The organism is Sphingobium sp. PNB (assembly GCF_019873065.1).
In the GTDB taxonomy this organism is placed as follows: Bacteria; Pseudomonadota; Alphaproteobacteria; order Sphingomonadales; family Sphingomonadaceae; genus Sphingobium; species Sphingobium fuliginis.
In genome coordinates this window covers 1-57,671 of the sequence record NZ_JAINEZ010000013.1, presented here as the reverse complement: position 1 = coordinate 57,671, position 57,671 = coordinate 1, and the positions used below count along the sequence as shown (strand labels likewise).

Sequence of the window (57,671 nt, the reverse complement as noted above, 5' to 3'; positions counted from 1 at the left end):
CGCAGCGCGACAACCCGATCCGCCAGCATCCCTTTGCTGTCGCAATACATCACAGCTGCGGGCAAGCCGTTATCGACATTCTCGCGCGCGATCACCTGGTACAGGCAATCGTCAACGAACAGCGTAGGCCATTGCTCGAGCCGGTCATCATCAAGGCAAAGCCCGTAAGCCGCGTTGAAATCGTCGATCGCACTTTGCGCGACTTGCGCTACTTCGGCTGCAACGCTCATGCCCGGCCCTCCGCTGCGAGATCGGCCAAGGCATTGCCCATCAGCCCGAGATAGCCCTTCCAGAACCCGCGCACGGAATTTTCATCCATACCCATCGGGGCGTATGACGGTCGGACATCGTCCCCGCCCATCTCGACAAAGCTGCGCTTGCCTTCGGCACCGATCGTGCCCTGCTGGCACAGTTCGACCGCTTCGCCGTCTTCCATCGAAATCAACCCAGACGGTCCAACCAGGTTGAGGTTGCGAAGGCGGTGGCGAGTCGTTTCATCATCATCGTCGGCATAGCCGAAATAGGTCCAGACCAGCTCGGTCTTGTCGGTCCCGTGGGGCACGATCTGCCTGGTGGCGAGGGTGTTCTGGATCTGCTGGACAACGACAGACGGGAAGATCGACTGGATGTGCAGTCCGACATCATCAGCGATCTCCGGGCGGAATGCCAGCAGGCGCTCGTCCTGCAACTTGGCCTCACCCTGCATCTCGCGGTTGGCCTCGTCACCGAACGAGCCGTAGTCGACATCGCCCTTGGGCTTAGACACGGTAAAGACGGTGTGGTAGCCCTCGTCCGAAACCAGACCCGCGCTTTCCTGGCTCTGGCGGTAGATGCCGAAAGTGGGATAGAACAGGTGCAACAGACCGCCGTGGTAGCTGTCACGACTGTTTTCCGAATAGAGCTTCCAGTTGCCGGCCATGAACTGTCGCGCATAGCCCAGAACCTTGACCGGGCGCTGGAAGACGCGCTGAATGTATTTGCGCATCACTGGACCCAGAAAGTCGTCGAGCGGGGCGATGGTCGGGTTGAAGGTGCCGAACACGAGGCCGCCGAATGTCTCGACCCGCAACCGCTCCAGCGAATGCTCGGCCATATTGAATTCCTTCGAATAGCCGCCCACGCCTTTCAGCCCCCGCCGGAACGGCACGCCGACAAGCGCACCGGTCGCGTCGTAGGCCCACTGGTGATAGACGCAGACGAACGCCCCGTCGGCCTGGTTGCCACGCAGCGAGCGGCACACGGTTGCGCCCTTGTGGGCGCAGCGATTTACCCAGGCATGGATGGTGCCATCGGTTGCCCGCGTCACCACCACCGGAGTATTGCCGACATGGGTCGAACGGAAATCGCCGCTGTTGGCCAGCTCGGCTTCGAGGCCGAGGTAGCACCAGGTCTGTCCGCGAAAGATGTTTTCCTGTTCGGCAGTGAAGATCGCTTGGCTGTGATAGACTGCGTAATCGACCGCAGTCGGCTCCGACCCCGCGGCGACGGGCATGGTTTCGGCGTTCATGGTCTTCTCCCTAAGCTTGTTCGAAACCGCGGCCCGAAGCGAGTCGTCCGCAAGTGCGCATCGCGCTCAGCATCATCGCGGCATCGGCCTTGCCGGTACCGACGATGTCGTAGGCGGTGCCATGGGCCACCGACATGTGCAGGTACGGCGGCCCCATGATGATCACGCTATTGCCCGAAAAGCCCCAGGTCTTGACCGCGATGTGGCCCTGATCGTGGAACATCGCCAGGACCATGTCGTAGCGACCCTCGATGCAGTGGCGGAAGACCGAGTCAGGCGCGATAGGCCCTTCGACATCGATGCCCCTTGCCCGCGCGGCTTCAATCCCAGGCGCAATTTCAAGGCGATCCTCGTCGCCCATGGCATGTGGGTTGAGACCGGCAACCGCGATCCGCGGTTGGGCGATGCCCCACGATTGCATGGCCTCGTGCAGTTGCCCCACCGCCGTGGCGACGAGATCGGCTGAAATGACGTCGATCACTTGCCGCAGCGACATGTGGTCGGTGAGATGCGCAACCCTGAGCGGCCCGGTCAGCAGCACCAGATAGCTTTCGCCCGGGGTCGGGCTGATGACCCTGTCGAGCTTCTTGGCAAGTTTAAGCGAACCAGTGCTGATCGGCCCCATGATCGTGGCGGCGAAAGAACCGTCGCGGGCCAACGCGTCGAGCTCATCCAGCCATTGCGCGGTGGCGTGCCCGGCGGCCTCGGTGTCCTCGCCCAGGGGCAGAACGCCATCGGGCAGCGCGCCGGTATCGATGACGTCGATGATCGCGGGATCGTCGCTGGGTTTTTCGAAGCCGCGCATCACCCGCAGCCGTGCCTTGGTGCCAGTGAAATCGAGCGCCCGCTCTACCGCCGCAGCAGACCCGACCAGCACGGGGATCGAATCCGTGTGTACGGCACCGTCGGCCAGCGCCCTGACAGCCACTTCGGGTCCGATCCCGGCGGGATCACCGATCATCGTCCCCACGACGGGGCGCACCCGCTCAGAGGCTGTAGACATCGGCTACTTCTTGGAACAGATCGGTGACGACAACCGTCTTCTTGCGGCGGATCACGAACGAATCATCCCGAGGTTCGAGATCATAGAAGGCCCACCCGCTGAGAGTGGCGACTTTGCCTTCCAGCACCGAAACCGTGGTCCAAGACGTCCGCGCATGCACCTGGTCATCGCTCTCCTCAGCAGACAGCAGGGAGAACTGGTGAACCGTGCGTGGCTGCGGCGTGCTCGCCGCCGAGCGCCGGGTCCTGATCCGGAACACCCGATCCTCAAGCCCGCCCCGGTTGGGATAGTAGATCAGCGAGACTTCGTTCTGCGGATCCGCAGTCGGCCGTTCGTGATCGTCCCAGGCTGGAACCCAGTATTCCGCCTCTTCGTGATAGAGCGCCAGCCAGGCATCCCAGTCCTTGTCGTCAAGCGCCATGGCTTCCTGACCGATGAAGCGGGAAACCGCCAGCCAGCGCGAATGGAATGCGGTCATCGTGCCTTCTCCAGTGAACGCTCAAGGAAGGCGGCAAGCTCGCTGCACTCGCTGTCGATGGCCTTTTCCATGAGCGTGAGCCATTCGTCATGGATCGCCACATAGAGGCCTTCGTCGGCAACCGCCGGGCTGCTCAGCACCACATTGAAATCGAGCGGCTCGCCGAACTTGCCCGGGCCGGTGTCCCAGCGCGTCGAACCGCGCGACATCTCGTTGTAGCGGCCTTCGCCGGCGCCATACCCGGTCTGGCAGTTGTTGAATTCGGTCAGGTCGTCCGGGGTCGCCATGCCGGTCGAATTGAAGAAATCCTCATACTGACGCAGCCGCAGGGCCCGCGCCTCGGGGCTTTCGCCGACCGGGGCGATGCACACCGTGCTGACTTCGGTCTCATCCAGGGCCAGCGGCTGGATGATGCGGATCTGCGTGCTGGTCTGGTCCATCAGGAAGACGTTGGGAAACAGCTGCAGGTTACGGATGCGCTTGTTCATCCACTTGGCCTTTTCGGCGCCGTAGGACTCTTCGAGCCAGTCGATGATCTCGAAATTGGGGCGATCCATGAAGTTGGCATAGTCGGCCCACAACACCGTGTGTCCGTTGTGGAACGAGAACGACCCGCCATCGCGCGCGGTGAAGCCATTGAAGCTAATCGCCTTGGTTTCGTTCTTCGAAATGCCTTCGACGCGGCGCTGAACCGTCATGAAGTAGTTGGCATGCGTGGTCATGACGTGATAGCCGTCGAGCCCGTTCTCGACCTGCATCTTCCAGTTGCCGTGATAGCGGTAGCGGTTGGTTCCGGGCAAAACTTCCATTGCGCCGGACTTCGACTGGTCCACCAGGATATCGATGAAATCCCGCGCGCCGGCGAGGTGATCGACCAGCGGGACGACATCGGCGGAGAGGCTGGCAAAAATGAAGCCGCGGTAGCTTTCCACCCGGGCGACCGGTTGAAGCCCGAAATCGGCGCGATTGAATGCCTCCGGATAGCCCCCGATGCTCTCATCGGTGACGTCCAGCAGGTCGCCCCCGGACGAGAACGTCCAACCATGAAACGGGCACATGTGGTTGCGCTTGTTGCCGGCCCGCTCGCGGCACAGGCGCGCGCCACGGTGCGAACAGGCATTCACGAAGGCGCCGACATCGCCGGACTTGTCCCGGGTTACAAGGATGGGGACGCGGCCGATTTTCGTGGTGATGAAATCGTTCGGCTTGGAAACCTGGCTCTCGTGCGCGAGGTAGACCCAGTTCCGTTCGAAGATGTACTTCATCTCGAGCTCAAACAGCGCAGCTTCGGTGAAAGCGGCGCGGTCCAGCTGGAAGATCCCGCGCTCGTGATCCTTCTTGAGCCAAGCGCGCATGCGCCCTTTCAAGCCCTGCAAGTCGGCAATCCTGCCGCCGATTTTATCATTGAGTTCCATCGATCCTCTCCCGTTCTGTGCGTCGGGCACCCAATACCATCCGCGAATCAACCGCAGATGGCACACGGTGATTACCTCATCCCATCATTTCGTGCAACGTATTGCACAATGAAAAACGTTCTGGTAGGTAGTGGGTCAGAAATGGCTGAAACCGGCGGCTCGAATCGAAGCAAGGTTGCCAGCAAATCGCAAAATGGCCCTGTTTTGGGGTGAATTGGGAGAGTTTGAACTATGTCGGTCGTCACCGAACTCGGCTATCTTGGTCTTTCCGTTTCCGATCTCGCTGCCTGGCGCGCTTACGCCGCCGAAGTCGCCGGCATGGAAGTCGTCGATGAAGGCGAAGGGGATCGGCTCTATCTGCGGATGGACCTTTGGCATCACCGCATCGTTCTGCACGCTGATGGCAGCGATGACCTGGCCTACATGGGCTGGCGCGTGGCCGGGCCGCAGGAATTCGCCGCGATGCAGGAAAAGCTGAGCGCGGCGGGAATCCCCTTCACCGTGGGCACCGAAGCCGAAGCGCGCGAGCGCCGCGTTCTCGGGCTACTCAAGCTGGCCGATCCGGGCGGCAATCCGACCGAGATCTTCTTCGGCCCCCAGGTCGATACGCACAAGCCGTTTCATCCTGGCCGTCCGATGTTCGGCAAGTTCCTGACCGGATCGCAAGGCGTTGGGCACTGCATTCTGCGCCAGGACGATGTCGAGGCGGCGGCTCGTTTCTATGAACTGCTGGGTCTGCGCGGTTCAGTCGAATACCACCTTCATCTGCCGAACGGCATGGTTGCCCAGCCCTACTTCATGCACTGCAACGAACGACAGCATTCTGTTGCTTTCGGTCTTGGGCCGATGGAAAAGCGCATCAATCACCTGATGTTCGAATACACCGAACTCGATGATCTCGGCATGGCCCATGACGTTGTGCGTGCGAAGAAGATTGACGTCGCGCTCCAGTTGGGCAAGCACGCCAACGACCAGGCCCTGACGTTTTACTGCGCTAACCCGTCGGGTTGGCTGTGGGAATTTGGCTGGGGTGCGCGCCAGGCGCCGAGCCAGCAGGAATACTACACCCGTGACATCTTCGGTCATGGCAACGAGGCTGCTGGTTACGGAATGGACGTTCCGCTGCTGTGACAATCTTCGTGTAAATCAATTCTTGACAGGAAAACAACCCCATCATGTCGAACCAATTGCGCCTTTGTGAAGTTGCCGGCGTAAAAGACGGCGAGCCGGTCGCGGCGTTCGCCGAAGGAATGCCCGCCCTCGCAGTATATAATGTTGATGGCGAGATTTTCGTTACCGACAATCTTTGCACTCACGGCAATGCCATGCTGACCGACGGATATCAGGATGGCGACATCATCGAGTGTCCGTTCCATGGCGGCTCGTTCGACATCAAGACCGGCGCAGCCAAGGCCTTTCCCTGCCAAGTGGCGATCGCGTCCTATCCGGTCGAAATCGAGGATGGTTGGGTCTGCATCACGAAGCCCGAAGGAGCAGCCTGATGGGCCTTCCCACCCTTGAGCAGATGCAGTTTCAGCATGCCGCTGCGCAACTTAATGCGCTTCATGCGGAACTGATCGATGACGACCGGTTGGAAGAATGGCCTAACCTGTTTGAAGAAAAGTGCCAGTACAGTGTGATCTCAGCGGAGAACCACAATCGTTCGCTGAACCTGGCTGCGGTGTTCTGCGACAGCCGCGGCATGCTGGTCGATCGCATCGTCTCTTTGCGCCGCGCCAATATCTTTCCCGCGCACAGCTACCGGCATATTCTCGGTCCGACCCGCGTGAAGTCGACCAGCGGGCAGATCGTCACCACACAGACCAACTATGTGGTCCTGATGACGCGCAACGACGGTCAGACGTCGATCTACAATTCCGGAAAATATGTCGATCAAATCGACGTTTCCGGCGCTGGCTCGCGCTTCCTTTCCAAGACCGCAATCTTCGACACCCACCTCATCGATACGATGATGGTCCGCCCGATCTAGCTGCAAAGTTGAAAGCACCCAATCATGTCCATTGCCCAGCAACAAGACACCTTGGATCAAGCCCCGTCCACTGCCGGATGCCGGGTTCCGTACCGCGTTTTCACCGATCGCCAGTACTATGATCGCGAACAGGAGAAAATTTTTAAGGGTGACTGCTGGTCCTTCGTCGGACTTGAAGCTGAAGTTCCGAAGGCAGGTGATTTCAAATCGACCTTCGTGGGCGAAACGCCGGTGATCCTCACGCGCGACAGCGACGGCTCGGTGCATGTCGTGGTCAATCGCTGCGCCCATCGCGGTGCCCTGGTCTGCCGCGAAATGCGCGGCAACCGCTCAAGTCTGGAATGCGTCTACCACCAGTGGGCCTACGACCTGAAGGGTAAGCTGATCGGCGTGCCCTTCCGCCGCGGCCTCAAGGGGCAAGGCGGGATGCCTGGCGATTTTGACATGAGCCAGCACAATCTGAGACAGTTACGCACCGAATCGGTCAACGGTCTGGTCTTCGCTTCTTTCTCCGAAACGGTTGAATCCTGCCGTGATTTCCTCGGTCCGATCGTGGTCGAGCAGATCGAGCGGATCATGTGCAAACCCGTCACCGTTCTGGGCGACCAGCGCCAGCGCATCCGCGGGAATTGGAAGCTTTACGCGGAGAACACCCGCGATCCCTACCACGCGAGCCTGCTGCACCTATTCCACAACACGTTCGGTCTGTATCGCTCAACCCAGACCGGTAAGGCGCTTATGGATGCCAACAAACGCCACTCGCTGCTCTATTCGATCGCGGCCAGCAACGACGATGCCGCCGACAAGCAGGCCTACGGCGATTCCCGCACCTTCGACACCGAATTCAAGCTGCAGGACATGTCGCTGCTGAAAGGTCGGCAGGAGTTCGCGGACAATGTCACTCTGGTGATCCTCGCGGTCTACCCCAACCTCGTCCTCCAGCAGATCCAGAACACGCTCGCCGTACGCCAGACCGTGACTTACGGCCCAGACGAATTCGAATTGGTCTGGACCCATTTCGGCTACCAGGACGACGACGAGGAAATGCAGGCCATCCGGCTAAAACAGGCTAACCTGATCGGACCTGCAGGACTCATTTCGATGGAAGACGGCGAAGCGGTGGAAATCGTCCAGAACGCCATCGTCGGCGAGGCAAGCGCGACGTCCTACATCGCGATGGGTGGCGGTCGAGCCGAGGATGCCGACCATCTCGTCACCGAGGGCGCGATCATCGGGTTCTGGGACAATTATCGCAAAATGGTCGGCTTTGAGGTGGAACCGGCATGACCCGCACGATCGACTTCTACTTCGATTTCATCAGCCCGTTCAGCTACCTTGCCCAGCTCAAGCTGCCGGAGATCGCGCGGGCAGCGGGAAGCACGGTGGAATACTGGCCGATTGACATTCCTGAAGCCAAAATTGCCGCCGGCAACTATGGCCCGTCCAATCGCGAAGTCTTGCCCAAGATCAAGGTCATGAAGGCAGACCTTGAGCGCTGGGCCGAACGTTATGGGGTGCCCCTCACCTTCCCGGCGAGCTTCGCTTGCGCAGACTGGAATTGCGCGGTGCTGTTCGCCCGCGAGCACGGTAAGGCCGAGGCATTTGTGACCGATGCCTACCGCCGGATCTGGGGCCAGGGGATCGATCCGGGCGACCGCAACGAGCTGGCCGCATGCGCCAAAGCAGCGGGTCTCGACGCTGAGGCGCTGATTGCCTTCGTTGAATCGCCGACTGGCCAGAACGAATATCGCAAGGCCCGGAGCCAGGCGATCCAGCGCGGCGTGTACGGTGCGCCGCTGATGTTCGTTGACGACCAGGTTTTCTGGGGGAATGACCGATTGGATTTTCTTGCCGAGTATTTGAACAAGTCAAAATAAAAAATTCGATTACACAAGGGGGGATGCATGAAAAGGTATGATTGCTTTTTTGTCGCCTTGTTGGGAGTGACCGCGCTGACGCCGCAGATGGCCTTAGCACAAGACTTCACAAGCGAAACGGACGAATCCCAGCCTGCCAGCACGGGTCTAGGTGACATTATCGTCACCGCCACTCGGCACGAGGCCAAGCTGCAAACCGTGCCGGTTGCAGTTACTGCGGTTACCGGCGATGCTCTTGCTTCCGCCGATGTTTCAACGGTCCGCTCCCTCACTCAGGTTGTGCCAGGCTTCATCGGCAGCCGTAATATGGGTGTCTTCCAGCCGGTCGTACGCGGCGTCGGCTCAACCGGCATTTCGGTTGGTGATGAACCCAATATCGCAACCTACGTCGACGGCGTCTACCAACCGGAATCGGCCGCCAACTGGATCGACCTGGTCGAGGTCGAGCGGGTCGAGGTGCTGCGCGGGCCGCAGGGCACGACCTTCGGTCGCAATGCCACCGGCGGACTGATCAACGTCATCACCCCCGATCCCAGCTTCGACTTCCGCGGCAAGGCTTCGCTGCGCTTGGGCCGGATGAGGCGCGATGCCGGCGATTACGACGCCCGGCTCTATTTTACCGGGCCAATGGGCGACAAGGTCGCGGCTGACTTTGCCGCGCTTTTCCGCAAAAACGACGGATACATCGACGATCTGGTCCGTGGAGGCACTCTGGGCAACCAGCGCGTCATCGACCTGCGCAGCAAGTTGCTGTTCAAGCCGACCGACAATTTCAAGGTTGTTCTGACCGGGGAATACTTCAACCAGGAAAGCACCACCAATTCGCCGCAGCCGCTGGATGGCAACACCGCAGGCAACAATTGGCCGGGCGTGATCGTACCGACCCGTGCCTGGCAGGCCTCGTTGACCGAGGTGCCGTTGCTCAACCTCACACGTTGGAGCGCGGCACTGCACACCCGGCTCGATCTGGGTAGCGTCCTGCTTGAAACCACCACCGGTTTTCTCAACCTGCGCTGGCGGCAGACGACCGATGGCGATGCCTCGAACATAAAGCTGTCGAACTTTCCGGCAGTGTTGCAATCGGAGTCGGGCAGTCAGGAAATCAAGCTGAGTTCGGCCAATCCCGGCCGCTTCCAGTGGCTGGTCGGCGGGTACTTCTACCAGTTCGGCGGTGGTGCCCCGGTCCTCGAGCCTTGGACCACCACCAACCCAGCTCTGCCCTTGGCAGGGCCGTCGTTGACACCCAAGCTTGATGGACGCTCATTCGCGGTCTTTGCCGAAGGCACCTATGAGGTTCAGCCGAACCTGTTCATCACGCTCGGCGGCCGATACACTACCGAGACGCGCTGGTTTAGCCAAAGTAACAATGGCGTATTGCTGGTCAATGACGTTTCAAAAACGTTCAAAAAGTTTAACTACAAAGTCGGTATCCGTTATGAGGTGACCGACAAGACTAACGTCTACGCCACCTACAGCACCGCGTTCAAGAGCGGGGTATACAACATGGCGGGAATCAGCGGCACCCCGGTCAATCCGGAGAACATCAAGGCGGCTGAATTCGGGATCAAGTCCGATCCATTGGAATGGCTGCGCACCAACCTTGCCGCCTATTATTACGACTACAAGGGCCTCCAACTTCAGTCGAAGGCTCCGACCGGTCCCGGATACATCCTGCAGAATGCAGCCAACGCCGAAATCTATGGCGGCGAGTTTGAGACCATCATCAATCCGGTCCGCGACCTAAGGCTGCGTGCGGCGGTTGCCTATACCCATGCCCGCTACAAGGATTTCCCCAACGCCCAGGGCTTTACGCCGATCGTGAATGGCAACGGCAACTACGCCGGCAACGTGGCTGCTCCCTACGATGCTTCAGGCAAGGTCATGACCCGGGCGCCTGAATGGTCGGGCAATGTGGGGTTTGATTGGAGCCATGACGTCGGCAACGGGCGCGTCACTCTGGCCGGAAATCTGCTGTGGAGTTCCAGGGTATACTACGACTTCGCCAACATATTCTCGCAGCGCCCCTACACCCTGTCTAACCTCTCGATCAATTGGCAGCCTGGAAGCGAAGCCTTCAAGGTCGGCCTGTGGGTGACGAACCTGACCAACGAGAAGGTGCTGCAAACCGTGCGCCCCGGAACGTTGGGAACCGACGGGTTCTATGAACAACCTCGTAAGATTGGAATAACTATAGAAACGAAAATTTAAACAATAACTTTAATCAAGGAGGATGCCATGAAGAAAATTAATCATCCAAAAATAAAAAATCTACTGCTGTCGAACGCGCCCCCGATGCTCGCGCTCTTACTGCTAGCGCCGACCCATGTGTATGCACAAGACAGATCGGATAGTAACCCACAATCCGAGACAGCAGTTTCAGGACTTGGTGATATTATTGTTACAGCTCGGAAACGCTCTGAAAATCTGCAGGAAACACCCATCGCGATCACGGCGATGACTGGTGAGATGCTCGAAGAAAAGCAGATCGTCAACGTAGCGGAAGTTGCCAAGTTCGCTCCCAATGTCAACATTTCGCCGGTTGCTAACATCTCGGGTTCGAGTGCCTCGATTACCGCTTTCATCCGCGGCGTCGGACAGACCGACTTCAACATCACTGTCGATCCCGGCGTTGGCGTCTATGTAGATGGCGTATATGTCGCGCGTTCCGTCGGAGCGCTACTCGACATGGCAGACGTTTCAAGCGTCCAGGTCTTGCGCGGTCCGCAGGGTACGCTGTTTGGCAAGAACACGATCGGCGGAGCGATCGTGGTCAATTCGGTTGAGCCGCAGAAGGATTTCGACCTGAAGCTCGAAGCGGCAACCGGCCGGTTCAATCGCGCCGATTTCAAGGGCATTATCAATGTACCGCTGAACGACAACCTAGCGATGCGGGCTGTTGCTTCCTATGAAACGCGCGACGGCTATCAGAAACGTCTGTTCGATGGCGGTCGCCAGGGTAACAAAGATAGCTTTGGTGGGCGTGTCGCCTTTAAATGGGAACCGACAGACAAACTCACGGTCAATCTCAGTGGGGACATCAACATCCGCCGGGAGGAGATGGCCGCATCTACTTTAGTTAACCTTTTTGAATCGCCCAACCTGCTTCAGATCGTCAATCGGAATGGGCGGACCTTAGCATTCCCAAGCTCTACATATGCATGGAACAAGCTACAGGGGGGGGCCGGTGTTTGTGGCGCGGACGGTCAGCTTGCCCCAGTCAACAATCCCCTGTGTGCAACTACCCAATGGGTAACTGGCAATATCGACTCGACTTGGTCGGGCACGAAAAACCAGTCGGATTTCGATTTGTGGGGCACCAACCTGACACTCGACTATGATTTCGGTGGCATTAACCTCAAATCAATCAGCGCCTATCGCGACCAAAAGGCAACAATCCAGTTCGACTTTGATGGCACGCCCCATCCCTATCTGCAGCTGACCAACAATATCGACTTATGGCAGGCATCACAGGAGTTGCAGCTGACCGGCAGTTTGTTGAACGACCGGTTAAAGTTTGTGCTCGGCGGATACTATCTGAAAGAAAAAGGACAGGACAAGAATGATCTGCGCTTCGGGTTTGCGGATTTCTTCAGTGGTGGCAAGATTGACAACGACAGCTATGCCGCTTACCTGCAGGCCACTTTCAAGGTAACCGACCGATTTTCCATAACACCGGGAATTCGTTACACGGACGAAACAAAGCGTTTTGACCCGTCGTTCCAGACTATTAACCGTGATTACACGGCACCTCTCGGGCAGGCAGGAATTCTTCCCTATCCAGATGGTGTATTCATCGCTTTCAGCCAATGCGTTACTGGCCAACCCACGCCATTGCTAGTGACCGACCCAGCCAGCCCACTATTTGGTTTCCCACTACCTGGTGGATGCGCTCCTGCCGCCACCAACCCTGGCGGAAACCACACGATGCCGGCTGTTCAAGTTGCTGTAAAGGCGAAGGAGTGGACACCGGCAATTTCAATGGACTATAAGATTAGCGATGATGTTCTCGCATATGCATCATATTCTAAAGGCTTCAAAAACGGCGGATTTACTCAACGAATATTTCCTGCTGAGCAAGTTGCCCCTTCTTTCACTCCTGAATTTGTAGAATCTTATGAGATAGGTCTTAAAACAGAGATTTTTGATCGTCGACTTCGCGTTAATATCGCTGCGTTTCTTTCCGACTACAGCGACATCCAAGTTGTTGTAAACGAAGGCATCGCGCCTAGGGCGCGCAATGCTGGCACTGGTCGAATTAAGGGCTTCGAGATTGAAGGCGAAGCAGCTCCTGCCGATTGGTTGCGACTGACATTCGGTGTTGGTTATCTGGATGCTTATTTTCGTGAAATCGATCCGGCGGCATTCCCGATAGGCCTCAATTCGAAGTTTGCCTTCGTGCCGGAGTGGACTGGCTCGGCTTCTTTCAACGCCGATGTTTATCGAGGAGACAGGGGCAAGCTGACTCTTCGTGGCGATTGGTCGTACCAGAGCACAACGTACAAAGATGCGGTAAACAGTTCTGAATTAAAGCAGCCTGGCTATAGCGTATTCGGCGCAAGCGCATCATTTACTGAGAGTAGCGAGCATTTTACAGTGACAGCTGGTGTAACTAACCTGACCGATAAGCGGTATATTCAGGGCGGATATGTCGACCGTGACGTCGCGGGGACAGCGCTGGCAACTTACTCACGTCCGCGTGAATGGTTCCTTAAGCTGGCCTACAAGTACTAACGCAAGAGCAGAGGGCGGCGGTTCGCTGCCGTCCTCACCGTTTCGGACGTGCTTGCTTCGGAAGCACCGCCTAACCGACCAACATCCGCTTGGCATCTGGTCCTGCGGCCACAGGAGTTCAGACATTGGCTGTCACAATCCCTCCACTCCACCGCAGCGATTTTCTGACCAACCAGTCGATCATCAACGGGAAATCAGTAGAAGCCAGCTCCACCTTTGATGTCACGAACCCCGCCACCGGCAAGACGCTCGCAACAGTTGGCCTACTGGGCGAAGCCGAAACTCGCCAGGCGATCGAAAGCAATTCCCGCACCTATGCCGATTGGCGAAAGCGATCCGCGCAAGAGCGTGTCCGACTGCTGCAGGGCTGGCTAGCACTGGTCCAGCTGCATCGCGAGGATCTGGCCCTGCTGATGACCGCCGAACAGGGCAAACCGCTGGCCGAAGCGCTGGGCGAGGTCGATTACGCCGCAAGCTTCATCCAGTGGTTCGCCGAAGAGGCGCGCCGTGTCTATGGCGAGGTCATTCCGGCCAGTTCCGAGCGGCGGATTATCGTGATCCGTCAGCCGGTCGGCGTGGCTGGCGCCATTACGCCGTGGAACTTTCCCGCCGCGATGATCACCCGCAAGGTCGCGCCTGCACTGGCGGCGGGCTGCACCGTGACCCTCAAACCGTCCGAACTCACCCCGCTGACCGCTTGCGCTCTGGCAAAGCTCGCTCTCGAAGCGGGCATTCCGCCCGGCGTGTTCAACGTGGTCTGCGGGGATGCACCCGCGATCGGATCGGTCCTGACCAGCCATCCCGATGTCACCAAGTTCACTTTCACCGGTTCGACCGCGGTTGGCAAGCTGCTGACTGCGCAATGCGCCACCACCCTGAAACGGGTTTCGATGGAACTGGGCGGCAATGCCCCGCTGCTAGTGTTCGACGATGCCGATCTCGATCAGGCGGTCGAGGGGGTGATCGCATCGAAATTCCGTAACACCGGACAGACCTGCGTTTGCGCCAACCGGATCCTGGTGCAGAGCGGCATTCATGACCGCTTCGTCGAGGCGCTGGCCGCCAGGGTCTCCGCGTTCCGGGTCGGCAACGGCCTTGAAGGTGCAACCGACCAGGGACCGTTAATCACCGCATCAGCCTTGGCCAAGGTTCACGGGCATGTCGCCGACGCCGTGGCGCAAGGTGCCCAGCTGGTCACAGGCGGCAAGGGACACGAGGCCGGAGAGCTGTTCTTCCAACCAACTGTTCTGACCGGAGCGAGCCCGGCGATGCGGCTAGCGGACGAGGAGACTTTCGGGCCGGTTGCCCCGGTGTTCCGTTTCGAAACCGAGGTCGAAGCGCTAACGCTTGCCAACGCCACGCGCTCGGGGCTGGCGGCCTATGCCTTCACCCGCGACATTGACCGCGCCTGGCGGGTTTCCGAAGGACTTGAGACCGGGATGGTCGGCTTAAACAGCGGCATCGTCTCGACCGAGACCGCACCGTTTGGCGGCATCAAGGAATCGGGACTTGGCCGAGAAGGTTCGCGACACGGTATTGAAGAATTCTTGGAGATGAAGACCATCAGTGTTGGGGTCCGGAACGAGAGTCCGGTGTAAGCGGAATGCGGTCCCGAGGAGTCAAGATTTTCGTTGCTCAATGCGGAATGCATTGTATGATGTCGGCAAAAGAGTGGGAGACGGAATTCAGCATGCCCTTCGGGGTTAGGCCTTATGCTACCTTGACCGCCCAGAACGCGCAGGAAAGTGTCCTGCCGTGAAGCGCATGGTCGTGGGGATGACCGGCGCAACCGGCTCGGTCTATGGCCTTCGCCTGCTTGAGCTACTGCGCGAGACGGGCGGTTGGGAAACCCATCTGGTGATGTCTCCGGCGGCGCTGCTCAACATTCGCGAGGAACTGCCCGAAGGCAAGGCCCGGCTCGAAGCACTGGCCGATGTGGTGCACAACGTCCGCAACGTCGGCGCCTCGATCGCCAGCGGTTCGTTCGTGTGCGAAGGCATGGCGATCGCGCCCTGTTCGATGCGCACGCTGGGCGCGGTGGCGCACGCCCTGTCCGACAACCTTATCACCCGTGCGGCCGACGTGATGCTGAAGGAACGGCGCCGCCTTGTGATGATCACCCGCGAAACGCCGCTCAACCTGGCGCACCTGCGCAACATGACGGCCTGCACCGAAATGGGGGCGATGATCTTCCCCCCGGTGCCGGCTTTCTATGCGCGGCCGACCTCGCTGGCCGACGTGGTCGATCACAGCTGCATGCGGGTACTGGATCTGTTCGGGCTTCATTTGAAGTCGGAGAAACGCTGGCAAGGCCTTAGCAAAGAGGCGGCAAGCCTTGTTTCGGGTGCTGGGCAAATGGAAGGGAATTGAGAATGGCGTGGGATGTCAGCCGTCGCACCGTCGTGAGCGGTGGCGCCGTGGGTGCTGTCGTTGCCGGTCTGGGAATCGGCCGCAGCGCTTTTGCTCAGCGGCCGCGCAAGATCATCGTCATCGAAGAGACGCACGTTCCCGAAAGTCGACTATTTGCCGAAACCTTTATCAATTCGGGGCGCGCAGCGCAGGTTGTCCGGATCGACCGGAGCTTCAACGGCCTGCTGCATGAACTTGAAGCGGTTGAAGGCGTGCTGGTCGGCCTTACTTCCGATCCCGCGGCGATGATCGCCGGGCAGATCCTTGTGGCCGGCGGCGCCCGCCCGCTACTGCAGTGGACCCATCAATACCGCAAGCTGCGCTGGGAACACCAGACTGTCGGCGCGCCAACGCTGCTTGCGCGGGCCAGCGTCGGCTGGCCCAGCGTTCTTGCCCACCACATGCAGGATGCGCTCGTCGGCGATCGCCAGGATGCCGAACTGCGGTGCCAGTCAGGACATTGCGGCCTCGGTGGCAAGAGCCCCGGCATGCTGGTTTCATGGGCATTCGAAGTGGGAGTACAGCAGTCGTGAGTACGCGCATGCCACAAGGGGTCGACGCCGCAACCTTTACCAAGGCTCTGGACGAATTAGCGGCTATCGTCGGCAAGGAATGGGTCTTCGTCGATGAACTGCCGCTGTCGGCCTATCGCGACGCCTATTCACCGCTGGCCGATGGCGAGATGCTGCCCTCGGCTGCCGTGGCACCGGCCAACATGGAACAGATTCAGCAGGCGCTGAAGGTATTCAACGCTTACAAGCTGCCGATCTGGACATTCGGCAACGGCCGCAATTTCGCTTATGGTGGCCCGGCCCCGCGCCAGTCCGGTTATGTCATGTTCGACCTCAAGCGGATGAACCGCATTCTCGAAGTCAACGAGAAATACGGCTATGCGCTGGTCGAACCAGGCGTGTCCTATTTTCAGCTTCACCGCCATCTGCGCAAGATCGGCAGCAAGCTTTGGGTCGATCCTGCGGCACCAGGTTGGGGCGGCGTCATGGGCAACGCGCTTGAACATGGCGCGGGTTACACCCCCTACGGCGATCACTTCGTCATGCAGTGCGGCATGGAAGTGGTCCTTGCCGACGGTAAGGTCGTCCGCACCGGTCAGGGCGCGATCGAGGGGTCGCAGCATTGGCAATCCACCAAGCATGCCGCCGGTCCGCATTTTGATGGCATGTTCACCCAATCCAATTTCGGCATTGTGACCAAGATGGGTATCTGGTTGATGCCCGAACCGCCGGGCTACAAGCCGTTCATGATCACTTACGAGCGCGAGGAAGACCTTGCCGCAATCTTCGATGCGGTGCTGCCGCTGAAAATCAACCAGGTTATCCCGAACGCCGCTGTGGCGGTCGATCTGTTGTGGGAAGTGTCCGCCAAGACCACGCGTCGCCATTACTTCGACGGCAAGGGCCCTATCCCGGATTCGATCCGCAAAAAGATCGCGTCGGATCATGGGTTAGGCATGTGGAACTTCTACGCAGCGCTCTATGGCCCGCCACCGATCATCGAGAACAACTGGAAGCTCGTCGAGGCAGCGATGATGAGCATTCCGGGTGCCAAACTGCACCTTGACCGCGAGAACGACCCCGCCTGGGACTATCGCGTCCAGCTGATGCGCGGTGAACCCAACATGACCGAGTTCAGCATCATGAACTGGATCGGCGGCGGCGGGCACATCAACTTTTCGCCAATCTCGGCACCCGACGGCAAGGAAGCGCTGAGCCAATACAACTTGATCAAGCAACGCTGCCACGATTTCGGGTTCGACTATATCGGCGAATTCCTGGTCGGCTGGCGCGACATGCACCACATCCTGATGATCATGTACGATCGCGCCGACGACGGCATGCGCAAGAGCGCCTATGACCTGTTCGGCAAGCTGGTAGACGAGGCAGCCGGTGCGGGCTTCGGCGAATACCGCACCCACCTCGCCTTCATGGACCAGATCGCCAAGACCTATAAGCACAACGATGGGGCGCTGTGGGACCTGCACCACCGTCTCAAGGACGTGCTAGACCCCAACGGCATCCTCTCCCCCGGCAAGCAGGGGATATGGCCCCAGGCGATGCGCAACCAAGCGCAATCACACGGCCGGCTGAACAAAGACTTCAAGGATTGACGACCATGACGCAAATTGAGCACTGGATTGGCGGCACCGCCGTGGCTGCAACGGGCGGGGCCTATTTCGACGATCTCAACCCGGTCGACGATTCGGTCTATTCCCGGGTCCCCGCCGGCACCGCGGAAGACGTGAACCGCGCCGTGGAGAACGCGCATCAGGCCTATCTCCAGCATCGCGATCTGCCCGCCGCAGTGCGCGAAGGGTGGATCGCGAAAGCCGCCGAAATCATGGAGCGCGATACCGCCAAATTCGCCGACGTGCTGGTCGACGAAATCGGTTCGCCGATCGCCAAGGCCGGGTTCGAAACCCGCTTCGCGGTCAGCTTCCTGCGCGCGGCGATCGGCGTGCCGCGCCGGATTCGGGGGGAAACGATCCCTTCGGACACCCCTGGGCGGTTCAGCATGAGCCTGCGCCAGCCGGTCGGTGTGGTCGCCGGGATTACCCCGTTCAACGTGCCGCTGATCAAGGGGATCAAACAGTCGGCCATGGCCCTGGCCACAGGCAACGCCTTCGTGCTGCTACCCTCGGAAGCCGCGCCAATGATCGCCGATCTGCTCGCTAAATTGTGGAAGGAGGCCGGCGTTCCCGACGGCTTGTTCAACGTGGTCTACGGCAATGGCGCGGAGATCGGCGACGTGCTGACCGGCCATCCCAAGGTCGCATCGATAACCTTCACCGGGTCCTCGCGCGTCGGCAAGCACATCGCCGAAATCGCGGCCCGCAACCTCAAGAAGTACACGCTGGAGCTGGGCGGCAAGAGCCCGCTGGTGATCTGCGCCGATGCCGATCTGGACAAGGCGGTCAACGCCGCGCTGTTCAGCATCTTCATGTACCAGGGCCAGGTCTGCATGGGGGCTTCGCGGATCTATGTGGAACAGTCGATCTTCGACCAGTTCGCCAAGGCCTTCGCCGCCGCGACAGGCCGCGCCAAGAGCGGCGACCTGCGCGATCCTACCACCATGCTGGGCCCGATAATTTCCGAACGCCAGCGCGACCGGGTCTGCCGCCACATCGACGATGCCCGGTCCAAGGGCGCAGAACTGCTAGCCGGTGCTGAGTGGAACGGAAACGTATGCTCAGCGACGGTACTGCGCGGCGTTACAGCCGAAATGACCGTGTTCGAGGAAGAGACCTTCGGCCCGGTCACCTCGCTCTTTCCGTTCAACACACTTGAGGAAGTGCTCGAACTCGCCAACAACACCGAATACGGCCTCAGCGCGTCGATCTTCACCCGCGATCTCGACAAGGCTCTGGCCTTTGCCCAACGTGCCGAAGCGGGGATGGTCCACATCAACGCGCCGACCCTTCACGACGAGCCCCACGTCCCGTTCGGCGGAACCAAAGCGTCAGGTTTCGGGCGCGAAGGGACCGAAGCCGATCTCGAGATCATGACCGAATGGAAATGGGTCACGATCCAGTCGGCGACTGAGGGCGGACACTGACAGGCGGGAACGAATGACCATGAACGATCTCCCTAACCGCGCCCGCTCGATCTCGTCGCTGCGCGACTTCCTCGAACTGCTCGAGGATGCCGGCCAGGCGATCACCTGGAGCGATGCGGTGATGCCCGAACCCGGCGTGCGCAACATAGCCGTCGCCGCATCGCGCGATGCCAACGGCGCGCCGGCGATCGTATTCGACAATATCACCGGTTACCCCGGCAAGCGCTTGGCGGTGGGCGTCCATGGTTCGTGGGACAATATCGCCCTGCTGCTGGGCCGACCTAAAGGCACGACCATCCGCGAGCTTTTCTTCGAGATCGCCGGCCGCTGGGGCGATCAGGAAGCGCAAATCAGCTTTGTCCCAGAAGCCCAGGCCCCGGTGCACGAATGCCGGATCGAACAGGACATCAACCTTTACGATGTCCTGCCGGTCTATCGGATCAACGAATATGATGGCGGGTTCTACATCGGCAAGGCCTCGGTCGCCTCGCGCGATCCGCTCGATCCAGACAATTTCGGCAAGCAGAATGTCGGCATCTATCGCCTGCAGATCCAAGGGCCGGACAGCTTCACCCTGATGACGATCCCCTCCCACGACATGGGACGTCAGATCATGGCGGCCGAACGGGAAGGCGTTCCGCTAAAGATTGCGGTCATGCTGGGTAATCATCCCGGCCTTGCGGTGTTTGCTGCCACCCCGATCGGCTACGAGGAATCGGAATATTCCTATGCCTCGGCGATGATGGGCGCGCCAATCCGGCTGACCAAATCGGGCAACGGGATCGACATCCTGGCCGACAGCGAAATCGTGATAGAGGCCGAACTGCAACTGGGTGAACGCGAGCTGGAAGGGCCGTTCGGCGAATTCCCCGGTTCCTACAGCGGCGTGCGCAAGGCGCCGATCTTCAAGGTCACGGCGGTGTCGCACCGGCGCGATCCGATCTTCGAGAACATTTACATCGGGCGCGGCTGGACCGAGCACGATACGCTGATCGGCCTGCACACCTCCGCCCCGATCTATGCCCAGCTGCGCCAGAGCTTCCCCGAAGTCACCGCGGTCAACGCGCTTTACCAGCACGGACTGACCGGGATCATCTCGGTCAAGAACCGCATGGCCGGCTTTGCCAAGACGGTCGCGCTGCGCGCGCTGAGCACGCCGCACGGCGTGATGTACCTCAAGAACCTGATTATGGTCGATGCCGATGTCGATCCGTTCGATCTCAACCAGGTGATGTGGGCGCTTTCGACCCGCACCCGTGCGGACGATATCATCGTGCTGCCCAACATGCCTGCCGTGCCGATCGATCCTTCGGCAGTGGTCCCGGGCAAGGGGCACCGCCTGATCATCGACGCGACCAGCTATCTCCCGCCCGATCCGGTGGGTGAAGCGCACCTTGTCACCCCGCCGACCGGGGACGAGATCGACGCCCTGAGCAAGCGGATCCGCGAAATGCAGCTGGGAGCCCTGTCATGACCACCACCGTCTGCGGGCGCTGCAAATCGAGCGGCGCTGTCACCGATCATCAGGGCAGGCAGGACGGCGCGGTCGTGTGGACGATCCTGCGCTGCCCGACCTGCAACTTTTCCTGGCGCGACAGCGAACCGGCCCGCGCTATCGACCCGGCTGTGCGCTCGGCCGATTTCGCCGTCGATGCCGGCGATCTCCAGCGTTATCCCAAGATTCTCCAGCAATAAGGCTCCCAACGCCATGATCGATCAAGCCCGCCAGACGGCCACGCTCGGCACCCTCGCCCAGGCACTCGGCAAGGCCGCCGTCGATACCAGCCCGCAGACCCTGGCCCGCTATGCTGTCCCAGGGATGGCACCGGCAGGCGTGGTGCTTCCGGCCGATGAAGCCCAGCTCGCCAAGGTGCTGGAAGCTGCGCGCACCAGCGGCGGTGTGGTCCAGACGGTCTGCAACGGCGCCTACGGACTTGAAAAAGCCGTACAGGACAAGGTGATCGTGCTTGACCTGCAGAAGATGAACAAGGTCCTCGAGGTCAATGACGAACTGGCCACCTGCCTTGTCGAACCGGGCGTCACCTTCCGCCAGCTCGATGCCCACATCAAGGAAAAGGGAATTAAGTTGTGGGTCGACTTTCCCGGCAATCCCGATGAAAGCGTGGCCGCCAGTTTCATCAACCGCCGCCCCGGCTACACCCCCTATTCCGATCATTTCCTGATGCAGTGCGGGCTCGAGGTCATGCTGGCTGATGGCAAGATGGTGCGCACCGGCATGGGCGCCATGCCCAAGAGCACCTGCTGGCAGCTGTTCAAGTTCGGCTATGGCCCTTGGGTCGATGGCCTGTTCACCCAGTCCGATTTCGGGGTGGTGACCAAGGTGGGCATGTGGATGATGCCGCAGCCCCCGGCGCACCAGACCTTCATGGTCTCGGTCCCCAAGGAGGACGATCTGGGCGCGTTGTTGGACGTGCTCGGGCCGCTCAAGCTCAACATGGTGGTGGCCAATGGCGTCGCGGTGGGCAATGCGCTCCACGAAGCGGCCCTGCTCGGCAAGCGCCGCGCCGATTTTGAGGGCCAGGGGCCGATGGCGGCAAGCGCGGTCAAGGCCGCTGGTGAGGTGCTCGGACTAGGCTACTGGAACCTTTACGGCTCGCTCTATGGCCTGCCCGGCAACGTCGCGATCCTGTGGGACATGGTCAAGGGCGCGTTCTCGTCGATCAGCGGCGCAAGGGTGATTACCGATGGCAAGGGCATCGATCCCAAGCTGTGGGCCTGGCGGATGGGCACTATGACCGGTGTGGTGGCCGATCCCCCGGCCAGGACAGCAGGCTGGAGCGGCGACATGGCGCTTACGGTCAACCCGGTCAGCCCTGTGGATGGCGAGGAAGCCGTCAAGCTCTATGAACTGTCGCGCGATATCTGTGCCAAAAACGGCTTCGACTTCGTTGGCGAAACCACCGCGATCTGGCGTTCGGCCAACCATCGCCAGGTGCTGCCCCATGCCGCCGGGAAGGGCGAGGATGCGGTACGGGCCAAGACCTGCGCCGAAGCCCTGATCGCCGCGCAGGCCGAGGCCGGCTTCGGCCAGATCCTGACCGACCCCGGGCTGGGGGCGGCGGTTGCCAAGACCTATGAAAAGGGTGGCCGCTCGGCCCTGCATGCGCGGGTCAAGCAGGCGCTTGATCCCAACTCGATCTTTGCCTCGGTCTGAGCCGATGCGTCGCCATGCCTGCGGAGGTAAAATGAATAAGTTCCTCGCCCTTTCGCTTTTCGCTGCACTTGCTGCCTGTTCGTCCGCACAAGGCGAATCAGTGGTGGACGGTGCGGAGAATTATGAGCGTTACTGCGCAGGTTGCCACAACCCCGGCCCGGGCCACGGTGGCACCATGCTGCTGGCCGAAAAAGGTGCTCCGGTGCCTTCGCTCATCGGTCGCAAGGACTTAGATTACGATTACCTACATTCGGTCGTTCGCCAGGGCCTGATCGAAATGCCGCCGTTCCGACCGACCGAATTGTCGGACGCGGAGATCAAGCAGATCTACGATCACATCGTGGCGCAGAAGCTTCCCCCCGCAAAGGCCGAACCCGCCAAAAACAAGGCACTTTGAGGTCAAATCAAGCTGGGCGGAAAAGGTCGACAGGGTTCGTAAGGCTGAAATTGCTAGGGTGCCAACGGAGTATGCGGATAGCTGGTTGCTTTGGTGAGCACGCACCTTGTGTTTGATAGTCGTCATTATCGATAGCTACGGTACACAAGTGATCGCTTAGTTACGCTGTTGTCTGGTTCCGCTCGCCGCACCACAAAAGCGCTTTCGGTCCAGCTTTCCTCGCTGGCCCGGTTGGCCTTGTGCTCGGCAGCGTAGCCTTCCTGGGAATTTCAGCTCGCTACAACCGCATGCGGGTATTTGCGTGGATTGTTTCACTTTCAGTCTTATCGCCCAAATCACAAAACTCGCGGTAACGGTTGAAGAACTCCTCGCCATTACGGGATATGAACTTAATTTCATTATATGACGAGCTGAATGTATGACTGAAATGGCACGCTTTAATTGGAGCGATCCCTTCAACTTTGACGATCAACTGACTGAAGAAGAACGAATGGTGCGTGATGCGGCTCATGGCTTCGCGCAAGGGGAACTTCAGCCCCGGGTCATCAATGCCTTCCGCGAAGAGCTGGATGCAGCAGAGTTGTTTCCACTCATGGGACAAGCCGGCTTGCTTGGAGCGACGATCCCACAGTCTTATGGCGGTGCTGGAGCTGGCTATGTCTCCTACGGCCTGATCGCGCGTGAGATTGAGCGCGTGGATTCGGGCTATCGGTCAATGGCATCGGTGCAAAGCTCGCTCGTCATGTATCCGATTTTTGCTTTCGGCTCGGAAGAACAGCGGTTTAAATATCTGCCTGGCCTAGCCGCAGGCTCGCTGATCGGCTGCTTCGGCCTGACAGAACCTGATGCGGGATCTGATCCTGCGGGCATGCGCACAATCGCGAAGAGGATTGATGGTGGCTATGTCCTTTCCGGCATAAAAACATGGATTTCGAATGCTCCTTTCGCCGACGTCTTTGTTGTCTGGGCAAAGAGCGAAGCACATGATGGGGCCATTTGCGGCTTCGTGCTTGAAAAGGGCCTGAAGGGGCTTTCCGCTCCCAAGATCAAGGGCAAGCTCAGCCTGCGTGCCTCGACCACCGGCATGATCTTGATGGACGAGGTTGAGGTTGACGAAGAAGCCTTGCTCCCCGGGGTCCAGGGTCTCAAGGGCCCCTTCGATTGCCTAAACCGCGCACGCTATGGGATCAGTTGGGGAGCGCTCGGCGCCGCGGAATATTGCATGCACGCAGCCCGCCAATATGGACTTGATCGGCACCAGTTTGGAAAGCCGCTTGCCGCCAACCAACTTTATCAAAAGAAGCTCGCCGATATGCAAACGGACATTGCGCTAGGGTTGCAAGCCTCATTGCGTGTCGGCCGCCTAATGGACGAAGGCAGGTTCGCGCCGGAGATGGTCTCTCTCGTCAAGCGTAACAATGTCGGAAAATCGCTTGATATTGCGCGCCATGCCCGAGACATGCACGGCGGTAATGGCATCAGCGATGAATATCAAGTCATGCGGCACATGGTGAATCTGGAAACCGTCAACACCTATGAAGGCGCGCACGATGTACACGCGCTCATCCTTGGTCGAGCACTCACTGGCATTGCCGCATTCTAGGGTAGGCCACCTTTCTTCTTCAGTGTTGCGCTGCCTGGTCGCAGCAACAGTCGTTGTGTCGAGTGAGCGGAAACGACGGAGCGTGGTGGCCGCCTCAATAGCTTCGCGGTAGTTTCAGGACATGCTCTGCGATGAATGACAATATGAGATTGGTCGAAACAGGTGCCACCTGATAAAGGCGGGCCTCTCGAAATTTCCGTTCGATGTCGTATTCCTCAGCAAAGCCATATCCGCCATATGTCTGGATGCAGGCGTTGCCCGCTTCGACTGCTACGTCCGCGGCAAGCATTTTTGCCATGTTCGCCTCGGGTCCATGTTCAAGCCCCGCTTCGTAAAGGCGCGCGGCCTCATGGACCATGAGCTCGGCAGCGCGCATATTTGCGTGGGCTCGCGCGATCGGAAAAGAGACGCCCTGGTTCATGCCAATGGGGCGATCGAACACCACCCGTTGATTGGCATAAGCAATGGATTTTCGGGTGAACCATTTCGCATCACCGACGCATTCGGCAGCAATAAGAACTCTTTCCGCATTCATGCCCGAAAGGATGCAATGAAAGCCCTTGCCTTCTTTGCCTAAGAGATTGGCGACCGGGATGCGCATCCTGTCGAAGAAAAGTTCCGTCGTGGCATGGTTCATCATGGTGCGGATAGGCCGGATCGTTAGCGAACCCGCGGTGCGAGCCTGGTTCATATCGACGATGAATATGGAAAGACCGTCGGTTTTCTTCGTCACTTGATCGCGCGGCGAAGTCCTCGCTAGCAGCAGCATGAGATCGCTGTGTTCGGCGCGACTGGTCCAGATTTTCTGGCCGCTCACCACGAAATAGTCCCCATCGCGAACTGCCGTCGTCCTTAACGCAGTGGTATCGGAGCCGCTTCCCGGCTCGGTTACGCCGAAAGCCTGCAAGCGCAGTGCGCCGCTTGCGATCGCGGGCAGATAAAGGCGCTTTTGCTCATCCGATCCATGTCTAAGGATGATGGCCATGTTATACATCTGGGCATGGCATGCCGCTCCGTTGCAACCCATCGCTTGAATCGTCTCAAGGATGGCAACTGCAGCCGAAAGGCCCAGACCTGATCCGCCATATTCCTCGGGTATAAGTACCGAAAGATAGCCAGCGCTCGTCAACGCATCGACAAAAGAAGTCGGATATTCGCGATCAGCGTCGAGCTTGCGCCAATATTCACCCGGGAACTTTTCACAAAGCCGGCGCACACCGTCGCGGATTTCGTGAAAGTGTTGAGGTTCGAAAGGACTAAGAAACTGCATCGCCCTCATCCGGAGAGATTGTGAAAAACCCTTGATCTGCAACGATGACGTCGCGCTCGAGCACCGATGCCCGAAAAGCGCCGTTATTCCAGATTTCGGTTCTGATGGTTTCACCAGGGAACACCGGTGCGGCGAAACGCAGTTGCACTGCGCGCAGGCGCTCGGTCTGGTAGCCGAGCCGCCCGCGGAGGATGGCGTGAACGATGATGCCCATCGTGCCCAGGCCGTGCAATATCGGCATCCTGTACCCGGCGCGCGCCGCGATTGCTGGATCGCTGTGCAGCGGGTTGAGATCTCCATTTAGACGATAGATCAGGGCCTGTTCGGGACCGGTCGTCAGGTCAATGACAAGAGCGGCATTGCCTTCCGCCACGGGTACCGGCGAACTTCGCGGAGCTTCGCCTTCCCCTCCGAACCCGCCGCCGCCGCGAATGAAGATCGTACGTTCAAGACAGGCAAAGCAGGTGCCGCAATCATCGCGGATATTGGTTTCGGTGAATATCAACGCGGCCTTGCCCACGCCTTTGTCGACAATGTGGGTGACGCGGGTTGTGCTTTCGACTTCGCCAGTTGCCGGAACCGGGCCAAGCAGTACCATGGATTGACCGGCATGCAGGACGGAAACCGGATCCACACCGGAATCAGGGTGCCCCAGCCAGAACCCGGGACTCGCGAGAACGAGCGCCATGCCGGGCATGGCAACCGGTCCACGAAGGGGATCCACGAATGGCAGCTGCGCGAGGTCGGTAGGATCTCGCCCCATCCCGATCGATAAGGCGTAAAATGCAGCATCGCGTGGAGTGACGGTCTGACGAACCGCAGGAATACGAAAGTTGAGCAATTTTTGCGGATCGATTGTCACTTTCAATTTCCCTGGAAGGTGGTCAAAGGGTGGCGCTGGCAACCATGATCGGACGGCCGTCGCGCGCATGGGCGACGAACTGAACACTATTACCGTTCGCGCGAAGCGCCAAATGCAGTTCCTCGCCGCAGATCGCGGCAGACACCGCTCGGCAATCGAAGCACCGAAGCGCATTGTCGCCGAAGTGCTGCTGGGCGAGTTCCAGCAGCAGTGTCGCCGTCAACGGACCGTGAACGACGAGGCCGCGATACCCCTCGATTTCGCAGGTGTAGGCCCGATCATAATGAATCCGGTGACTGTTGAAGGTCAGCGCCGAAAATCGGAACAGCAAGGCTTCCGAGGGGACCAGCGCGCGGTGCGCAACCCATCGAGATCCGTCGAAGGTCATGTCAGGCGGCCGCGGCAGCTCTGCGGGCCCCAAAGGCATGGGATCCCGATAAACGATCGCTTGGGTTTCGCGAACGAAGATTTCGCCTTTGCAGTGGATTTCCTGTGCCATCTCGACAAAAACAAGCTTGCCGGTCGCGCCTTGCTTTTCGGCGATGGAATTGATCCGCGATCTGCGCTGCACCTTCTGGCCGATGAGCAACGGCGAAAGAAATTCGATCCTGCTCGATGCCCACATCCGGCGCGACTGAGGAAGTGGTGGCATGAAGCTGCTTTCGCCGCCGCGCACCGGATGTCCATCCACGCTCAATGCGGCTGTTGGCGCGTCTGGCAGGCAAAGGCACCAATGATAGCCTTGCGGCACGCTGCCATCTGCCGGCGCAACGCGGTCGAAAGTCGCCAGCCACCGTCGTGCGGCAGCGGGTTCCAGATAGTCGTGACGCAATTCTTCACGACCAATCCAGCTTTGCCATTGTACGTACGGCTGGGTGGTCATATATCATCCCCGGTCAGGCCGCGGGCAATCACCTGAGCCTGAATTTCCGCAGCGCCCTCGAAAATGTTGAGGATGCGCGCATCGCAAAGGATGCGACTGATCTCGTATTCAAGGGCATAACCATTGCCGCCGTGGATCTGCAGCGCAGCGTCGGCGTTCGACCAGGCGGCGCGAGCGGCAAGCAACTTTGCCATGCCGGCCTCAATATCGCAGCGCTTGTCCGAATCCCTGGCTCGCGCGGCAGCATAGCAGAGTTCACGCGCCATCACAAAATCGACAAGGCTCATCGCCAGCTTGTCCGACACGCGCGGAAACCCGACGATGGCCCTGCCGAATTGCTTGCGAACCAAGGCATAGTCGAGGCCCAGTTCGATGGCCCGCCGCGCGACGCCGATAGCCCGCGCGGCGGTCTGGATGCGTGCGCCCTCGAAGGTACGCATGAGCTGCTTGAACCCTTTCCCCTCCTCGCCGCCCAGCAGGGCGTCTGCCGGCGCGGTCATGGCATCGAACTGCAGGGCATATTCGCGCATCCCGCGATAACCGGGGACCTCGATCTCGCTTCCGGTCATGCCAGGGGCTGGGAAACCGTCATCGCTCGTGCCCCGAGGCTTGGGCACCAGCAACATCGACAGCCCGGCGTAACCCCTGGCTTCAGGTAATGTTCGCACCAGCATCGTCATCAGATCTGATCGGCTGGCATGGGTAATCCAGTTTTTCGCCCCGTTGATGACCCAGTGATCGCCGTCGTGCCGTGCGCGGGTTTGAATGGAGCCAAGATCCGATCCGGTGTCGGGTTCGGTGAAGGCTGCTGACGGCAAAACCTCGCCGCTTGCGATCCTGGGCAACCACCAGGCCTTTTGCGCTTCGGTGCCGTTCAAGCCGATCAGTTCGCCGGCGATTTCCGACCGCGTGCCAAGCGAGCCCGCGCCAATCCAGCCCCGCGACAATTCCTCGGTTATGATGCACATCTTTAGCTTACCGAGGCCAAGTCCCCCATAGATTTCGGGTATGCAGACTCCGAATGTACCGAGATCGGCCATGGCCTGAATCACTGCCTCGGGGATCAGATCATTCGCCAGATGCCATCCGTGAGCCTGGGGCACGATGACAGCATTGGTGAAGCGACGGTATTGCTCGCGGATCGTGTCGGCTTCGGCATCATCGAGCGACTCGCTTGGCCATTGCCCCTGGGCCAGGGCTGCAGCCACTTCGCCTCTGGTTGCAGCATAGTCCACATCGAGTAGGTCCACGCACCGGTCGAAAAGCGTGCGGGCAGCGCTGCCAAGTCCGAGGTCGCCGGGGCGGAAGATTTCGTTCTGGCCCATCGGCAGGCCGCCACCGATCTGGCCAATGCATTCAGCGAAGGCCAGAGTGGCGATCCTGGCGTCAAAGTCATTCTTGCTGCCCCTGGCTTCGGACCATTCGAGCACCGCTTCAAGCGCAGCCACAAGCGTGGCCACCCAGGCATAACCGTGCGCGGCCCGCTGCTCCTCATCAATCCTTCCGGACACCAAGCGCGCGCCCAACGCTGCCTTGACCGAGTCGCGATAGTCTCTCGCGGCGTTCAGGGCCTGGCGCAGATCAGCCACCTTCAGGCCGCGCGCTCGAAGATTGCGGCGATGCCTTGTCCGCCGCCGATGCACATCGTCTCAAGACCGTAGCGGCCTTTCGTGCGCACAAGTTCGCGGGTAAGGTTGGCAAGAATACGACCACCGGTTGCACCGATCGGGTGGCCAAGCGATATACCCGAACCATTGACATTGAGGATTTCGTTCCGGCCGTCGTCATCCGACCAGCCCCATCCTTTCAGAACCGCCAGGACTTGCGGTGCGAAGGCTTCGTTCAGCTCAACCAGATCAATATCGCCCCAGCCAAGGCCGCTGCGGGCGAACAAGCGTTGCACTGCAGGAACGGGACCAATTCCCATACGACTGGGATCACAGCCCGCCGCGGCCGAGCTATGATAAAAGGCGATCGGTTCCACCCCCAGTTCGTCGAGTTTGTCTTCGGCCACCACAAGGCAAGCGGCAGCGGCGTCGTTCTGCTGACTGGCGTTGCCAGCGGTTACGACGCCGCCCTCAATCGCCTTCAGCGCGCCGAGCGAAGCCATCGTCGCGTCGCCGCGATAACCTTCATCGTGTGCGAAGATGGCAGGCGCGCCCTTTCTTTGCGGCACCACAACCGGCACGATTTCGTCGTCGAACATTCCATTCGCCCAGGCGGCCGCGGCCCGCTGGTGGCTGCGCACGGCATAGGCATCTGCCTGTTCCCGGCTGATGTCATAATCCCTGGCAAGATTTTCGGCCGTTTCGATCATGCCGGAGATAACACCAAAACGCTCCGTCGGCTGAGACATAAGGCGTCCGCGCGTCAACCTGTCGTGAAGGGTGATACTGCCGGAACGTTTGCCCCCGCGAAGGTCGGTTGAATAATGTTCGACGTTGGACATTGATTCGACCCCGCCGGCGACAACAACGTCGGACATCCCCGTCTGCACCATCATCGCGGCGTTGACGATCGCCTGTAGCCCCGAACCGCAGCGCCGGTCGAGCTGATAGCCGGGGACTTCAAGCGGCAGGTCGGCAGCCAGCCATGACCAGTGGCCGATGGCCGGCGCCTCGCCGTTGCCATATCCCTGACTGAACACGACATCGTCGACCCGGGCGGGATCGATCTTCGTGCGCTCGATCAGGGCCTTGAGGATGACTGCGCCAAGCTCGCCTGCAGTCATCGGCGAAAGAGAGCCGCCAAACTTGCCCACCGCAGTGCGGATCGGCATGACAATGGCTGCGCGACGAAGGGTCATTTCGGGTCTCCACTCGCCATGTTGCCCACAATACCTGCGTCGATCAGGCGGGCGATTTCGGCGGCAGGCAGCGAGAGCAGATCCGCCAGGACTTCTTCGGTATGCTGGCCATTGCACGGCGCGGGACAAGGATCCCGACGGTGCATTTGGGGAACGGTGGCGAATGTGCCCGCGGCGGGATAGTCGAAGCCGCTGGGATTTGGCACCATCCCGAAAATCGGATTGTTCGCTACCAGCGCTGGATCGTGAACCGCATCAAGCATCCTGCGATAGGGCGAAAAGACGATTCCCCCCGCATCGAAGGCAGTAGACAGATCGGCGTAATCACGCGACCGGATCGCCCGTTCAAACAAGGGATAGAGCATGTCACGCAAGGTATATCGGAGGCCGTCATCCTGTTCGAAAGAAACACCGCGCTCTTGTTCGATGGCCGCAACATCTTCGGAAAGGCCCAGCGCCCCCAGCAAATGGGCCCACTGGCGATGCGTGGCAACGACAATCATTGTCCGCACCCCGTCGCGCGTGGTGAAGTCGCGACCGAACAAACCATAAACTGCATTGCCAAGGCGCGGACGATCCCGGCCCGTATAGAGCATTTCTGCAAGTCCACCGAGGTTGGCGACCGTGCCAATCGCCACGTCTGACAACGGCAGCCGGATCTCGCATCCTTCGCCACTGGTGCTTCGCCACTGCATCGCGGCAAGCATGGCGAATGCTCCGTATGCGCCGGAAATGAGATCCCATGCGGGCAGGACATGATTGACCGGATCGGGGCCCGTTCCAGTCAGCATAGGGTATCCCACGGCATTGTTTATGGTGTAATCGAGCGCGGGCGAGCCATCGGCCCATCCCATTATCCGCAAGGTGACAAGATCCGGACACCCCTGCGCGAGGAGGGCATGGGACAGGAAACCATCCACCGGAAAATTGGTGATGAACTGGCCGGTTGCCCTCACGAGTTCCTGCACTATTTCACGCCCCTCAGGCCTGCGAAGATCAACCGCGACTGACTTTTTTGCACGATTGAGATTCTCCCAATAGAGCGAATCATTCGCCGCCGTCACAGGCCAGCGCCGGTAATCGGGGCCGCCGCCAATCTGGTCGACGCGTATCACCTGTGCGCCAAATTGCGCGCAATAAAGGCCCGCCGTGGGAGAGGCGACGAATGACGATGCCTCAATGATCGATAGGCCATCGAGAAAATTATACATGGCGTTTGATCCGGCCCGCAGGCGAATTGGCCATGCGCCAGGGCGGGGCGGAATGAACCCCCTGGCCGCCCATGGTGCAGCCTGCGGATGAAGTGCAACCCACGAAGGTCAATTCGCCGCCGCAAATTCACGCAGCATGTGCTTAGCGATCTGGAGTTGCAGGATCTGGGTCGTGCCTTCATAAATCCGATATATGCGCGCATCGCGGAAGAAACGTTCGGCATCGTATTCGGCAAGATAGCCGGCACCGCCGTGGATCTGGACGCAGGCATCCACCACGCGGCCGCACATTTCTGTCGCGAAAACCTTGAACGCCGCTGCTTTGCGCAAGATGTTCTCGCCTGCGTCGGCGCGCCGAGTGACATCGTCCATCATGCATTCGGCGGCATAGATTTCGATCTCGCTCTGGGCGAGCATCTGCTGGATCAACTGGAAGTTGGCAATCGGCTCGCCGAATGCCTTGCGCTCGGTCGCGTATCGGATGGCGCTATCCAGCGCCCGGCGGGCATAAGCGGTCGCTGCGGCGCCCACCGACATCCTGCCGTTGTCGAGGCTCATCATCGCGAATGCGAAGCCCTTGCCAAGTTCGCCGCCGAGCAGAGCCTCGCTGCCAACGTGGACATCTTCCAGCCCGATATCGGCGATATGGCTACCCGACTGGCCCATCTTCCTGTCCGACTTGCAGATCGTCACGCCGGGTATGTCAAGCGGGACGATGAATGCCGATATATGGGCGTTTTTGGGCAGATTTTCCATGGCCGTCCGCGCCATGATCAGTCCAACCTTCGCAAAGGGCGAGTTGGTAATATATCGCTTGGTGCCATTGAGAAGCCAGCCGTCGCCGGTCGGCACCGCAGTCGTCTGCAGACCCGCCGCATCTGATCCCGAACCCGGTTCGGTCAGGCCGAAAGCGGCGATTTCACCCGCGGCAATGCGCGGCAGCCATGCAGCCTTCTGCGCTTCTGTTCCACCATTCTTGAGGGCTGAGGCGAACATGCCGACATTGATCGAGATGATCGAGCGGAATGCCGGCATCGCATAACTTAGCGTGTGCATGGTGCGGATATACTGGCTGATGTTCATGCCGGCGCCGCCATGCTCTTCCGGTATGGTCAATCCAAACAGACCCATGTCGCGCATCGCTTCGAGGACGTTTTCGGGGATGAGGTCGGTTTCAATAATTTTGCGCTCGACAGGAATGAGCCGGTCGCGCACGAAGCGTTCAAGCTGTATCAAGAATTGTTCGAAGACTTCTGCATCCATGCCGGCGTTGCTCATCGGTTACCTGTCAGATTGGATCATAAGGAAAGACATGCGCCGAGACTTCATCGGCGCGCGCGAAGCTGCTGCGAAACGAAGGTACAAGCTCGTGGGCAATTGCCTCCGGCGTCCAGCCTTCGACCTTGGTCATCGACCGGATCGGCCGGGGCTTGCAAAACAGGGCGATTTCATTCTTGCGAACCGCGAAAATCTGGTTGGTCACGTCCTTGGATAGGTCGGATGCCAGATAGGCAACCAACGGCGCGATCTTGTCTGCCGACATGGATTGCAACCGTTGGACACGTTCGTGTTCGGCAGGCGTTGTCGCGGGAATTGACGAGGTCATGCGGCTCCACGCAAAAGGCGCGATGCAGTTCGAGCGGACGCCAACTCGCGCCATGTCGAGCGCGATAGACTGCGAAAGCGCGACGACGGCCAACTTTGCCGCCGAATAGTTCGCCTGCCCGATGTTGCCGATCAGACCGCTCGTCGAAGTGAAATGAACGAAACTGCCCGCCTTCTGTTCACGAAAATAGGGCGTGGCGGCCTTGGAAACGTTGAAGACACCAGTAAGATTGACCGCGATGACGCTGGTCCAGTCCGCGTGACTCATCTTGTGCCAGATGCTGTCTCGCAAGATGCCTGCATTGTTCACGACCGCATCGATTCGGCCAAATTTCCGTACCGCATCCTCGATAATGCTCTGCGCCTCCGCCGGATCTGCAACATTACCGAAGTTGGCCGCCGCTTTGCCCCCGGCACCGATGATGTCGTTAGCGGTGTTCTGAGCGAATGCGGTATCGCCGCCGTTGCCCGCCTGCGCCACGCCAGGATCGTTGACGATAATTGCCGCCCCCTGCGCGGCGCAATACAACGCCAGTTGGCGACCTATTCCGCGCCCGGCACCAGTGATCGCGACAACTGATCCATCCAGGCACCGATCCATATCCCGTTCCTCAAATGCAATTAGCCCGACAGGCAGGACTGGCTCAATGCCAGGCTCTGGCAACAAGCTCACCCAGTTCCTCTGCCACTCCGCCAGATGTGCTCGCCAAGGTACAATAGTTGGCAAAGCTTGCCTGGACTGCTGCTTCGGACGACTCGGCACGGGTCAACTGGTCCAGGTCCAGCCCAGCGAGCATTTGGGACTGGACCAGACGTTCACCATGCAACTCTGCCGTCTTCAGCGCCGCATAGGCTGCGGCGTTAATTTCCGACTCAGGCGTACATTGGCACCACTGCTTCATCCAGCGCCGCACCGAACGGACCGGTTGCACGAAGCGTTCATTCGCAGTTGCTGCCGAGTGCTGCGCGGCCTCGATGTCCGAAACAGCGAGAATGGTGCAACGCGCCCCTGCCAACCAAAGGCAAAGCAACACCGTGTTGACGTCACACCCATGCTGATCCTGCAAGGCAAGGCAGGAAGCTGCCACGCCCGGCTTGGCATAAATGTGTAAGGAATAGTCCCATAACGCCGCCGCGTGCTGCTCCACCTGAATTGAAGCTTCATCACCCACTGGCGGCACGGCCGGGCCTTGGTCCGACCGTGCCGAAGTACCCAATCGCGGACCTTGGTGAAAATGCTGACCAGACATGCAACGAGGCCAACCGCCTAGAACGTGCGGGCGCCGAAATGGATTTCCATCATCGGACGCATGACATCCCACCGTTCCAGCTGCGACCAGTGGCCCGAACGGTCGAGAACGTACAGTTCGGCATGCTTGAGATGCTGGATCAGGTATAGGCTGGTGTCGAGCGGCACCACCCGGTCCTGACGGCCATGGAAGATCAGCACTTCGTGCGGCATTTTGCCCAGCAGTTCGGGCGGCATGTTGAGCGTCTCAATGCCGTTCTTCATCGAATCGATCATCTTGACCGCGGTCTTCATGATTCCCGGATCGGTGGCGATCTTGTAACGGTTCTCGACGATTTCCTCCATGCCTTCGAACTTCTCGGCATCGTAGGCGAAGCTGTGCATCACCTGGCGATAGCGGGCATATCGTGGGTCGGAATAGAACGAGAGCAGGCGGATCAGTTCCGGGGTGCGCGGGCCGGGGGCTCCGATCGAACCCATCAGCACCACCTTGTCGATTGTGTCGGGCTCCTCGCTCATCATTTGCAGGGTCAGCGCGCCGCCCATCGAATTGCCTACAACGTGGGCCTTCTTCACACCGAGCGCCTCAAGCAGGCCAAAGCACTGGTCGACCCGGGTGCCGATCCAGCCCATCACGCTGTCAGGCCACGGATCGGGAATCACCGACTGGCCGAAACCGATCAGGTCGGGCGCGATCACGAAGAAGTTTTCGGCGAGGTCCGGCATCAGGTGATACCAGTTGGATGCGGCATGTGCGCCCGGACCCGCACCGTGAAGCAGCAGAATTGCCGGCTTGGACGGATCGCCCGCCAAGAGGGTGTGCGAGGTCAAGCCGCGGCCCGTGATCTTTTCTTCCCTGATAACCCCTTCAGCAGCCATGACATTCTCCCATGTGATCCTGACGATATATTCGCGCGACTCCTTGCCGGAGTTCACAGTCAATTTTGCCGGAGCCTAAGATATCGTTTGACATTGTGCAATGAGTTTTCCCAAGTGTTGCGCATTGGGAGCAGGACACATGACAGGCGAGACATTCGACGATCGACTGGTCGCGCAATTGGCGCAGGAACTCGACCATGCCGAGCAGACCCGCGAACGGATCCGGCCGTTCTCCGTGCGCTATCCAGGCATGCAGATCGAGGATGCCTACCGCATCAACCAGGCCTGGGTCGATCTCAAGCGAGAGCGCGGCCGGGCCGTCTTTGGTCACAAGATCGGCCTGACCTCGCGCGCGATGCAGCAGGCAGCCGGAATCACCGAACCCGATTACGGCACCTTGCTGGATGACATGGTGTTCGAACAGGGCAGCGACGTGCCGACCGCCCGGTTCATCACGCCCAAGGTCGAGGTCGAACTGGCCTTTGTGCTCGGGCGCCGCCTGGAAGGAGCACAGACGACGATTTTCGACGTCCTGAGCGCCACCGACTATGTGGCTCCGGCAATCGAGATCATAGACACCCGGGTGCATCCCAAGGATGCCGAAACCGGAGTGGCGCGCAAGGTCCTGGATACGATCAGCGACAATGCCGCCAATGCCGGAATCATCGTCGGCGGTCTGCCGGCGAAACCCGACGGGCTCGATCTGCGCCGCATCGGCGCCCTGCTCAGCCGCAACGGGGTGATCGAGGAAACCGGCCTTGCGGCAGGGGTGCTTAACCACCCCGCCAACGGCGTCGCCTGGCTGGTACGGCGGCTCGCGCCTTGGGGGCAAGGGCTCGAAGCCGGAGAAGTCGTGCTTGGCGGATCGTTCACGCGCCCGGTCGAAGCGGCGCCGGGCGATGTCTTCAACGCCGATTTTGGCGAGTTTGGTTCAATCGGGTTCCGGTTCGTTTAAGGGGCGAAAATGCAGACACCGGTCAACCGCTTCAAGGCGGCCTTGCGCGAAGGTCCGGTCCAGCTTGGCTTCTGGTTGGCCCTGGCCCATCCAGACATTGCCGAAATCTGCGCGGGCCATGGCTATGACTGGCTGCTGATCGATGGCGAACATGGCCCGCAAACCCTGCCCGGCATCGTCGCGCAGCTGCGTGCGGTCGAGGCGACGCCGCCGTGTTCGGCGATCGTCCGGATTGCCGGCCACGATCCGGTAGCGATCAAGCAGGTTCTCGATCTTGGAGCGCAGACTCTGATGGTTCCGATGGTCGAGACCGCCGAACAGGCCCAGGCCATCGTAACTGCGTCCCGCTATCCGCCTGCAGGCGAACGCGGCCTCGGCGGCGCCCGTGCCGCGCGCTGGGGTGGCTATCCTGCCTATGTCGCAGAAGCCAATGCGCAGGTTTGCATCATCGCCCAGATCGAGACCGCGACCGCCGTCGACAACATTGAGGCGATCGCCGCAGTGGACGGAATCGACGCGCTGTTCCTTGGACCTGCGGACCTGGCCGCGACCGAAGGTTTGCTGGGCGCAATCAATTTCGATGCCCTGTTCAAGCTGACCGGCGAAGCACTGGCGCGGATCGTCTCAACCGGCAAACCGGCCGGGATCCTTTCGCGCGACGAACGCCTCGTCCAGCAGTTCCTCGATGGCGGTGCCCGCTTCATCGCCAACGGGATCGACAGCTTCACGATGGCCAAGGGCGCGGGCGACGGACTCCGGGTCTGGCGTGAGCGTATCGCGGCACAGGGCGGCAACTGAGGCTATGGCAAAACCGGCTTGGCAGACGCCTCGTTCCAGTGACCCGGTCAAACCGCTTGATGGCGTCCGGGTGCTTGAATTAGCCCGCATCCTGGCTGGCCCATGGTGCGGACAGCTGCTGGCGGACCTTGGCGCCGAAGTGATCAAGATCGAACGGCCCCGCGTAGGAGACGATACGCGGCATTGGGGGCCGCCGTTCGTGACAGCAGAAGATGGCACCAATTTGGGAGCGGCTTATTTCCATTCGACCAATCGCGGCAAGCGGTCTTTCGCAATCGACATCGCCAGCGCGGAGGGCCAGGCCATCATTCGCGATCTGGCAAGCGGCGCAGATATCGTGATCGAGAACTACAAGGTCGGCGGGCTGTCGAAGTACGGGCTTGACCATGCCGCGCTTTCCGCACTGAATCCGCGCCTGATCACCTGCTCGATCACAGGGTTCGGACAAACCGGGCCATACGCCCACCGCGCAGGCTACGATTTCATCGCCCAGGCCATGGGCGGCATGATGTCGATGACCGGCGAACCCGATGGCGAACCGCAGAAGGCGGGCATCGCCGTGGCCGATCTGTTCACGGGCATGTACAGCACGGTGGCGATCCTCGCTTCGCTCAACCGCCGGGACCGCACCGGCAGCGGCGCCCACATCGACATGGCACTGCTCGACACCCAGGTGACTGTCATGGCCAATCAGGCGATGAACTGGATGACATCGGGTAATGTGCCGCGCCGGTTCGGCAACGGTCACGCCAATCTGGCACCCTATCAAGCCTTCCCCACGCTTGACGGGCCCTTGGTGATTGCGGCCGGCAACGACGGCCAGTTCGCCAGCTTGTGCCGCGTTTTGCGGTGTTCACTGCATGAAGACCCACGCTTCGCCACAAATCCTGCCCGTCTCTCGAACCGGGCGGAACTGGTCACAACGGTCGAGGGGCGCACGGCCCAGTGGAACCGACAAGCGCTGTTCGACGCGCTTGAAGAGGTTGGCGTGCCAGCCGGACCAATCAACGAACTCGACGAAGTGTTCGCCGATCCACAGGTCATCGCCAGGGGCCTCGCCGCAATGGCCGGAGGGCGCAAAGGCGTCGCCAGCCCGATCGTGATCGACGGGGTGCGAATGGTTTCGGATCTGGCCGCGCCGGGAAGTCCCGAGTCGGTCGGAGACGAATAGGCGGCGCAGTCAGTTCGCAGCCTGAACCGGTATAGGTCCCCCGAACAATCGCCAGCCTTCGCTGAACAGTACAAGCACGATGGTCACGCTCGCCACCCCGAAGAACGAATAGGCCAGAGGCAGCGGGGAACCATTGTAGGCCTGCCCGATCAGTGCGCCCAGCCCCGCGCCAAGCACCAAACGGAAGAACGTCTGAACAGAGGCCGCGGCCCCGGCCACCTTGCCGAATGGCTGCAGGGAAATCGCAGTGAAATTGATGAAGACCGTGATCAGCAAGCACATGTTCGCGGATGTCAGAAGCACGAACTGAAGCAGGGTTTCGCCCGGTCGGGATGCCACATAGATCTGGCCGATCGACACAAGGAAATGGCACAGGATGGCGGCATGGCCGATCCCTCGGATGCCGAAACGGTGTACGATAGCGGAATTGGCAATGCTGGCCAGCATCATCGAGCCCGCCATCAAGCCAAAGATTACCGAATAGGCCCCACCGGCCCCGAAATGTTCGCCGATCAATTGCTGCGAGCTGTTGATGAAGCCGAAGTGAGCGCCGAAAATCAGGGCCATGCCAATGACGTAACCGATCGACCGGCGATTTGTCAGAACGAGGCGGATGTTGCCGAACAATTCACTCGCACCATGAGACTGCCGCCGGGAAAGCGGCAGCGTTTCTTCCATGCGGAAGAAATACCAAGCTGACACTCCCATCGACAGCACCCCGATGACGATGAAGACGGCACGCCAGCCGAGCGCTGTAAAGATCACATAACCCAAACTTGGGGCGAGGGTCGGGACTGCCATAAACAGCATCGCGACAAAGGCCTGCAGCTTGGCCATGTCTTCGCCCTGATAGCGGTCGCGAACGATCGCCAGAGGAAGGACGGTCAGGGCGGAAGAGGCACAGCCAAGCAGCGCGCGGGCCGCCAGCAGGACCGAAAAGTCAGCCACGAAAGCACAAAGCAGATTGATCAGGGCGAACAGAACCATGCAAACCAGCAGGACCGGCCTCCTCCCAAGCCGGTCGGAGATCGTCCCCGGGACGAGCGAAAACAGGCCCGAGCAGATCAGGAAGGTGCCGATGACCCATTGCCGCTGGTTTGAACCGCTTGCTCCCAGATCGGTTGCCATGGCACCCAAAGCCGGAAGCAACGTTGTAAACCCAAGTGACTGCAATGCCTGGATCATCGCCATCATGGCGATGAACTCCCGTTTGCCGATTGGCTCTTTATCGGACAGCGACAACGTTCATACCTTCCGGATGGTCGGGCCTGGCAGCGCCCCCGCCATGAAGCCGGTCCACCAATATGGAGGCCCGTCCACTTCTGATGTAAAGCCGCAGGAGCTATCCTTGCCAGCCGATCGCACGACTCGCTGCTATGGCCGCCGAAAGGATCTTTTCGATCTTCGTCTTCGAATAAAAATGCTTGTCCTGAACTCGCGAGAGAACGCTCATCGTCGCAACAAGCCTGTTCGCGGAATCAAACACAGGTACACTCAAGGCAGAGAGACCAGGCACAACCGTACCCTGTGTGGTCGCGTATCCCAGCTCGCGCGCTTGGACTATCTGCCTTTCCAGTTCGTCGTCGGAAACCACCAGCCCGCTGGCGCGCTCTTGCTCGATGACGGGCTGGGTCAAAGTTCGTGAACAATGGGTCAAATACAGGATGCCAGTCGACGAAGCCTGCAATGGCAAAACAGAGCCGACGTGCAAACTGGTAAACAGGGGCAGACCGCCATCGATCCAGCGAATCACCGATGGCCCGTAATTACCCCAGACCGCCAGCAACCCTGTCGTTTGCAGTTCTTCCAGCACGCTCGCCAGATTATCGCCAGCGATCCGTACCGGCTCCACCCGCGCCAGCGCGGCCATGCCAATACGAACTGAAAACTCACCTAGTGCATAGCGGCCATTCTGGACATTCTGCTCGACCACGCCTGTATTGACAAAAGCCAGCAGGTAACGGTGTGCCTGGCTGCGTGACAGACCCGATTTCTCGGCAACTTCACGCAGATGTGCGCCATCCCTTGGGCAATCCATCAAGGCCCTGAGGACGCGAACACCAATTTCCACGGACTGGATAGCCTTGCGCGGCGAATCATTCGCGCTCAAATCTTCGGGAGGCAAGCGCTCGTTAGCCTGATGTTCGATTTCATCACCTTTAGCTGTAAGCTGGCTAGCCTTGCGTGCGTTCATCGGTATTCCCCTTCACCAGCCACTCCCCGGCCCCAAAGCCCCTTGCATTATGGGAAAGGAGTTGCATATTGTCCAACGAATAGTGTAAGGTGCAAACGCGTGCAACGGGATGATCTGAGTCAATTGCGACAAAGAGGCCGAGCGTCAACCCAACCAGGCGCTTAAAAACCAGTGAGAGGAAAGGAAGTCGGGTAATGGCTGCAATCGCGTTTCCCAGATCGTCCGAAGAGCATTTCGAAGAGTTGCGAAAGGCGCCCGTTCTCGCCCTGCCGACAGCTCTCTTGTTTGTCGTTTCCATGGCAGGGATCGCAACGACCTGGTACCTGGCGCTGAACGCTATGCTTCCGCTTTGGGTCGGTGCGATCTCAAACGGCCTCGTCACCTATCTGCTTTTCAGCGTGATCCACGACGCCTCGCACAAGTCGCTGTCGAGCGTTGGCTGGATCAACGAATCGATCGGCGCGATCGGCTTGTTCTTCCTCTTTCCCTATGCCCCGATGGTCCTGCTCCGCCGGGTCCACAACAAGCACCACACGCATACCAATGGACCCAAAGACCCCGACCGGTTCGAGCATGAATCGCCCTGGTGGCAGGTTCCATTCCGCTGGACCTTCTTCGATGGTGCCTACATCTGGTATTTCGTCAAATATGGTCAGAACGTGCGCAAGAAACATGGCACCGAACTGCTTGTCTTCTATTCGCTCCTCGCGCTGCTGTTCGTTGCGGCAATTTACTTCGGCTTCGGCTGGGAACTGTTCATGCTGTGGTTCGTGCCGTCACGGATCACGCTGTTCATCATCGCCATCGTCTTCGTCATCCTGCCACATCATCCCGCGATCATCGCGCAAGACGAAGACCCTTACATGGCGACAACCATGCGGTTCGGCTGGGAATGGTTGCTCAACCCGCTGCTGGTTTATCAGAATTACCACCTGATCCACCACCTCTGGCCTGAAATCCCGTTCTACCGGATGCACAAGGCCTATTACCTCAAGTACGATGAAATCAACGCCAACCGCATCCCGCGCCAGAAAGCCTTCGCCCTGAAGCCCGAGAACTATGACGACCACTTTGCGGTTCGCCGGGAACTCGACCAGGCGCAAGGCAAGGCAAGGCCTGCCTAACGAAATAACGGCCGGACCGTTCGGTATGGTCCGGCCGTACCTCCAGACCGGGAAACGCACTGATGGCCAAGCAACTTCACCTTGGCGCGTTCATGCGCCCGGTCAGCATCCACACCGGAGCCTGGCGGTATCCAGGTGCCTTACCCGACGCGAACTTCAGCCTGGCAGCGATCCAGCGCTTCATCCGCAGCCTTGAAGCTGCCAAGTTCGATTATTTCTTCATGGCTGATCACCTCGGCGTGCTCAACCTGCCACGCCAGGCGCTGATGCGCAGCCACACTGTGACCTCGTTCGAGCCATTCACGTTGCTTTCCGCACTGGCCGGGGTGACTGAGCGAATCGGCCTCGTCGCAACGGCCTCGACCACTTACGACGAGCCGTTCCATGTCGCGCGCCGCTTTGCCTCTCTCGATCACATCAGCGGCGGGCGGACCGGCTGGAACGTGGTGACCACTTCGAATCCGGACAGCAGCCGCAACTTCGGCCTGGAGACCCAGCCAGATCACGCCGCGCGCTATCACCGCGCCCGCGAGTTTCATGACGTTGTGACCGGGCTGTGGGACAGTTTCGCCGACGATGCCTTCGTTATGGACGCAGCAAAGGGCATCTATTTCGACCCCGCCCGGATGCGTGCGCTGAACCACAAGGGCGAGCATTTCTCGGTCACCGGGCCGCTTAACATCGCCCGTCCGGTTCAAGGCTGGCCGGTCATCTTCCAGGCCGGTGCCTCGGACCCGGGCCGCCAGCTCGCTGCCGAAACCGCCGAAGCCGTATTTGCTGCGGAATCGACGCTGGAAGGCAGCAAAGCCTATTACGACGACGTCAAAGGGCGGGCGGCGACGGTAGGACGCAATCCCGATCACATCAAGATCATGCCGGCCGTATTCCTGGTTGTTGGAGACACCGTCGAGGAAGCCCACGCGAAGCGCGCGAAACTGGACAGCCTGGTCCACTACGACAGCGGCATCCATTCACTGTCCGGCATGCTGGGTCACGACGTATCGGGCTTCGATCCCGATGGCCCCCTGCCCGACATCCCCGAATCCAACGCCAGCAAAAGTTCGCGGCGGTTCATGATCGAATTGGCCAGAGCTGAGAGCCTGACGATCCGCCAGCTCGCCGCGAAGGCCGGCAGCTATGGCGGTTTGGCTTTTGTCGGCACCGCCAAGACCATCGCCGACGAGATGCAGCATTGGCTTGAGCAAGGCGCTTGCGACGGTTTTACCACCATGTTCCCTTACCTGCCGGAAGGCCTGGAAGACTTTGCCGGCAAGGTTGTGCCCGAACTGCAGGCGCGCGGCCTGTTCCGCACCGAATACGAAGGCGAAACGCTGCGCGACCATCTAGGCCTGCCGCGCCCGGACAACCGCTTCTTCGCCTGATGCGGTGAGCCGGTTTGTCATCATCGGCGCCGGGGCAATCGGCAGTTTCCTGAGCACGCGGTTGCACAACGCCGGGCATGAAGTTCTGCTGATCGCCCGAGGAGCGCGGCTCGAGGCCTTGCGAAACACGGGCGTGCTGCTGTCCGAAGGCGGGGCCGAGCGGCAAGTGCGTGTGCCGGTGTCCGCAGCATGCGATCCCGCAACGCCGCCGGATCATGCCATCCTGGCAACCAAGACGTTTCAGATCGAATCGGCGCTTGCCCTGCTCGAACCACTGCGCGGAAGCCGCTTCACGCTGCTGACGGTGCAGAATGGGGTCGAAGCACCCGGCATCGCCCAGGCCGCCCTGCCCCGCGCTGTCGTGCTTGGCGCACGCATGCACGGCTTCTTCGAGCTGGAAGACGGGATCGTGCGCCACACCGGCGTCCCCGCCACGCTGCTGGCCGGCCCGGTCGCCGATCGCGCAACCGACCCGGCTGCCGGACAGGCCTCGGCAATCCTTGCGGGCGACCTTATTGCCGCTGGGGTCCCCACCACTCTGACAGGCGACATGCGCCCAGCGTTGTGGGACAAGTTCCTGATGGCCGCGACGATCGGCGCGGTGGCCCCGGCGTTCGGCCTGAAGGTCGGTCAGGTGCTGGGCCATCCCCAGGCCAGCGCGCTTTTGCGCGAGGCCATGGCCGAGGTCGAACGGATCGCAGCGGCGTTGGGCATCGAATTGCCGCCCGATTGCATATACGAGAAGCTGGACTTCATCGGCCGCTTTCCACCCGACGTCACCAGTTCGCTGCAGCGCGATCTCGAAGCGGGCAGACCGTCGGAATTCGTCCACCTCAGTGGGGCCATACCCCGCTTCGCGCGACAGGCCGACCTGCCCTGCCCGGCCACAGACGAAATCCTCGCGCGGCTGCGCGCCCGCGGGCTTCAACCTGATTGATCAGACGATATCCCGCTCCATCGCGCGCCTGGCAAACCATGCACCCGCCATGATCACAGCATGCGCGGCCAAGGTCGTCAAGCCGACCCACAAGGCTTCGCCGCTCCAAACGACGCTATAGATGTCCCAGGCGGAGCCGACGAGTTCGGTCAGCACGATCACCGGAACCAGCGCCCAGTAGCGCAACGGATCGCGCGCGCCCCACAACGCCACGAGGCCGATTGCTGCCAGTTGGATGCCAACGATCAACCAGGCATCAAGCAGCAGGCCGAAAGACGGCGTCCCCTGCCCCAGCGCAATACCGGGGTAGATCAGCCGCAGGGCCCCCGCATAGACCGGCGGCCAGAGCAGCACGAGATTGCAGAGATACCAGATCCCCACGGCGATCAGGTAAGTGCGCAGAACCTTCATGGCGGCCTCCTCAGGCGATCGCGAAGATATCCGATGTGGCGCAGGCGATGCGCGCATCCTTGTGCGGCGCATAGTCCGGATCGTTCATGAAGGCGTCGATCGCCTCCATCGAAGGAAACCGGATCACCACGACATAGTCAGGTGCGGCTCCCTCGCCCTCATAACGGACGAACTCGTGCGAACGGCAGACCATTTCCCCGCCGTGGCGTCCGACCAGCGCCGGAACTGCGGCCATATAGCCTGCCACCCAGGTTTCGTCGTGCGATTTGATCGATCCGATGAAATAGGCAGCCATCACTCCGTTTCCTTTGGTCAGCGCCGGGACCGCCAGCTTTCCCGCTAGAGCCCCAGCAAGGTGTTGCGAACAGCTTGCGCAAATCCCGCAGTTGTCCCGTTTCCGCCAAGATCGGGGGTCCTCGCGATATCGGGCGCAATGAGCGCCGTTTCGAGTGCGCGCATCACCAGCGCGGCGGGCTCGGTTTCGCCGAGATGCTCCAGCATCATTGCACCCGACCAAATCTGGCCGATCGGATTGGCGATGCCCTGCCCGGCGATGTCCGGGGCAGACCCGTGGACCGGCTCGAACATCGAAGGGAACCGCCGTTCGGGGTTGAGGTTAGCAGAAGGAGCCACAGCGATGGTGCCAGTGATTCCCGGCCCCAGATCGGAAAGGATATCACCAAAAAGGTTCGAACCAACCACCACATTGAACCGTTCGGGCGACATCACAAAGCGTGCGGCGAGAATATCGACATGATACTGATCGGCGGCAACATCGGGGTATTCGGCGCCGATCGCGGCAAAGCGCTCGTCCCAGAACGGCATCGAATGATAGAGTCCATTGGACTTCGTCGCGCTGGTCACATGCCTGCGCCCGCTCCGCCGAGCGAAGTCGAAGGCATAGCGCAAGATGCGGTCGGTGCCCCGGCGGGTGAAGATCGCCTGCTGGACGACGATTTCGTTCTCGCCAGTTCCGGTCCGACCGCCGATCTGGGAATATTCGCCTTCCGAGTTTTCGCGCACCACCCAGAAATCGATGTCGCCGCGAGCCTTGTCGCGCAGGGGCGAAGCGATGCCCGGCAGCAGCCGCACCGGACGCAGATTGACGTACTGCTCGAACTCGCGCCGGATCGGCAACAGCAGCCCCCACAGCGAGATATGATCGGGTACCCCGGGAAAGCCGACCGCGCCGAGGAACACCGCATCATGATCGCGCAACCGGTCTAGCCCATCATCGGGCATCATCTTGCCGGTTTTGAGGTAGGTCTGGCAGCTCCAGTCGAAGTGCCGGAATTCGAGCACGAAACCGCACTTGGCCGCTGCCGCCGTCAGCACCGCGATTGCGGCAGGCACCACTTCGCGGCCAATTCCATCTCCCGGAATGCTGGCGATGGAATAACGCCTCATGGTCAATCTTTCCCTACAGATAGCTGTTCAAAGTCTTGAGCACCCGATAAGCGCTGAGAAAGGCTGGCGCAGGAACCTGCAGTTGCTCCGCTGCCGCCGCGAGCGGCCCCAGGACCTCGTCAACTTCCATCCGCCGGCCCGCCACGAGATCGTCATGCATCGAGGTGCGGACGGGACGGTTTTCCGGCTTGAATCTGGTGCCCATCGCCATGACACCGTACACTGCCTCTTCAAAGCTTTCACGGTCAATCTCGACCAATCTGGATACAGGCGCGAAATAGTTCTGCGGTTCGTAGCCAAGTGCCTTGTAGATCGCCAGCAGATCCTTGACGACGTGGACATAGTGTTCGGCGCCTTCGCGAACCGCCACACCATCCACAAAATCGAGCTTTGGAAGCGCGCCCAGCGTACTGGCGCTCCACGACGATGCTCCACCGACCTGAACCACTTTTTCCCAATGGACATGGACGATATCGGGAGTTGAGCGCGAACCCATGCCCGCAGCGTCGAGCGCTACGGCCATGATCCGCGTGCGCTCGCTCTCCCCGCCTTCCAGCTCGCCGAAATAGGCGGTGACGGGAACCGCCATGTGATTGAGCGCCTTGCCCGGTTCGAGCAGGGTCGCCCCGTCCATGATCGAGCCGCCGATCACCTTGTCCTTGCCAAACGCGGCCTGGAGTTTGCCTTCCTTGCCCACGCCGTTCTGCAAAGTCAGCGCGCAAGCGGTGCGATCGACCAACACCTGCGCATCGGCCAGCGCCTGATCGGTACCCTTGGCCTTGGTCAGCAGGATGTAATAGTCGATGTCGCCTTCAACCTCCTCGGGCGTTTCGACCGCGAAGAGGTTTTCGCGCTGGACGAATTGCGCCCGCACACCCGAAATACTCAGGCCATCCCGGCGGATCGCCTCGACATGGGGCTTGCGCGCAATCAGCGTGACCTTGTGGCCGCCGCGCGCCAGGAATCCGCCGATGACCGAGCCTAGCCCGCCGGCACCGTGGAAACAGAAATGCAATTGCTTGGACATGCTTTGGGATTCCCGTTGGTTCGGCTCAGGCAATGCCCAGTTCGACCAGCTTGGCCCTGATCTGCTCTTTCTTTTCCGGCGTCACATCAGCCACCGGCGGCAGGATCGGGCCAGCCTTGAGGCCAATCGCTTCGTACCAGGCCTTCACATTGGCAAGTGCGCTGGCATAGGTCGCGGTGCGGGCGATATCCCACAGGAAGTTGTCGTGATAGAATTCGCGGACTTCGCTGAGCTGATCGGAAGCGGCCCGCGCTTCCTCCCATTTTCCTTCATGCGCCAGGCGGATGTATTCCTTGGCGAAATGGCGCTTCTTGCCGTACAGCATGTAAGACAATTCACCCCAGCAAACGGTGCCGCCAAGACGCAGATCGTCGAGGAAGAAGTATTCGAATGGCTCCATCGTGTTGAAGCCTTCGGGCATTAGCTGGCGGATTTTGATTGTCTCGGCACGGCTCATGGCACCTTGTTTGACGCCGATCACGGTATCGATATCGGCCAGGCGGCGCATCAGGTCCCAGCTCAGCACGGTTCCCGAAACCGGGGTCCGGTAGAGGCAGACGGCCAGATCGGTGTTGTCGGTCAGGAACTTGAACCAGGCATAGATTTCGTCGTCGCGCTTGAGCTGCACAACCGGGTTGATCACCTCAGCCCCGTTATACCCGAGCTTCTCGACGAACTGCATCTTCTCGATCGCGGTATAGACGCTGGGATCGAGCACGATGGTCCACAGATCGAGCCGCCCGGCATTCGCCTCGGCGACGATCTCGTGATAGCGAAACCAGTCTGACGCTGAGACGTTCCAACATTCGGAGATGAACCCGCCGACGGCCAAGCCATCTACGCCCATTTCGACATATTTATCGATGTTGTAGCGGATACCGTCCACATCGAACTTGTAATCGGCGGTCATCGGGGTAATCGGACACTGATAGAAGCCCCTGACGGTCTTCGTAGCCCAAGCCTTGGCGTCCTTACGATCATATTCCATTGATGTGCACCTCATCTCGATTTGGTTCAGAATTTCAGCTTGCATCTGCCGTTCATGAAGGCGCCAGCGCCGCCTGGGCCGCAGCCAGTCGGGCAATCGGCACCCGGAAAGGCGATGCGCTGACATAGTCCAACCCGATCTCCTCACAGAAAGCGATCGTGGCCGGATCGCCGCCGTGCTCGCCGCAGATCCCCAGTTTAAGGTCGGGCCGAGTTTCGCGCCCTTTGCGCGATGCCATTTCGATCAGCTTGCCGACCCCTTCGATATCGAGAGTGACGAACGGGTCCTTGGCGATAATGCCTTTTTCCACATAAGCACCCAGGAAACGCGCCGCATCGTCGCGGCTGATGCCCAGCGTAGTCTGGGTCAGATCATTGGTTCCGAACGAGAAGAATTCCCCGCTTGCAGCGATTTCGTCGGCAACCAGGGCTGCCCGCGGCAGCTCGATCATGGTGCCAACGCTAAAGGCGATCCGCTCGCCTTTTTCGGCGAACACGACTTCAGCTACCCTGTACAGGGTATCCTTCAGTGATTCGAGTTCACGCGGCAATCCGACCAGCGGGATCATGATTTCGGGACAGACCGCCATGCCCGCCTCGCCCGCGACTTCGAGCGCAGCCTCGAAAATCGCGCGAGCCTGGATTTCGTATATTTCGGGATAGACCACGCCAAGTCGGCAGCCTCGATGCCCCAGCATGGGGTTGGTTTCCGCCAATTCGATTGCGCGATTCCGAACCTGCTCCACGTCAATACCCATCGCCCGCGAAAGCTCGGTGAACTCGCTATCCGTATGCGGCAGAAACTCGTGCAGCGGCGGATCGAGGAGGCGGATGGTGACTGGCAAGCCTTCCATGATCTCGAAGATTCGTCGGAAGTCGGCGCGCTGTTCGGGCAAAAGCTGGTCGAGCGCGGAGCGTCGTTCCTTTTCGCTGTCGGCCAGGATCATCTGCCGCATAGCGAGGATCCGACTTTCATCGAAGAACATGTGCTCGGTTCGGCAAAGCCCGACCCCTTCGGCCCCGAACCGGCGGGCCATTTCGCAATCGAGCGGGGTTTCCGCGTTGGTCCGAACCTTCAGGCGGCGATGCTTGTCAGCCCATGCCATCACCGTTGCGAAATCGCCCGAAAGTTTGGGCTGGATTGTCGGTAGTTCGCCCAGGAACACTTCGCCGGTCGAACCGTCGATCGTAATGAATGCGCCCTCTTCGAGCCGCTGGCCGCCGATCTCGGCGACCCGCGCGACCGGGTCGATCTTGAGACTGGCGGTGCCCGCCACGCATGGCCGGCCCATACCCCGCGCGACCACGGCCGCGTGGCTGGTCATGCCGCCGCGCGCCGTCAGAATGCCGGTTGCGACGTGCATGCCATGGATGTCGTCAGGCGACGTCTCATGCCTGACGAGGATGACCTTCTCTCCAAATTCGGCCCACCGTTCCGCTGTTTCCGCATCGAATACCACACCCCCCGAGGCTGCCCCGGGCGAGGCAGGCAAACCCTTTCCGAGCAGCACCCGCGGCGCATTCGGATCGAGCGAGGGGTGAAGCAACTGGTCGAGCGAGGCCGGGTCGAGGCGGAGCAGCGCGGTCACTTCGTCGACCAGGCTCTCTTCGACCATGTCGACGGCAATCTTGAGCGCGGCCATGGCAGTGCGCTTGCCCGAACGGGTCTGAAGGAGGTAGAGCCTGCCGCGTTCGACTGTGAATTCGATGTCCTGCATGTCGCGATAGTGGCGCTCCAGCAGTTCGAACACCTCAGCAAGTTGAGCATAGGCCTTCGGCATCGCTTCCTGCATTGAGGGAAGCCGCGCACCTGCGGCTTCGCGGGCAGCCCTGGTCAGATACTGGGGCGTGCGGATGCCGGCGACAACATCCTCACCCTGGGCGTTGGCCAGCCATTCGCCGTAGTAGGCCTTCTCGCCGGTTGCAGGGTTGCGGGTAAAGGCGACACCGGTAGCGCTGGTCTCGCCAAGATTTCCGAACACCATGGCCTGGACGTTAACCGCCGTGCCCCAATCTCCGGGGATATCGTTCAGGCGCCGGTAGACCTTGGCTCGCGGTGAGTCCCATGAGAGGAACACCGCCTCGATTGCCGTCCAGAGTTGTTCATGTACATCCTGAGGAAAGGCCGCGCCGTGATGGGCAAGCACGAGATCCTTGAAGGTCGCGATCAGGCCGCGCAGATCGTCCACTCGAAGATCGATATCCTCATCGACGCCGCGATCTTCCTTGATGCGGTCAAGGGCTGCCTCGAATACGCCATGCTCGATTTCGAGCACGACACTGGAATACATCTGGATGAAGCGGCGATAACTGTCGAGCGCGAACCGCTCATCCCCGGAGGACTGGCCCAGGCCGGTGACGGTCGCATCATTGATGCCAAGGTTGAGGATCGTGTCCATCATCCCCGGCATGGATACCCGCGCTCCCGAACGCACCGAGACCAGCAGGGGATCGCGAGGATTGCCGAACGTCTTGCCCGTCGCCCGTTCGACCAGCCCCAAAGCAGCCGAAACCTCATCGCGGATGCGATCAAGTGAAGCTCTGCCGTGGTCAAGATAAGCGAGGCATTCGCCGGCGGAGATCGTGAATCCAGGCGGGACGGGCAGCCCGATCCGCGCCATCTCGGCGAGGTTGGCCCCCTTCCCGCCCAGGACGCGCTTGTCGAGGTCAATCTGACCTGCGACCAGAACGCCGGAACCGAAGGGAAACACACTCGACATTGTTAAATTCCTGAGGTTCAGGTGCAGGTCCAAGGCGGCGCAATTCGATTGGTGCGCCGCCCCAGAAGCGATCTACATTTTGAGAATGGCCTTGATCGCCTTGCCGGTCTTTTCGGTATCCTCGACGGCCTGGTTGATCTGGTCGAGATCATAGAAGGTGCAGAGCTTCTCGAACGGGAACAGCCCGGCCTTCTGCATCGCAATCAGTTGCGGGATGAAGACCTGCGGGGTGCTCGATCCTTCGACTACGCCACGCAACTTGCGGCCAAACAGCATGTTGTTCATGTCTAGCGAAAATTCGGTGCCCAGCTGCGCCCCGCCGACCACTGCGGTTTCACCCATGTTGTGCGTGCTGTCCACCGCCGAGCGCAGCACCGCTGGAATGGCGGTAGTATCCATGGCATAGTCGGCGCCGCCACCGGTCATCGCGACGATCGCTTCCTGAGCGTTGACCGTGTTGGCGTCGATCACATCGGTGGCGCCCAGTTCACGCGCCAGTTCCAAGCGGCCTGCGTTGCGGTCAACCGCGATGATCTTGAGGCAGCCCGAGGCCTTGGCGGCCATCACTGCGCTGAGGCCCACCGACCCGGCCCCGAAGATCGCGATCGAGGAGCCAGGTTCGGGACAAAGCGCATTGAGGATGCTGCCCGCCCCGGTCTGGATGCCGCAGCCCAGTGGGCCCAAAAGTTCGATCTGTGCGTCGTCGGCAACCTTGACGCAGTTGTTTTCCGACGCGATCGAATAGGTCGCGAACGAGGATTGCCCGAAGAAGCAGGCGTTGACCTCTTGGCCGTGGCGGGTAATCGGCGTCGAACCATCCAGGCGGCGGCCCATGAAATTGAGCGGGAACAGGCTCGGACAGTAGGCCTGATGCCCCTTGAGGCACGATGGACAGGTGCCGCAATAGCTGAAGGAGAGCACGACCTTGTCGCCTGGCTTGACAGTGGTCACGCCGCGTCCGACCTTTTCGACAACGCCCGAACCTTCATGGCCCAGCACCGCCGGCAGCGGCGTCGGGTAATATTGATCGCGAACCGTCAGGTCGGTATGACACATGCCAGCTGCAGCAACCTTGACCAGCACTTCGCCGTCGCGCGGATCCTCGATTGAGACGTTATCCAGAACGAATTCACCACCCTGACGCTCAATAATTGCCGCGTATGCGTCCATTATTTCTCTCCCGTTTCCTGATTTCTATTTGATCGAATTTGCTTATGCGAAGAAATAGAGATTCTTGTCCTGCACGACGCGCGCGTCGATATTCAGCTTCCTGCTGAATACCTTGAAGCCGCTGTCTGTTTTCCGCAGCTTGTCTTCGCGTCCCAGCGTGTGCACGTAAACTTCGCTCTGTCGGCGATTGCGGTGCACCAGAACATTGGAGAACACCTCGAATTCAAACGGTGCAATTTCGAATGCTTCGACATTGGTAACGAAATAGCGGATTCGTGATGGCGGATCTTCCATCCATACCTGGCCCGTCAGCAACCGGTCGACCCGCTGCTGCAGCTCGGCATAGTCATCGTTGTAGATTGCGGCATCCCCCGGGGTTGGATCCGGGCGGCGGTCACGTGCAAACCGCTGTTCGTAAACTGGCATCCAGTAATGGATATCTTCGGCGATTACAGTATCGAACCATTGGCGATATTGCTGGTTTTGCAACATCCGCACCTCGGCGGAATAGTGACTGACGATGGCATGATGCAGTTCCATGCCTACGGGCTTGCGTGTTTCGGTCATCTTGCGGTCCAGATTGCTGTCGGGATCAGTCTTGCGGCTCGGCTTGCTTCGCCGACAGACGTTCAGGCCAGAAATTACGGTTGGTCCACATTGCATCCCAGGTATCGTCATTGGCCCGGATGGCGGCCCAATCTGGCGCATCGAGAATTTCTTGCCAGAAACGATAAAAGCCTCGATACGAGGTTTCGCCGATGAAGCTGACCCCGACAATTCCTGGATAGACGGGGTGCGGCCCTTCGCGGTCCTTGCCCATGCTCGAATTCATCCGCCCCTTTCGGGTGATGATACCGTTGTTGTTGTAGGTGGCCGACGACATGTTTTCGCCATCGTCGCTTTCGAGCGTTCCCGCCGTACCAAATGAACGGATCGCTTCGCGCTGGATCGACCGCTTAGTTTCGGTGTCGGCATTCTTCGGCACCATGGTATAGGTCCAGACCTCGATTTCATGCGGCCCGCGCGGATGCCAGATCTTGAAGGTGTTGGTTCCGTAGAGGAACGAACAGTTGGGGAAGATCGACGTATTCCAGTGACCGACATAGAGCCGTTCGCGCTCCGGCCCGAATTTTTCGCGAATTCCGCCCCGCGTCTGCTCGAGATATTTGACGTACCCGTCGCGCTTGACGTGGATCGCAGTCGCCGCATTATCGATCAGGCCAAACCCGTGGCCATGCCGCATGGTGAATTGCAGACCAAGGTCGTCAAACGGCATGTCGGCGCGATTGCCCGACAGGCCAGCCAGCTCGCCCCCGATCATCTGGAGAGCGGCGGCATGCGTCCAGCCCACGTGATACCCATCGCCGACGAAGTTCTCGGTCGGGACTTTCCAATTGCAGGCGAGGGTGCTTTTCAACGGCGGCCCGACCAGTTCCAGACCACCGTCCGGACCGTCCCAGATCGTATCGAGGTACCAGCAGAAGTCCCCCAGATAGTCCTCAAGCGATGGCGCTTCGGGATCATGGCAGCCGAAAATGAAGCCCTTGTAAGTTTCGACCCGGATCGGCGCGAGCCCTAGCTTGGATTTGTCGAGATCGCTGTGATAGCACCGCTCTTCCATCGGAACATCGACGAGCGAACCATCCTGACCGAAAACCCAACCATGATAATTGCACACGAACGCCTTGGCGCTGCCGCTGTCAGCATGACAGATCTGGTTGCCGCGGTGCGTGCAGGAATTGATGAACGCCTTCAGCGAACCGTCCGGCTGCCGCGACAAGATGACACGGTCTTCTGCCATGTACGTCGTAATGAAGTCGCCCGGTTTGGGAACTAGCGAATCATGCCCGAGCATGAGCCAGCATCGCGAGAATATTCGCTCCAGCTCCAGCTGATAGACATCTTGATCCCAGAACACCCGGCGAGACTGGCTCGCACCGGCGTTATCGACGAGTGCCGACGATCCATTCATCGCATCGCTCCCATGCTTTTTGTTACGAGTGCCGCATAGTCGATTCGTGCTATACATGCAACGCGATGCACCATATGCAAAACCTACCGTTGGCGCAAGGACGATTCTCAAGGGGCGTTTGTGGGGAGAATGTTAGGTTGCAAGATGCCGATAGCAACACGTCCAGCATCCTTGGTCTTGGGTCCAGGCTCTGGCAATCACCAGCCCTATTGCTGTGTCTGGCCTCGTTCTTTTGGGCCCTGAATCCGATCGTCGGGCGGGCGGCCAAGGACTTGCTCTCACCTGTGACTCTGGCGTTCTGGCGGTGGGTGGTGGCGCTGGTCTTCGTGCTCCCTTTCGCTTGGCGGCACCTCCGCGACGACCTGCCCGCCATTGTTGGCGGCTGGCGGTTCCTTGGGCTCCTCGGGGCTGTAGGGGTGGGGCTGTTTTCTTTTCTCGTCTATCAAAGCCTGCAGTTCACCACCGCGACCAACAATCTTCTGTTGCAATCGACCATGCCGGTGATGACCCTGCTCATGCCAGTTGTGCTGTTTCGGGAGAGGGTGCGCCCGATCCTCCTCGTTTGCGCACTCCTTTCGATCACCGGAATCGCGTGGATCATGACCAAGGGGCATCCCGACTATCTGCGCTGGGATGCGCTGAACCGAGGCGATCTGCTCGCCATCATTGCGGTTTTTCTCTATTCCGCCTATGCCACCTTCCTGCGCCGCGCACCGGCGATGCACCACCTCAGTTTGCTGGCTGTCCTGTTCGGGGTCGGGATCGCGGCTTTGAGTGTGCCCTATGCCTGGCACCTCTGGTGGGCTGGCCTGACCGTGGCTTCACCTGCTGCGCTCGCATCGCTGCTCTATATCGGGATATTTCCTTCGCTGCTGTCCTACGCGCTGTTCAATCGCGCGGTCGCCTTGGTCGGCTCGGGCCGCGCGGGGGTCTACATGAACCTGCCATCGGTGCTCGGGGTCCTGATGGCCGTACCTCTGCTTGGAGAACGGTTCGCAAAATACCACCTAATCGGTTCGCTGTTGGTGGTTGCATCAATCCTCTTATCGCGTCGGGTCAAGACATAAGGTCAATGAGGCCCTGGCTGCTGCGGCGTATAGCAGAGCAGTCGCGGAATTTATGGTTCGCTCAAAGTCCTTGGCGAGGCGTCGGTTTCGATTGCTCCATGCGAAGTTCCGCTCGACGACCCATCGCCTTGGATGGACGACGAAGCCGGTCTGATCGGCGAATTTCCGGACGATTTCGACGGTCATGGCGGTAGCGTTGCGGACGCGATCGCTGTTGTAGGCGCTGTCGGCGAAGATATGTTCAACGCAAGGGTGGCGCTGGCGCGATTGCTTGAGCAGCGGCACAGCGCCATCGCGATCCTGCACCTCAGCGCTATGGACCAGCAAGGCGAGTGTCCGGCCAGGGCTTGCGGCCAGACAGCGCGCCCATTCGCCTCGTCCAGCGCGTGGCTGGAATTAGGCCGAGATTTGATGAACCGGACGATCTCCTTGGGACTAAAACTGAAGGCGTTGGCACGTCGCTTCCAAGCCGCGCCTTCATGGCGGCGTCGGCGGCGTTGAAGTCATTACAGAGAAGTACACGCGCGAACCGCGCGATGAGCGGACGCGTCGCGGAGCAGGCGCGTCTATTACCCTGGCGTATCCGGCGAGCTGATCGAGGAGCTTCACCACGCCCGCGGCTCCCGTCTCAGCGGGATCGCTCGACGCTTCGCCGGTGACGACTACTGCTACCGAGCGGGCTGCCGGTTTGGCGGACACCGAGATAGGTTCAACCAGGCTACGCCAGCTTCCCGTTCGAAATCTATGGGGCTGAGATAGCCAAGGGTCGAGTGCCGCCGGGTCCCCGCCTTGCGCCTGCTCAGGCGATTGGCGACGGGGCCATGAAGACCGCGCGCGATCGGGGCGAGAGCGCGCGAATGGTAGGAACGATTGGGGAGGCGTCGCGCCAGCTCGTCGCAGATCTGATCAAGACGGGGGATCGATGGACAATGAAATCGGCTGCGTGCCTCCGGCGCCGGAGGCACGCGATAAGAACCGCCGCCGCTAATTGCATCGAGAGGACCGCAATTGGCTATGCTGATATCAAAGCATATTTCAGAGCCCGATCCGAAAGTTGTTGAGCAATACCAGCATGTTGTGATTCACGCCTCTTTGCGACAAGAAGGAGTGGATGGTGGCATGGACTGGTATTGCCCGGCGTGAGCATAGTCGGGAAGGTTTGCGATATCCATCGGATATGACGGACACGGAGTGGGTGCTGGCAGCACCTTTCGTTCCACCGGCGAGGCGAGGTGGCCGACGCCGGACTACCGACATGCGCGAGGTTCTGAACGCGATGCTGTACATCGCGGCAAGCGGGTGGGCGTGGCGGCTTCTGCCGAAGTGCTTTCCTCCGGTATCGACGGTGCGGCGCTATTTCTATGCCTGGCGCGATGCCGGTCTGTTCGACGCGATCAACACGGTGCTGGTCATGAACCTGCGGGAAATCGAAGGGCGTGAAGCTTCGCCCAGCGCCGGAGTGATCGACAGCCAATCGGTCAAGACCACCGAAAGTGGCGGAATCTCGGGCTATGACGCGGGCAAAAAGGTGAAAGGCCGGAAGCGACATATCCTGACGGACACCTGCGGCTTCCTCATCTTCATCCTCGTACATGCCGCCGATATTCAGGACCGAGATGGGGCCGTCGATGTGCTGGCAGCCATTCGCAAACGGTTTCCCTGGCTGCGACACATCTTTGCCGATGGCGGTTACGCAGGCGATAAGCTACGATCCGCCTTGGTTGGCATGGGCAAATGGACGATCGAAATCATCAAGCGATCGGACAAGGCGAAAGGCTTTCAGGTGCTGCCCCGCAGATGGGTGGTCGAACGGACTTTTGCCTGGCTCGGGCGCTGTCGTCGGCTCGCAAAAGACTGGGAGCGATCCATAGCCTCGTCCACCGCTTGGGCCCTCGTCGCCTCAATCCGCATGCTCACGCGCAGAACCGCAAGGCTTTGTCAGAATTGAGAAACTTCCGAATCCGGCTCTTAATCCCGACGCTCACCGTGGTACCGCTGCCTTGGATGTCAAATCCTCACAGTGCAAGGTTCGCGCGGCAATTAGTCTGTCGCGAGTTCGATTGTCGCTGTCTACCCGCCCCATACCAGCAGGTAAACGCCTTGACCTGACGCACTCAACTGGCCCGGTCGGACATCAGTGATATGCGCGCGAACAACTAAATTACCTACCCGCTTATTATCGACCGCACGAGCGATCTTTGAGAGAAGCTTGTCATGGTCGAGGATAGTCAGCGATAACGGGTATGGCGAAAAGAATGCGACCATGTCCGAGCTGGGTGCGCGTCATGTCGCTGAGCTGCTGGCGCTGCGGATCAGGCGGCCGATCGCCGACAAAGGTCTGCCCCCCGCCGTCACGCGCCGGGCCGATTTACCCAGATTAGACCCAAAAAGGGAACCGTTCCGTTTCCTTATCGTTTGAGCCGTTGATCTTGGTCAATGTCTAACAAAACCAACGGATGATTTCGATGAAGATTGCGATATTTGCCGCGCTGCTTACCCTGGCGCCAGTTCCGGTGTTGGCTCAGGCTGTTTCGCCGGCGACTTCGGGAACGATGACCAGCGCCGACATCGGCGTCTCGCCGATCGCAAGCCAGAGTGGACCCAACTACGTGCTCGCCGCGGCCGACGCCAATCTTTACCAGATCAAGGCGTCGCAGCTCGCCGCGACGCGCGCGCAGCGTGATGACGTCAAGGCCTATGCGAAGCGCGTTCTGGCAGAGACGCAAAGTAGCCACAAAGCGCTGCTGGCGGCGTTGAAGAACGATCAGCGCACGATCAAGGCGCCGTCCTCGACCCTTTCCGCCGACCGCGCTGCCCTCCTCAAGCTGCTCCAGAAGGCGCCGAAGAGCGCTTTCGACAACCTCTATCTCACCCAGTCGGCGCAGGTTCAGCAGGATACCTGGGCGGTGCATAAGGGTTACGCACAGGACGGAACCGACCCGGCGCTGCAGCAGGTCGCCGGTACCGCGGTCCCGGTGCTGGAGAACGAGCTCGCCACCGGCAAGTCGCTGACCCCCACCGGGCTTGCAGGATAGGTGATACCCGCCGGGCCAGGTCGACGCAGCCCCCCAGACCTGGTCCGGCACCTGTTTACTGCCATTGATGCTGCGGTTGTAGCCGGCGGCATTGCTCGCCTGATCCGGCCAGCAGAGATGCTCCATCACTGTCAGCAGCCGTAACGGCCGATACGTTTGCTGCCCCAGTAAGCATTCGCCAGGTTGGGCCTGAGATCTTCGAAAAGCGCTTGCGCGAGAGCACGTCCCTCTTCGGTGAGCGAGGAGAGCTTCTGCCGACGATTGCGCTCCCCGACACGCCCGCAAGGTCACCATCGCTGATGGTGTGGCTGCGCGGCGACATTTACGATGGCCGGTTCAGCGGCAACTATGATGGCCGGTAGGATCGGTTGTCTGGCCTGATCGCAGGGAGGGG

The 57,671-nt window shown here is 60.1% G+C and carries 52 protein-coding genes and 1 pseudogene (1 of these 53 running past the window's edge); 26 read left to right on the top strand and 27 right to left on the bottom strand.

Annotation, left to right across the window (positions count from 1 at the left end):
- The 5 genes in view from K7W03_RS06935 to K7W03_RS06915 are tightly spaced (at most 25 nt apart) and all read right to left on the bottom strand, a layout consistent with a single transcriptional unit that may run on beyond the window.
- Window positions 1-230: the 5' portion of an aromatic-ring-hydroxylating dioxygenase subunit beta gene (locus K7W03_RS06935; protein ID WP_008828133.1), read on the bottom strand. Its footprint begins 259 nt before the window's first position; the window shows 230 of its 489 coding nt (coding positions 1-230); it begins with the start codon at window positions 228-230; its stop codon lies off the left edge, out of view.
- Window positions 227-1,507: an aromatic ring-hydroxylating dioxygenase subunit alpha gene (locus K7W03_RS06930; RefSeq protein ID WP_008828132.1), complete on the bottom strand. Its 1,281-nt coding sequence runs from the start codon at window positions 1,505-1,507 to the stop codon at window positions 227-229. The genes K7W03_RS06935 and K7W03_RS06930 overlap by 4 nt, the downstream gene beginning before the upstream one ends.
- A 10-nt stretch (window positions 1,508-1,517) precedes the next feature.
- Window positions 1,518-2,468: a PdxA family protein gene (locus K7W03_RS06925; RefSeq protein WP_008828131.1), complete on the bottom strand. Its 951-nt coding sequence runs from the start codon at window positions 2,466-2,468 to the stop codon at window positions 1,518-1,520.
- A 25-nt stretch (window positions 2,469-2,493) separates the two neighbouring features.
- Complete coding sequence (locus K7W03_RS06920) at window positions 2,494-2,988, bottom strand: aromatic-ring-hydroxylating dioxygenase subunit beta (RefSeq protein ID WP_008828130.1); 495 nt, start codon at window positions 2,986-2,988, stop codon at window positions 2,494-2,496.
- The gene (locus K7W03_RS06915; RefSeq protein ID WP_008828129.1) at window positions 2,985-4,403 is read right to left on the bottom strand and encodes a Rieske 2Fe-2S domain-containing protein; all 1,419 of its coding nucleotides are present in this window, start codon (window positions 4,401-4,403) and stop codon (window positions 2,985-2,987) included. Before K7W03_RS06915 ends, K7W03_RS06920 begins: the two co-directional genes overlap by 4 nt.
- A gap of 231 nt (window positions 4,404-4,634) precedes the next feature.
- Between K7W03_RS06915 and bphC the strand changes: the two genes are divergently transcribed.
- The 17 genes from bphC to K7W03_RS06830 all read left to right on the top strand — a co-directional run bounded on the left by bphC (window position 4,635) and on the right by K7W03_RS06830 (window position 24,155).
- Window positions 4,635-5,534 (top strand): biphenyl-2,3-diol 1,2-dioxygenase, encoded by a 900-nt coding sequence (gene bphC, locus K7W03_RS06910; RefSeq protein WP_008828128.1) that lies wholly within the window; start codon window positions 4,635-4,637, stop codon window positions 5,532-5,534.
- A gap of 44 nt (window positions 5,535-5,578) precedes the next feature.
- Window positions 5,579-5,905 carry a non-heme iron oxygenase ferredoxin subunit gene (locus tag K7W03_RS06905; protein ID WP_008828127.1) on the top strand — a complete coding sequence of 109 codons (327 nt, stop codon included), beginning with the start codon at window positions 5,579-5,581 and terminating at the stop codon, window positions 5,903-5,905.
- Window positions 5,905-6,393 (top strand): aromatic-ring-hydroxylating dioxygenase subunit beta, encoded by a 489-nt coding sequence (locus K7W03_RS06900; protein WP_008828126.1) that lies wholly within the window; start codon window positions 5,905-5,907, stop codon window positions 6,391-6,393. The genes K7W03_RS06905 and K7W03_RS06900 overlap by 1 nt, the downstream gene beginning before the upstream one ends.
- A gap of 24 nt (window positions 6,394-6,417) precedes the next feature.
- Window positions 6,418-7,680, top strand: coding sequence for an aromatic ring-hydroxylating dioxygenase subunit alpha (locus tag K7W03_RS06895; protein WP_008828125.1), 1,263 nt, complete (start codon window positions 6,418-6,420; stop codon window positions 7,678-7,680).
- A complete protein-coding gene (locus K7W03_RS06890) occupies window positions 7,677-8,270 on the top strand; it encodes a 2-hydroxychromene-2-carboxylate isomerase (RefSeq protein ID WP_008828124.1) in 594 nt (197 codons plus the stop codon). Before K7W03_RS06895 ends, K7W03_RS06890 begins: the two co-directional genes overlap by 4 nt.
- A 27-nt stretch (window positions 8,271-8,297) precedes the next feature.
- Window positions 8,298-10,478 (top strand): TonB-dependent receptor, encoded by a 2,181-nt coding sequence (locus tag K7W03_RS06885; RefSeq protein ID WP_222885854.1) that lies wholly within the window; start codon window positions 8,298-8,300, stop codon window positions 10,476-10,478.
- Between the two features lie 27 nt (window positions 10,479-10,505).
- A complete protein-coding gene (locus K7W03_RS06880; RefSeq protein WP_222885853.1) occupies window positions 10,506-13,001 on the top strand; it encodes a TonB-dependent receptor in 2,496 nt (831 codons plus the stop codon).
- A gap of 125 nt (window positions 13,002-13,126) precedes the next feature.
- A complete protein-coding gene (locus tag K7W03_RS06875; protein ID WP_008828121.1) occupies window positions 13,127-14,599 on the top strand; it encodes an NAD-dependent succinate-semialdehyde dehydrogenase in 1,473 nt (490 codons plus the stop codon).
- A 166-nt stretch (window positions 14,600-14,765) separates the two neighbouring features.
- Window positions 14,766-15,371, top strand: coding sequence for a UbiX family flavin prenyltransferase (locus K7W03_RS06870; protein ID WP_206377528.1), 606 nt, complete (start codon window positions 14,766-14,768; stop codon window positions 15,369-15,371).
- A 2-nt stretch (window positions 15,372-15,373) separates the two neighbouring features.
- Complete coding sequence (locus tag K7W03_RS06865) at window positions 15,374-15,943, top strand: hypothetical protein (protein WP_008828119.1); 570 nt, start codon at window positions 15,374-15,376, stop codon at window positions 15,941-15,943.
- A gap of 8 nt (window positions 15,944-15,951) precedes the next feature.
- Window positions 15,952-17,535, top strand: coding sequence for an FAD-binding oxidoreductase (locus K7W03_RS06860; protein WP_008828118.1), 1,584 nt, complete (start codon window positions 15,952-15,954; stop codon window positions 17,533-17,535).
- Window positions 17,536-17,540: 5 nt separating this feature from the next.
- Entirely contained in the window at window positions 17,541-18,980 is a 1,440-nt protein-coding gene (locus K7W03_RS06855) for an aldehyde dehydrogenase family protein (protein ID WP_008828117.1), read from the top strand.
- A gap of 19 nt (window positions 18,981-18,999) precedes the next feature.
- Window positions 19,000-20,454, top strand: coding sequence for a non-oxidative hydroxyarylic acid decarboxylases subunit C (locus K7W03_RS06850; protein WP_226869789.1), 1,455 nt, complete (start codon window positions 19,000-19,002; stop codon window positions 20,452-20,454).
- Entirely contained in the window at window positions 20,451-20,675 is a 225-nt protein-coding gene (locus K7W03_RS06845) for a non-oxidative hydroxyarylic acid decarboxylases subunit D (RefSeq protein ID WP_008828115.1), read from the top strand. Before K7W03_RS06850 ends, K7W03_RS06845 begins: the two co-directional genes overlap by 4 nt.
- Before the next feature lie 13 nt (window positions 20,676-20,688).
- Window positions 20,689-22,155, top strand: coding sequence for an FAD-binding oxidoreductase (locus K7W03_RS06840; RefSeq protein WP_008828114.1), 1,467 nt, complete (start codon window positions 20,689-20,691; stop codon window positions 22,153-22,155).
- A 31-nt stretch (window positions 22,156-22,186) separates the two neighbouring features.
- Window positions 22,187-22,552: a c-type cytochrome gene (locus K7W03_RS06835; RefSeq protein WP_008828113.1), complete on the top strand. Its 366-nt coding sequence runs from the start codon at window positions 22,187-22,189 to the stop codon at window positions 22,550-22,552.
- Between the two features lie 418 nt (window positions 22,553-22,970).
- Entirely contained in the window at window positions 22,971-24,155 is a 1,185-nt protein-coding gene (locus K7W03_RS06830) for an acyl-CoA dehydrogenase (protein ID WP_008828112.1), read from the top strand.
- 94 nt (window positions 24,156-24,249) lie between these two features.
- Here K7W03_RS06830 and K7W03_RS06825 read toward each other — a convergent pair whose 3' ends face one another.
- From K7W03_RS06825 to K7W03_RS06780, 10 genes are all read right to left on the bottom strand, one after another.
- Window positions 24,250-25,425 (bottom strand): acyl-CoA dehydrogenase family protein, encoded by a 1,176-nt coding sequence (locus K7W03_RS06825; RefSeq protein WP_031308881.1) that lies wholly within the window; start codon window positions 25,423-25,425, stop codon window positions 24,250-24,252.
- The gene (locus K7W03_RS06820; RefSeq protein ID WP_037517491.1) at window positions 25,412-26,287 is read right to left on the bottom strand and encodes a MaoC/PaaZ C-terminal domain-containing protein; all 876 of its coding nucleotides are present in this window, start codon (window positions 26,285-26,287) and stop codon (window positions 25,412-25,414) included. The genes K7W03_RS06825 and K7W03_RS06820 overlap by 14 nt, the downstream gene beginning before the upstream one ends.
- Before the next feature lie 22 nt (window positions 26,288-26,309).
- Window positions 26,310-27,170 (bottom strand): MaoC family dehydratase N-terminal domain-containing protein, encoded by an 861-nt coding sequence (locus tag K7W03_RS06815; protein WP_024018969.1) that lies wholly within the window; start codon window positions 27,168-27,170, stop codon window positions 26,310-26,312.
- A complete protein-coding gene (locus K7W03_RS06810) occupies window positions 27,167-28,759 on the bottom strand; it encodes an acyl-CoA dehydrogenase family protein (protein ID WP_008828108.1) in 1,593 nt (530 codons plus the stop codon). Before K7W03_RS06810 ends, K7W03_RS06815 begins: the two co-directional genes overlap by 4 nt.
- 2 nt (window positions 28,760-28,761) lie before the next feature.
- Window positions 28,762-29,976: an acetyl-CoA C-acetyltransferase gene (locus K7W03_RS06805; RefSeq protein ID WP_008828107.1), complete on the bottom strand. Its 1,215-nt coding sequence runs from the start codon at window positions 29,974-29,976 to the stop codon at window positions 28,762-28,764.
- Window positions 29,973-31,187: a CoA transferase gene (locus K7W03_RS06800; RefSeq protein ID WP_008828106.1), complete on the bottom strand. Its 1,215-nt coding sequence runs from the start codon at window positions 31,185-31,187 to the stop codon at window positions 29,973-29,975. The genes K7W03_RS06805 and K7W03_RS06800 overlap by 4 nt, the downstream gene beginning before the upstream one ends.
- Window positions 31,188-31,295: 108 nt before the next feature.
- Window positions 31,296-32,465 carry an acyl-CoA dehydrogenase family protein gene (locus K7W03_RS06795; protein WP_008828105.1) on the bottom strand — a complete coding sequence of 390 codons (1,170 nt, stop codon included), beginning with the start codon at window positions 32,463-32,465 and terminating at the stop codon, window positions 31,296-31,298.
- 10 nt (window positions 32,466-32,475) lie between these two features.
- The gene (locus tag K7W03_RS06790; RefSeq protein WP_024018971.1) at window positions 32,476-33,393 is read right to left on the bottom strand and encodes an SDR family NAD(P)-dependent oxidoreductase; all 918 of its coding nucleotides are present in this window, start codon (window positions 33,391-33,393) and stop codon (window positions 32,476-32,478) included.
- Between the two features lie 43 nt (window positions 33,394-33,436).
- Complete coding sequence (locus K7W03_RS06785; protein ID WP_229710705.1) at window positions 33,437-33,964, bottom strand: TIGR02444 family protein; 528 nt, start codon at window positions 33,962-33,964, stop codon at window positions 33,437-33,439.
- A 95-nt stretch (window positions 33,965-34,059) separates the two neighbouring features.
- Entirely contained in the window at window positions 34,060-34,920 is an 861-nt protein-coding gene (locus K7W03_RS06780) for an alpha/beta fold hydrolase (RefSeq protein ID WP_008828102.1), read from the bottom strand.
- 139 nt (window positions 34,921-35,059) lie between these two features.
- Between K7W03_RS06780 and hpaH the strand changes: the two genes are divergently transcribed.
- From hpaH to K7W03_RS06765, 3 genes are read left to right on the top strand one after another with little or no spacing between them, the layout of a single operon-like run.
- The gene (hpaH, locus tag K7W03_RS06775; RefSeq protein WP_008828101.1) at window positions 35,060-35,875 is read left to right on the top strand and encodes a 2-oxo-hept-4-ene-1,7-dioate hydratase; all 816 of its coding nucleotides are present in this window, start codon (window positions 35,060-35,062) and stop codon (window positions 35,873-35,875) included.
- A gap of 9 nt (window positions 35,876-35,884) precedes the next feature.
- Window positions 35,885-36,673 (top strand): HpcH/HpaI aldolase family protein, encoded by a 789-nt coding sequence (locus tag K7W03_RS06770; RefSeq protein WP_008828100.1) that lies wholly within the window; start codon window positions 35,885-35,887, stop codon window positions 36,671-36,673.
- A 4-nt stretch (window positions 36,674-36,677) separates the two neighbouring features.
- Window positions 36,678-37,844, top strand: a complete 1,167-nt coding sequence (locus K7W03_RS06765; RefSeq protein WP_024018973.1) for a CaiB/BaiF CoA transferase family protein — start codon at window positions 36,678-36,680, stop codon at window positions 37,842-37,844.
- Between the two features lie 9 nt (window positions 37,845-37,853).
- On the opposite strand, the gene K7W03_RS06760 is transcribed toward K7W03_RS06765, so the two are convergent.
- Window positions 37,854-39,086: a multidrug effflux MFS transporter gene (locus K7W03_RS06760; RefSeq protein ID WP_024018974.1), complete on the bottom strand. Its 1,233-nt coding sequence runs from the start codon at window positions 39,084-39,086 to the stop codon at window positions 37,854-37,856.
- 100 nt (window positions 39,087-39,186) lie between these two features.
- Complete coding sequence (locus tag K7W03_RS06755) at window positions 39,187-40,038, bottom strand: IclR family transcriptional regulator (RefSeq protein ID WP_008828097.1); 852 nt, start codon at window positions 40,036-40,038, stop codon at window positions 39,187-39,189.
- 194 nt (window positions 40,039-40,232) lie between these two features.
- Here K7W03_RS06755 and K7W03_RS06750 point away from each other — a divergent pair, with 194 nt between their 5' ends.
- From K7W03_RS06750 to K7W03_RS06740, 3 genes are all read left to right on the top strand, one after another.
- Complete coding sequence (locus K7W03_RS06750; protein ID WP_222885852.1) at window positions 40,233-41,162, top strand: fatty acid desaturase; 930 nt, start codon at window positions 40,233-40,235, stop codon at window positions 41,160-41,162.
- Between the two features lie 62 nt (window positions 41,163-41,224).
- Window positions 41,225-42,544 (top strand): LLM class flavin-dependent oxidoreductase, encoded by a 1,320-nt coding sequence (locus K7W03_RS06745; RefSeq protein ID WP_008828095.1) that lies wholly within the window; start codon window positions 41,225-41,227, stop codon window positions 42,542-42,544.
- A gap of 4 nt (window positions 42,545-42,548) precedes the next feature.
- Window positions 42,549-43,481: a 2-dehydropantoate 2-reductase gene (locus tag K7W03_RS06740; RefSeq protein ID WP_008828094.1), complete on the top strand. Its 933-nt coding sequence runs from the start codon at window positions 42,549-42,551 to the stop codon at window positions 43,479-43,481.
- On the opposite strand, the gene K7W03_RS06735 is transcribed toward K7W03_RS06740, so the two are convergent.
- From K7W03_RS06735 to K7W03_RS06695, 9 genes are all read right to left on the bottom strand, one after another.
- Complete coding sequence (locus K7W03_RS06735) at window positions 43,482-43,892, bottom strand: BphX family protein (RefSeq protein ID WP_008828093.1); 411 nt, start codon at window positions 43,890-43,892, stop codon at window positions 43,482-43,484.
- Window positions 43,893-43,902: 10 nt separating this feature from the next.
- On the bottom strand, window positions 43,903-44,187 hold the full coding sequence (locus tag K7W03_RS06730; RefSeq protein ID WP_008828092.1) for a DUF1330 domain-containing protein: 285 nt from the start codon (window positions 44,185-44,187) through the stop codon (window positions 43,903-43,905).
- Between the two features lie 44 nt (window positions 44,188-44,231).
- The gene (locus tag K7W03_RS06725; RefSeq protein WP_008828091.1) at window positions 44,232-45,299 is read right to left on the bottom strand and encodes a tartrate dehydrogenase; all 1,068 of its coding nucleotides are present in this window, start codon (window positions 45,297-45,299) and stop codon (window positions 44,232-44,234) included.
- A 13-nt stretch (window positions 45,300-45,312) separates the two neighbouring features.
- The gene (locus K7W03_RS06720) at window positions 45,313-46,326 is read right to left on the bottom strand and encodes a ketopantoate reductase family protein (protein ID WP_024018975.1); all 1,014 of its coding nucleotides are present in this window, start codon (window positions 46,324-46,326) and stop codon (window positions 45,313-45,315) included.
- Between the two features lie 25 nt (window positions 46,327-46,351).
- Window positions 46,352-47,314 carry a dihydrodipicolinate synthase family protein gene (locus K7W03_RS06715; protein WP_008827669.1) on the bottom strand — a complete coding sequence of 321 codons (963 nt, stop codon included), beginning with the start codon at window positions 47,312-47,314 and terminating at the stop codon, window positions 46,352-46,354.
- Window positions 47,315-47,366: 52 nt separating this feature from the next.
- Window positions 47,367-50,033 (bottom strand): pyruvate, phosphate dikinase, encoded by a 2,667-nt coding sequence (gene ppdK / locus K7W03_RS06710; protein ID WP_008827668.1) that lies wholly within the window; start codon window positions 50,031-50,033, stop codon window positions 47,367-47,369.
- A 72-nt stretch (window positions 50,034-50,105) separates the two neighbouring features.
- Window positions 50,106-51,203: an NAD(P)-dependent alcohol dehydrogenase gene (locus tag K7W03_RS06705; RefSeq protein WP_024018976.1), complete on the bottom strand. Its 1,098-nt coding sequence runs from the start codon at window positions 51,201-51,203 to the stop codon at window positions 50,106-50,108.
- Window positions 51,204-51,245: 42 nt separating this feature from the next.
- Complete coding sequence (locus K7W03_RS06700; RefSeq protein WP_008827666.1) at window positions 51,246-51,770, bottom strand: aromatic-ring-hydroxylating dioxygenase subunit beta; 525 nt, start codon at window positions 51,768-51,770, stop codon at window positions 51,246-51,248.
- Window positions 51,771-51,795: 25 nt separating this feature from the next.
- The gene (locus tag K7W03_RS06695) at window positions 51,796-53,175 is read right to left on the bottom strand and encodes an aromatic ring-hydroxylating oxygenase subunit alpha (RefSeq protein WP_008827665.1); all 1,380 of its coding nucleotides are present in this window, start codon (window positions 53,173-53,175) and stop codon (window positions 51,796-51,798) included.
- Between the two features lie 137 nt (window positions 53,176-53,312).
- On the opposite strand from K7W03_RS06695, the gene K7W03_RS06690 reads away from it, so the two are divergent.
- On the top strand, window positions 53,313-54,242 hold the full coding sequence (locus K7W03_RS06690; RefSeq protein WP_024018977.1) for a DMT family transporter: 930 nt from the start codon (window positions 53,313-53,315) through the stop codon (window positions 54,240-54,242).
- Here the strand turns inward: K7W03_RS06690 and K7W03_RS06685 are convergent.
- A pseudogene (locus tag K7W03_RS06685) lies at window positions 54,219-54,584 on the bottom strand (transposase); the annotation flags it as partial. The gene K7W03_RS06690 and the pseudogene K7W03_RS06685 overlap by 24 nt on opposite strands.
- Before the next feature lie 769 nt (window positions 54,585-55,353).
- Here K7W03_RS06685 and K7W03_RS06680 point away from each other — a divergent pair.
- Together K7W03_RS06680 and K7W03_RS06675 are read left to right on the top strand one after the other, a co-directional pair.
- Entirely contained in the window at window positions 55,354-56,190 is an 837-nt protein-coding gene (locus K7W03_RS06680) for an IS5 family transposase (protein WP_024018979.1), read from the top strand.
- A 517-nt stretch (window positions 56,191-56,707) separates the two neighbouring features.
- A complete protein-coding gene (locus tag K7W03_RS06675) occupies window positions 56,708-57,277 on the top strand; it encodes a DUF4142 domain-containing protein (RefSeq protein WP_031308889.1) in 570 nt (189 codons plus the stop codon).
- Window positions 57,278-57,671: the final 394 nt, after the last annotated feature.

Coding starts and splice junctions, on each gene's coding strand:
- K7W03_RS06725 (WP_008828091.1), bottom strand. CDS start 45,299: ATGAGGCGTTATTCCATCGCCAGCATTCCGGGAGATGGAATTGGCCGC.
- K7W03_RS06930 (WP_008828132.1), bottom strand. CDS start 1,507: ATGAACGCCGAAACCATGCCCGTCGCCGCGGGGTCGGAGCCGACTGCG.
- K7W03_RS06915 (WP_008828129.1), bottom strand. CDS start 4,403: ATGGAACTCAATGATAAAATCGGCGGCAGGATTGCCGACTTGCAGGGC.
- K7W03_RS06790 (WP_024018971.1), bottom strand. CDS start 33,393: ATGGATCGGTGCCTGGATGGATCAGTTGTCGCGATCACTGGTGCCGGG.
- bphC (WP_008828128.1), top strand. CDS start 4,635: ATGTCGGTCGTCACCGAACTCGGCTATCTTGGTCTTTCCGTTTCCGAT.
- K7W03_RS06695 (WP_008827665.1), bottom strand. CDS start 53,175: ATGAATGGATCGTCGGCACTCGTCGATAACGCCGGTGCGAGCCAGTCT.
- K7W03_RS06830 (WP_008828112.1), top strand. CDS start 22,971: ATGACTGAAATGGCACGCTTTAATTGGAGCGATCCCTTCAACTTTGAC.
- K7W03_RS06890 (WP_008828124.1), top strand. CDS start 7,677: ATGACCCGCACGATCGACTTCTACTTCGATTTCATCAGCCCGTTCAGC.
- hpaH (WP_008828101.1), top strand. CDS start 35,060: ATGACAGGCGAGACATTCGACGATCGACTGGTCGCGCAATTGGCGCAG.
- K7W03_RS06855 (WP_008828117.1), top strand. CDS start 17,541: ATGACGCAAATTGAGCACTGGATTGGCGGCACCGCCGTGGCTGCAACG.
- K7W03_RS06755 (WP_008828097.1), bottom strand. CDS start 40,038: ATGAACGCACGCAAGGCTAGCCAGCTTACAGCTAAAGGTGATGAAATC.
- K7W03_RS06805 (WP_008828107.1), bottom strand. CDS start 29,976: ATGACCCTTCGTCGCGCAGCCATTGTCATGCCGATCCGCACTGCGGTG.
- K7W03_RS06850 (WP_226869789.1), top strand. CDS start 19,000: ATGAACGATCTCCCTAACCGCGCCCGCTCGATCTCGTCGCTGCGCGAC.
- K7W03_RS06925 (WP_008828131.1), bottom strand. CDS start 2,468: ATGATCGGTGATCCCGCCGGGATCGGACCCGAAGTGGCTGTCAGGGCG.
- K7W03_RS06735 (WP_008828093.1), bottom strand. CDS start 43,892: ATGAAGGTTCTGCGCACTTACCTGATCGCCGTGGGGATCTGGTATCTC.
- K7W03_RS06825 (WP_031308881.1), bottom strand. CDS start 25,425: ATGCAGTTTCTTAGTCCTTTCGAACCTCAACACTTTCACGAAATCCGC.
- K7W03_RS06835 (WP_008828113.1), top strand. CDS start 22,187: ATGAATAAGTTCCTCGCCCTTTCGCTTTTCGCTGCACTTGCTGCCTGT.
- K7W03_RS06795 (WP_008828105.1), bottom strand. CDS start 32,465: ATGAGCAACGCCGGCATGGATGCAGAAGTCTTCGAACAATTCTTGATA.
- K7W03_RS06880 (WP_222885853.1), top strand. CDS start 10,506: ATGAAGAAAATTAATCATCCAAAAATAAAAAATCTACTGCTGTCGAAC.
- K7W03_RS06730 (WP_008828092.1), bottom strand. CDS start 44,187: ATGGCTGCCTATTTCATCGGATCGATCAAATCGCACGACGAAACCTGG.
- K7W03_RS06845 (WP_008828115.1), top strand. CDS start 20,451: ATGACCACCACCGTCTGCGGGCGCTGCAAATCGAGCGGCGCTGTCACC.
- K7W03_RS06680 (WP_024018979.1), top strand. CDS start 55,354: ATGGTGGCATGGACTGGTATTGCCCGGCGTGAGCATAGTCGGGAAGGT.
- K7W03_RS06765 (WP_024018973.1), top strand. CDS start 36,678: ATGGCAAAACCGGCTTGGCAGACGCCTCGTTCCAGTGACCCGGTCAAA.
- K7W03_RS06920 (WP_008828130.1), bottom strand. CDS start 2,988: ATGACCGCATTCCATTCGCGCTGGCTGGCGGTTTCCCGCTTCATCGGT.
- K7W03_RS06780 (WP_008828102.1), bottom strand. CDS start 34,920: ATGGCTGCTGAAGGGGTTATCAGGGAAGAAAAGATCACGGGCCGCGGC.
- K7W03_RS06715 (WP_008827669.1), bottom strand. CDS start 47,314: ATGGAATATGATCGTAAGGACGCCAAGGCTTGGGCTACGAAGACCGTC.
- ppdK (WP_008827668.1), bottom strand. CDS start 50,033: ATGTCGAGTGTGTTTCCCTTCGGTTCCGGCGTTCTGGTCGCAGGTCAG.
- K7W03_RS06720 (WP_024018975.1), bottom strand. CDS start 46,326: ATGTCCAAGCAATTGCATTTCTGTTTCCACGGTGCCGGCGGGCTAGGC.
- K7W03_RS06885 (WP_222885854.1), top strand. CDS start 8,298: ATGAAAAGGTATGATTGCTTTTTTGTCGCCTTGTTGGGAGTGACCGCG.
- K7W03_RS06865 (WP_008828119.1), top strand. CDS start 15,374: ATGGCGTGGGATGTCAGCCGTCGCACCGTCGTGAGCGGTGGCGCCGTG.
- K7W03_RS06750 (WP_222885852.1), top strand. CDS start 40,233: ATGGCTGCAATCGCGTTTCCCAGATCGTCCGAAGAGCATTTCGAAGAG.
- K7W03_RS06895 (WP_008828125.1), top strand. CDS start 6,418: ATGTCCATTGCCCAGCAACAAGACACCTTGGATCAAGCCCCGTCCACT.
- K7W03_RS06860 (WP_008828118.1), top strand. CDS start 15,952: ATGCCACAAGGGGTCGACGCCGCAACCTTTACCAAGGCTCTGGACGAA.
- K7W03_RS06705 (WP_024018976.1), bottom strand. CDS start 51,203: ATGGACGCATACGCGGCAATTATTGAGCGTCAGGGTGGTGAATTCGTT.
- K7W03_RS06745 (WP_008828095.1), top strand. CDS start 41,225: ATGGCCAAGCAACTTCACCTTGGCGCGTTCATGCGCCCGGTCAGCATC.
- K7W03_RS06800 (WP_008828106.1), bottom strand. CDS start 31,187: ATGTATAATTTTCTCGATGGCCTATCGATCATTGAGGCATCGTCATTC.
- K7W03_RS06770 (WP_008828100.1), top strand. CDS start 35,885: ATGCAGACACCGGTCAACCGCTTCAAGGCGGCCTTGCGCGAAGGTCCG.
- K7W03_RS06675 (WP_031308889.1), top strand. CDS start 56,708: ATGAAGATTGCGATATTTGCCGCGCTGCTTACCCTGGCGCCAGTTCCG.
- K7W03_RS06815 (WP_024018969.1), bottom strand. CDS start 27,170: ATGACCACCCAGCCGTACGTACAATGGCAAAGCTGGATTGGTCGTGAA.
- K7W03_RS06905 (WP_008828127.1), top strand. CDS start 5,579: ATGTCGAACCAATTGCGCCTTTGTGAAGTTGCCGGCGTAAAAGACGGC.
- K7W03_RS06870 (WP_206377528.1), top strand. CDS start 14,766: ATGGTCGTGGGGATGACCGGCGCAACCGGCTCGGTCTATGGCCTTCGC.
- K7W03_RS06700 (WP_008827666.1), bottom strand. CDS start 51,770: ATGACCGAAACACGCAAGCCCGTAGGCATGGAACTGCATCATGCCATC.
- K7W03_RS06840 (WP_008828114.1), top strand. CDS start 20,689: ATGATCGATCAAGCCCGCCAGACGGCCACGCTCGGCACCCTCGCCCAG.
- K7W03_RS06900 (WP_008828126.1), top strand. CDS start 5,905: ATGGGCCTTCCCACCCTTGAGCAGATGCAGTTTCAGCATGCCGCTGCG.